The sequence below is a fragment of the Georgenia thermotolerans genome (assembly GCF_009193185.1).
GTDB lineage: Bacteria > Actinomycetota > Actinomycetes > Actinomycetales > Actinomycetaceae > Georgenia > Georgenia thermotolerans.
On the sequence record NZ_VUKF01000008.1, the window covers coordinates 1 to 57671 of the forward strand.

The 57671-nt window shown below is 73.7% G+C and carries 48 protein-coding genes, 1 tRNA gene and 3 pseudogenes (1 of these 52 running past the window's edge); 36 read left to right on the forward strand and 16 right to left on the reverse strand.

The features are described from left to right. The 8 genes and pseudogenes from GD970_RS21495 to GD970_RS05230 all read left to right on the forward strand — a co-directional run. Positions 1-643, forward strand: a pseudogene (locus tag GD970_RS21495) (MFS transporter); the annotation flags it as partial. A gap of 74 nt (positions 644-717) precedes the next feature. Next, positions 718-1167 (forward strand): hypothetical protein, encoded by a 450-nt coding sequence (locus GD970_RS05200; RefSeq protein WP_152201650.1) that lies wholly within the window; start codon positions 718-720, stop codon positions 1165-1167. A 59-nt stretch (positions 1168-1226) separates the two neighbouring features. Continuing rightward, positions 1227-2129: a D-hexose-6-phosphate mutarotase gene (locus tag GD970_RS05205; RefSeq protein WP_152201652.1), complete on the forward strand. Its 903-nt coding sequence runs from the start codon at positions 1227-1229 to the stop codon at positions 2127-2129. A gap of 174 nt (positions 2130-2303) precedes the next feature. After that, on the forward strand, positions 2304-2744 hold the full coding sequence (locus tag GD970_RS05210; protein ID WP_152201654.1) for a Fur family transcriptional regulator: 441 nt from the start codon (positions 2304-2306) through the stop codon (positions 2742-2744). After that, positions 2741-4255: a catalase gene (locus GD970_RS05215; protein ID WP_152201656.1), complete on the forward strand. Its 1515-nt coding sequence runs from the start codon at positions 2741-2743 to the stop codon at positions 4253-4255. The genes GD970_RS05210 and GD970_RS05215 overlap by 4 nt, the downstream gene beginning before the upstream one ends. Positions 4256-4455: 200 nt before the next feature. Next, positions 4456-4680, forward strand: coding sequence for a hypothetical protein (locus GD970_RS21500; RefSeq protein ID WP_155524112.1), 225 nt, complete (start codon positions 4456-4458; stop codon positions 4678-4680). Between the two features lie 311 nt (positions 4681-4991). Continuing rightward, the gene (locus tag GD970_RS05225; RefSeq protein WP_152201658.1) at positions 4992-5666 is read left to right on the forward strand and encodes a response regulator transcription factor; all 675 of its coding nucleotides are present in this window, start codon (positions 4992-4994) and stop codon (positions 5664-5666) included. Continuing rightward, the gene (locus GD970_RS05230) at positions 5663-7090 is read left to right on the forward strand and encodes an ATP-binding protein (protein WP_152201661.1); all 1428 of its coding nucleotides are present in this window, start codon (positions 5663-5665) and stop codon (positions 7088-7090) included. Before GD970_RS05225 ends, GD970_RS05230 begins: the two co-directional genes overlap by 4 nt. 71 nt (positions 7091-7161) lie before the next feature. Here the strand turns inward: GD970_RS05230 and GD970_RS05235 are convergent, their stop codons facing one another. Together GD970_RS05235 and GD970_RS05240 are read right to left on the reverse strand one after the other, a co-directional pair. After that, complete coding sequence (locus tag GD970_RS05235) at positions 7162-8604, reverse strand: NAD(P)-binding domain-containing protein (protein ID WP_152201663.1); 1443 nt, start codon at positions 8602-8604, stop codon at positions 7162-7164. Between the two features lie 956 nt (positions 8605-9560). After that, positions 9561-10121 (reverse strand): annotated as a pseudogene (locus GD970_RS05240) (IS110 family transposase); the annotation flags it as partial. A 333-nt stretch (positions 10122-10454) separates the two neighbouring features. Between GD970_RS05240 and GD970_RS05245 the strand changes: the two are divergent. Together GD970_RS05245 and GD970_RS05250 are read left to right on the forward strand one after the other, a co-directional pair. Continuing rightward, on the forward strand, positions 10455-11552 hold the full coding sequence (locus tag GD970_RS05245; protein WP_152201666.1) for a fatty acid desaturase family protein: 1098 nt from the start codon (positions 10455-10457) through the stop codon (positions 11550-11552). 325 nt (positions 11553-11877) lie between these two features. Then, positions 11878-12213, forward strand: a complete 336-nt coding sequence (locus GD970_RS05250) for an STAS domain-containing protein (RefSeq protein ID WP_152201668.1) — start codon at positions 11878-11880, stop codon at positions 12211-12213. A gap of 285 nt (positions 12214-12498) precedes the next feature. Here GD970_RS05250 and GD970_RS05255 read toward each other — a convergent pair. After that, positions 12499-12836, reverse strand: a pseudogene (locus GD970_RS05255) (transposase); the annotation flags it as partial. Between the two features lie 35 nt (positions 12837-12871). Then, positions 12872-13048 (reverse strand): hypothetical protein, encoded by a 177-nt coding sequence (locus GD970_RS05260; RefSeq protein WP_211489765.1) that lies wholly within the window; start codon positions 13046-13048, stop codon positions 12872-12874. 706 nt (positions 13049-13754) lie between these two features. Here GD970_RS05260 and mobF point away from each other — a divergent pair. Both mobF and GD970_RS21505 read left to right on the forward strand, forming a co-directional pair. Next, positions 13755-17246: a MobF family relaxase gene (gene mobF, locus GD970_RS05265; protein ID WP_152201673.1), complete on the forward strand. Its 3492-nt coding sequence runs from the start codon at positions 13755-13757 to the stop codon at positions 17244-17246. A 446-nt stretch (positions 17247-17692) separates the two neighbouring features. Continuing rightward, on the forward strand, positions 17693-18034 hold the full coding sequence (locus tag GD970_RS21505) for a histone-like nucleoid-structuring protein Lsr2 (protein ID WP_170297234.1): 342 nt from the start codon (positions 17693-17695) through the stop codon (positions 18032-18034). Positions 18035-18612: 578 nt separating this feature from the next. Here GD970_RS21505 and GD970_RS05275 read toward each other — a convergent pair. After that, on the reverse strand, positions 18613-19323 hold the full coding sequence (locus GD970_RS05275; protein ID WP_152201679.1) for a hypothetical protein: 711 nt from the start codon (positions 19321-19323) through the stop codon (positions 18613-18615). A gap of 136 nt (positions 19324-19459) precedes the next feature. Between GD970_RS05275 and GD970_RS05280 the strand changes: the two genes are divergently transcribed. Together GD970_RS05280 and GD970_RS05285 are read left to right on the forward strand one after the other, a co-directional pair. Beyond that, entirely contained in the window at positions 19460-19672 is a 213-nt protein-coding gene (locus GD970_RS05280) for a hypothetical protein (protein ID WP_152201681.1), read from the forward strand. Positions 19673-19687: 15 nt separating this feature from the next. After that, a complete protein-coding gene (locus GD970_RS05285) occupies positions 19688-21382 on the forward strand; it encodes a recombinase family protein (RefSeq protein WP_152201684.1) in 1695 nt (564 codons plus the stop codon). Here GD970_RS05285 and GD970_RS05290 read toward each other — a convergent pair. Continuing rightward, positions 21364-21449: transfer RNA gene (locus GD970_RS05290), tRNA-Leu, on the reverse strand. The two genes, GD970_RS05285 and GD970_RS05290, sit on opposite strands and share 19 nt — an antisense overlap. Before the next feature lie 346 nt (positions 21450-21795). On the opposite strand from GD970_RS05290, the gene GD970_RS05295 reads away from it, so the two are divergent. The 6 genes from GD970_RS05295 (at position 21796) to GD970_RS05320 (ending at position 29588) form a co-directional block, all read left to right on the forward strand. Then, the gene (locus GD970_RS05295) at positions 21796-22917 is read left to right on the forward strand and encodes a bifunctional GNAT family N-acetyltransferase/nucleoside triphosphate pyrophosphohydrolase family protein (RefSeq protein WP_152201686.1); all 1122 of its coding nucleotides are present in this window, start codon (positions 21796-21798) and stop codon (positions 22915-22917) included. 125 nt (positions 22918-23042) lie between these two features. Then, a complete protein-coding gene (locus GD970_RS05300) occupies positions 23043-25175 on the forward strand; it encodes a M3 family metallopeptidase (protein ID WP_152201688.1) in 2133 nt (710 codons plus the stop codon). 109 nt (positions 25176-25284) lie between these two features. Then, complete coding sequence (locus tag GD970_RS05305) at positions 25285-26346, forward strand: sodium:calcium antiporter (RefSeq protein ID WP_152201690.1); 1062 nt, start codon at positions 25285-25287, stop codon at positions 26344-26346. Positions 26347-26563: 217 nt separating this feature from the next. Next, positions 26564-27781, forward strand: coding sequence for an NRAMP family divalent metal transporter (locus GD970_RS05310; protein WP_170297235.1), 1218 nt, complete (start codon positions 26564-26566; stop codon positions 27779-27781). A 5-nt stretch (positions 27782-27786) separates the two neighbouring features. Next, complete coding sequence (locus tag GD970_RS05315; RefSeq protein ID WP_152201692.1) at positions 27787-28599, forward strand: putative hydro-lyase; 813 nt, start codon at positions 27787-27789, stop codon at positions 28597-28599. After that, on the forward strand, positions 28596-29588 hold the full coding sequence (locus GD970_RS05320) for an LLM class flavin-dependent oxidoreductase (RefSeq protein ID WP_170297236.1): 993 nt from the start codon (positions 28596-28598) through the stop codon (positions 29586-29588). The genes GD970_RS05315 and GD970_RS05320 overlap by 4 nt, the downstream gene beginning before the upstream one ends. 47 nt (positions 29589-29635) lie before the next feature. Here GD970_RS05320 and GD970_RS05325 read toward each other — a convergent pair whose 3' ends face one another. From GD970_RS05325 to GD970_RS05335, 3 genes are read right to left on the reverse strand one after another with little or no spacing between them, the layout of a single operon-like run. Then, the gene (locus GD970_RS05325) at positions 29636-31372 is read right to left on the reverse strand and encodes an acetyl/propionyl/methylcrotonyl-CoA carboxylase subunit alpha (RefSeq protein WP_152201696.1); all 1737 of its coding nucleotides are present in this window, start codon (positions 31370-31372) and stop codon (positions 29636-29638) included. Between the two features lie 19 nt (positions 31373-31391). Continuing rightward, entirely contained in the window at positions 31392-33017 is a 1626-nt protein-coding gene (locus tag GD970_RS05330) for a 5-oxoprolinase subunit B/C family protein (protein WP_152201698.1), read from the reverse strand. Further along, positions 33014-33763, reverse strand: coding sequence for a LamB/YcsF family protein (locus tag GD970_RS05335; RefSeq protein ID WP_152201700.1), 750 nt, complete (start codon positions 33761-33763; stop codon positions 33014-33016). The genes GD970_RS05330 and GD970_RS05335 overlap by 4 nt, the downstream gene beginning before the upstream one ends. Before the next feature lie 93 nt (positions 33764-33856). Between GD970_RS05335 and GD970_RS05340 the strand changes: the two genes are divergently transcribed. Next, on the forward strand, positions 33857-35224 hold the full coding sequence (locus GD970_RS05340) for a M20/M25/M40 family metallo-hydrolase (RefSeq protein ID WP_152201702.1): 1368 nt from the start codon (positions 33857-33859) through the stop codon (positions 35222-35224). A 269-nt stretch (positions 35225-35493) separates the two neighbouring features. Here the strand turns inward: GD970_RS05340 and GD970_RS05345 are convergent, their stop codons facing one another. After that, complete coding sequence (locus GD970_RS05345; protein WP_152201704.1) at positions 35494-35718, reverse strand: DUF5703 family protein; 225 nt, start codon at positions 35716-35718, stop codon at positions 35494-35496. A 135-nt stretch (positions 35719-35853) separates the two neighbouring features. Here GD970_RS05345 and GD970_RS05350 point away from each other — a divergent pair, with 135 nt between their 5' ends. Then, positions 35854-36132, forward strand: coding sequence for a DNA primase (locus tag GD970_RS05350; RefSeq protein ID WP_152201706.1), 279 nt, complete (start codon positions 35854-35856; stop codon positions 36130-36132). 69 nt (positions 36133-36201) lie between these two features. Here the strand turns inward: GD970_RS05350 and GD970_RS05355 are convergent, their stop codons facing one another. Next, the gene (locus GD970_RS05355) at positions 36202-37194 is read right to left on the reverse strand and encodes an aldo/keto reductase (RefSeq protein WP_152201709.1); all 993 of its coding nucleotides are present in this window, start codon (positions 37192-37194) and stop codon (positions 36202-36204) included. 128 nt (positions 37195-37322) lie between these two features. Between GD970_RS05355 and GD970_RS05360 the strand changes: the two genes are divergently transcribed. Then, a complete protein-coding gene (locus tag GD970_RS05360) occupies positions 37323-38177 on the forward strand; it encodes an undecaprenyl-diphosphate phosphatase (protein ID WP_152201711.1) in 855 nt (284 codons plus the stop codon). A gap of 15 nt (positions 38178-38192) precedes the next feature. Here GD970_RS05360 and GD970_RS05365 read toward each other — a convergent pair whose 3' ends face one another. Then, positions 38193-39206, reverse strand: coding sequence for a CorA family divalent cation transporter (locus GD970_RS05365; protein ID WP_152201714.1), 1014 nt, complete (start codon positions 39204-39206; stop codon positions 38193-38195). Positions 39207-39271: 65 nt separating this feature from the next. On the opposite strand from GD970_RS05365, the gene mshC reads away from it, so the two are divergent. Further along, complete coding sequence (gene mshC, locus GD970_RS05370) at positions 39272-40540, forward strand: cysteine--1-D-myo-inosityl 2-amino-2-deoxy-alpha-D-glucopyranoside ligase (protein WP_152201716.1); 1269 nt, start codon at positions 39272-39274, stop codon at positions 40538-40540. Positions 40541-40622: 82 nt separating this feature from the next. Here the strand turns inward: mshC and GD970_RS05375 are convergent, their stop codons facing one another. Beyond that, on the reverse strand, positions 40623-41546 hold the full coding sequence (locus GD970_RS05375) for a PAC2 family protein (protein ID WP_152201718.1): 924 nt from the start codon (positions 41544-41546) through the stop codon (positions 40623-40625). Positions 41547-41640: 94 nt separating this feature from the next. Between GD970_RS05375 and GD970_RS05380 the strand changes: the two genes are divergently transcribed. Further along, positions 41641-42342: an HAD family hydrolase gene (locus tag GD970_RS05380; RefSeq protein ID WP_152201721.1), complete on the forward strand. Its 702-nt coding sequence runs from the start codon at positions 41641-41643 to the stop codon at positions 42340-42342. Positions 42343-42424: 82 nt separating this feature from the next. Here the strand turns inward: GD970_RS05380 and GD970_RS05385 are convergent, their stop codons facing one another. Beyond that, positions 42425-43396, reverse strand: coding sequence for a RecB family exonuclease (locus tag GD970_RS05385; protein WP_193314886.1), 972 nt, complete (start codon positions 43394-43396; stop codon positions 42425-42427). Positions 43397-43481: 85 nt separating this feature from the next. Between GD970_RS05385 and GD970_RS22060 the strand changes: the two genes are divergently transcribed. The 7 genes from GD970_RS22060 (at position 43482) to GD970_RS05420 (ending at position 52089) form a co-directional block, all read left to right on the forward strand. Next, the gene (locus GD970_RS22060) at positions 43482-44642 is read left to right on the forward strand and encodes a site-2 protease family protein (protein WP_152201722.1); all 1161 of its coding nucleotides are present in this window, start codon (positions 43482-43484) and stop codon (positions 44640-44642) included. Between the two features lie 143 nt (positions 44643-44785). Further along, positions 44786-45862, forward strand: coding sequence for a tRNA (adenine-N1)-methyltransferase (locus GD970_RS22065; RefSeq protein WP_226925176.1), 1077 nt, complete (start codon positions 44786-44788; stop codon positions 45860-45862). A 136-nt stretch (positions 45863-45998) separates the two neighbouring features. After that, positions 45999-47762 (forward strand): proteasome ATPase, encoded by a 1764-nt coding sequence (gene arc / locus GD970_RS05400; protein WP_152201723.1) that lies wholly within the window; start codon positions 45999-46001, stop codon positions 47760-47762. Positions 47763-47772: 10 nt separating this feature from the next. Continuing rightward, positions 47773-49440, forward strand: coding sequence for a depupylase/deamidase Dop (gene dop / locus GD970_RS05405; RefSeq protein ID WP_152201724.1), 1668 nt, complete (start codon positions 47773-47775; stop codon positions 49438-49440). Between the two features lie 35 nt (positions 49441-49475). Continuing rightward, entirely contained in the window at positions 49476-49664 is a 189-nt protein-coding gene (locus GD970_RS05410) for a ubiquitin-like protein Pup (RefSeq protein WP_152201725.1), read from the forward strand. Further along, positions 49661-51064, forward strand: coding sequence for a Pup--protein ligase (pafA, locus tag GD970_RS05415; protein ID WP_152201726.1), 1404 nt, complete (start codon positions 49661-49663; stop codon positions 51062-51064). Before GD970_RS05410 ends, pafA begins: the two co-directional genes overlap by 4 nt. A 95-nt stretch (positions 51065-51159) precedes the next feature. Beyond that, positions 51160-52089, forward strand: a complete 930-nt coding sequence (locus tag GD970_RS05420) for an FKBP-type peptidyl-prolyl cis-trans isomerase (RefSeq protein ID WP_152201727.1) — start codon at positions 51160-51162, stop codon at positions 52087-52089. 93 nt (positions 52090-52182) lie between these two features. On the opposite strand, the gene GD970_RS05425 is transcribed toward GD970_RS05420, so the two are convergent. Beyond that, positions 52183-52812 carry a nucleoside/nucleotide kinase family protein gene (locus tag GD970_RS05425; protein WP_152201728.1) on the reverse strand — a complete coding sequence of 210 codons (630 nt, stop codon included), beginning with the start codon at positions 52810-52812 and terminating at the stop codon, positions 52183-52185. 73 nt (positions 52813-52885) lie between these two features. On the opposite strand from GD970_RS05425, the gene hisF reads away from it, so the two are divergent. Next, the gene (hisF, locus tag GD970_RS05430; RefSeq protein WP_152201729.1) at positions 52886-53656 is read left to right on the forward strand and encodes an imidazole glycerol phosphate synthase subunit HisF; all 771 of its coding nucleotides are present in this window, start codon (positions 52886-52888) and stop codon (positions 53654-53656) included. 1 nt (position 53657) lies between these two features. Here the strand turns inward: hisF and GD970_RS05435 are convergent, their stop codons facing one another. After that, positions 53658-54533, reverse strand: coding sequence for a hypothetical protein (locus GD970_RS05435; RefSeq protein ID WP_152201730.1), 876 nt, complete (start codon positions 54531-54533; stop codon positions 53658-53660). Between the two features lie 120 nt (positions 54534-54653). Between GD970_RS05435 and GD970_RS05440 the strand changes: the two genes are divergently transcribed. The 3 genes from GD970_RS05440 to GD970_RS05450 all read left to right on the forward strand — a co-directional run. Continuing rightward, entirely contained in the window at positions 54654-55313 is a 660-nt protein-coding gene (locus tag GD970_RS05440; protein WP_226925180.1) for a TIGR03085 family metal-binding protein, read from the forward strand. 87 nt (positions 55314-55400) lie between these two features. Continuing rightward, on the forward strand, positions 55401-57416 hold the full coding sequence (locus GD970_RS05445) for an ABC transporter ATP-binding protein (protein WP_226925177.1): 2016 nt from the start codon (positions 55401-55403) through the stop codon (positions 57414-57416). After that, positions 57413-57671 carry the 5' end (the start) of an ABC transporter ATP-binding protein gene (locus GD970_RS05450; protein WP_152201734.1) on the forward strand. It continues 1517 nt past the right edge of the window, so 259 of the gene's 1776 nt are visible here — the first part of the coding sequence; it begins with the start codon at positions 57413-57415; its stop codon lies beyond the right edge, outside the window. Before GD970_RS05445 ends, GD970_RS05450 begins: the two co-directional genes overlap by 4 nt.

Consider the following 57671-nt stretch of genomic DNA (forward strand, 5'->3'; position numbering starts at 1 on the left):
GGTCACGGCGGCGGCGCACACGCTGCTGCCGCCCTCCCGCCGGCCCGCCCCCGCCGGCGCCCGGGCCGCGCCCCGCGGGCGGCCGGACGGGCGGCGCCCGGCGCGGGTGCGCCTGTACCTCGTCGGCGGGCTGGGCATGGCGATGTTCGTCGGGATCTTCAACGTCATCGGCTACCGCACGAGCGCCCCGCCCTACCTGCTCGGCACCGGCGCCGCCTCGGCGTTCTTCCTGACCTACCTCGCCGGGACGGTCAGCTCGGCGCTGGCCGGCCGGCTCACCGCCCGGGTCGGCGTGCGCGGGGCGGTGCTCGCCGGGCTCGGCTGCTGCGCGGTCGGCGTCGCCGTCACGCTCGCGGCCCCGCTGGTGCTGATCTGGCTCGGGCTGCTGCTGGTCGCCGGGGGCTTCTTCGTGGCCCACGCGGTGGCGAGCTCGACGGTGCCCCGGCTGGCCCCGCGCCCCTCCGCCGCGTCCGGGCGCTACACCCTCGTGTACTACCTCGGCTCCTCCGCCGGCGGCGTCCTGCTCGGGCGGGCCTGGGACGTCGCCGCCTGGCGGGGCACCGTCCTCGCCGCGCTCGTGCTCCTGGCCGCCGCGGCCGTGGCCGCCGCCGGGCTGCCCCGGCGCTCCCTGCCGGCGCGGTGACGCCGCCGGCGCCGGGCGGCCGACGCGCGCCCGTGGCACGCTGGTGGCCAGGCAGCAGCAGCCGGGGGAGAGCCGTGGGCAAGGTCAGTTCGCTCGTGAAGATCGCCGTGACCGCCGGTCCGGCGGTCTGGGAGGCGGTGCGCCGGATGGGGCCGATGCTCACCCGCATGCGCGAGGAGAACCCCGAGATCTACAACCTCGTCTCCCAGCAGGTCACGCGCATGGCCAGCGCCCGCCAGGAGAACCGCGGCGAGGAGGGGCTGCGCCGGCGCATCGGCGTGCTGCGCGACCAGGTCGCCTACCTCATCGCCTCCGCCGACGACGACGCCGAGAGCCGGCGCGCCGAGGACTGGCGCCGCCAGCTCGACAAGATCGAGGCCTCCCTGCCGCTGCTCGGCGCCATGAGCCGGCACGCGGCCGCGAAGGAGGCCAAGCACGTAGACGAGCGCATCGACGCGCTCTCCGCCCAGATCCTCTCCGCCTACGTCGACGAGCAGCGCGAGGACCACCAGCTCGAGCCCTGACCCGGCAAGTTCGTGCAACGGGTGGGCCTCCCGGCCCCGGCGCGGATAGCGTCCTCGGTATGTCCCGCGACCTGGTCACCGTCGATCTGCCCGCCTCCGTCACCGCCGCCGACGGCGCGGGCGGGCTGCCCGTGCTGCGCGTGAGCACCCCGGTCGCCACCGGCGAGGTCTACCTCCACGGCGCTCACGTCACCGCGTACACCCCCGCGGGACAGGGCCCGGTGATCTGGATGAGCCGGGCCAGCGAGTTCGCCCCCGAGCGGCCCATCCGCGGCGGCGTGCCGATCTGCTTCCCGTGGTTCGGCCCGGGCCGGGAACCGGGCATGTCGCCCGCGCACGGCTTCGCCCGGCTCGCCGACTGGACCCTCGTGGGCGCCGAGGACGCCGACGGGGTGGTCACGCTGACCTTCCGGCTCACCGAGGCGGACGTCGCCGGGCTGCCCGGCTCGGGCGTGTGGCGCTTCCCGTTCGAGCTCACCTACGCGGTGACCTTCGGCCCGGAGCTCACCCTGTCCCTCACCGCGCGCAACACCGGCACCGAGGACTGCTCCTTCGAGGAGGCGCTGCACAGCTACCTCCACGTCCGGGACGTCACCGCGGTCAGCATCGAGGGGCTCGACGGCGCCGCGTACCTGGACAAGGCGGCCGGGGGCGAGCACGCCGTCCAGTCCGGCCCGGTGACCTTCACCGGGGAGACCGACCGGGTGTACCGCTCCACCGGCCCGGCCACCGCCGTCGACCCGGGCAGCGGGCGCGCCGTCGTCGTGGCGAAGGAGGCCTCCGCGAACACGGTCGTGTGGAACCCCTGGAGCGCCAAGGCGGCGGCCATGCCCGACTACGACGACGCCGAGTGGCCCACCATGGTCTGCGTCGAGACGGCCAACGCGCTCGAAGACGCCGTCGCACTGCCCGCCGGGCAGAGCCACACCATGACGGCGCGCATCTCGGTCACCGCTGGCTAGCCCTTTCACGGCGGCTGAACCCGTAGGCGCAAGGCGGCTGTCCCGGCCCGCGAGTCGCGGCCGAATTCGTCGGGCGCGTGCCGCCGCAGGTGACCGCCGGGCGACGCCCCGGTGACCAACACGCGAACAACTCCAATACTTGAGTCGTTCCAGAAAGCGCCCTACGATGGCCATATGGTCGCCACTTATCCGGAACTGTTGCGGCAGGCTCGCCTGCGCGTGACGGCGCCGCGGCTGGCCGTGCTCGAGGAGGTCGCCGCGCACCCCCACGCCGACGCGGAGACGGTCCGCGCCGGCGTCCTGGCCCGCCTGGGCTCGGTGTCCACCCAGGCGATCTACGACGTCCTGGGCGCGCTGACGACCGCCGGGATCCTCCGGCGCATCGAGCCCGAGGGGTCCCCGGGGCGCTACGAGCTGCGCCGCGGGGACAACCACCACCACCTCGTGTGCCGCGGCTGCGGCCGCGTCGAGGACGTCGCGTGCGCCGTCGGCGCGGCCCCGTGCCTGCACGCGAGCGAGGACCACGGCTTCGTCATCGACACCGCCGAGGTCATCTACTGGGGCACCTGCCCCTCCTGCCTGTCCCGTTCCACCCCAACGAAGGAGCTCTCTTGACCGACGCCAGCCAGGTCCCGTCCACCACCCAGTTCGGAGCCCCCGCCGTCTCCGACCGCAACTCGCTGAGCCTGGGTTCCAACGGGCCGCTGCTGCTGCACGACGTCCGCCTCGTCGAGACCCTCGCGAGCTTCAACCGCGAGCGCGTCCCGGAGCGCAACCCGCACGCCAAGGGCTCCGGCGCCTTCGGGGTGTTCGAGACCACCGAGGACGTCACCCGCTACACCAAGGCCGCCCTGTTCCAGCCCGGCGCCAAGACCGACATGCTGGCCCGCTTCTCCACGGTCGCCGGCGAGCAGGGCTCGCCCGACACCTGGCGCGACGTCCGCGGCTTCGCGCTGAAGTTCTACACCACCGAGGGCAACTACGACCTGGTCGGCAACAACACCCCGGTGTTCTTCGTGCGCGACCCCATGAAGTTCCCGCACTTCATCCGCTCGCAGAAGCGCACGCCCGCCTCCGGCCTGCGCAGCGCCGACATGCAGTGGGACTTCTGGACGCAGAACCCCGAGTCGGCCCACCAGGTCACCTACCTCATGGGCGTGCGCGGCCTGCCCCGCACCTGGCGGCACATGAACGGCTACGGCTCGCACACCTACATGTGGGTCAACGCCGCCGGTGAGAAGTTCTGGGTCAAGTACCACTTCCACACCGAGCAGGGCATGGAGTTCCTCTCCAACGCCGAGGCCGAGGCGCTCGCCGGCTCCGACGCCGAGTTCCACCGCCGCGACCTCTTCGACGCGATCGAGCGCGGGGAGCACCCGAGCTGGATCATGTCGGTCCAGGTCATGCCGTACGAGGACGCCAAGACCTACCGCTTCAACCCGTTCGACCTCACCAAAGTCTGGCCGCACGCGGACTACCCGCTGATCAAGGTCGGCCGGATGACGCTGAACCGGAACCCGAAGAACTTCTTCGCCGAGATCGAGCAGGCGGCCTTCGCGCCGTCGAACACCGTGCCCGGCATCGGCGTCTCCCCGGACAAGATGCTGCTCGGCCGGGTCTTCGGCTACGCCGACGCCCAGCGCGCCCGCATCGGGACCAACTACCAGCAGCTGCCCGTCAACAAGCCGATCGTCCCGGTGAACGACTGGACCTTCGACGGCAACATGACGTTCGAGCACTCCGGCGACGCCCCGGTCTACGCCCCGAACTCCTTCGGGCGTCCGTGGGCGGACCAGACCGGCCCGGTCGACGACGGCTGGGAGGCCGACGGCGAGATGGTCCGCAGCGCGTACACCCTGCACGCCGAGGACGACGACTTCGGCCAGGCCGGCACCCTCGTGCGCGAGGTGTTCGACGACGCCCAGCGCGAGCAGTTCGTCGAGACCGTGGCGGGCGCCCTGGGGGGCATCCAGCACGACGTCGTCCTCCAGAACGCCTTCCAGTACTGGAAGAACGTCGACAAGGAGATCGGCGACCGCATCCAGGCCGCTGTCTACGCCGCCAAGGGCGACCCGCAGGTCGGCGTCGACACCGAGGCCGCCGAGGAGGCCGTCGCGGTGCGCTGAACCAGCGTGCCGTGGAGCGTCGAGCTCTGACGAGGCGAGGGCCCGGGGACCGCACGGTCTCCGGGCTCTCGCCCGCGTTGCCGCCCGTTCTGGGGGTTTCGCTCGCTGACCGGTCCGTCAGCGTGGTTCAGGTTTCGTTCAGCGTCGATCTCGCAGGGTAGTGATCGCCCGAAGCACCAACGCGAGAGAAGGACCTTCCCATGAAGCGCAAGCTCCTTGCCGGACTCGCCTCCGCCGTGATCGGTGTGGCAGTCCTCGGTGGCACCGCCGGCACGGCGTCCGCACACGACCGCGACGACCACGGCCGCCATCACCACGACCGCGACAGGGACGACCACCACAAGCACCACCACCACAAGCACCACCACCACCACCACGGGCACCACCACAAGCACCACCACGACTGGTGGGACAACGGCGACTGATGCCCTGGAAGGCCACGTGCGGGGCCTGAGCGACCGGCCATCGTTGGCCGGGTGAGCAGAACCCGCATCGTCACCCGCAGAGGTGTCAGGCCATACGCGGAAGGGCGGCCGGTCCACCGGCCGCCCTTCTGCCGTGCCGTGCCGTCCGCGGCGCGTCGGTCGACCCCGCCTCGTCGTCCCCCTCGTCGATCGTCTGTCATCAACTCGCCAGCACCGTCCAAAAACGCGGAAAATCCGCCGATTCTCGCCCCCTGTTCGCGGGGTTACCGTGGAGGACAGACGCCACGCCCGCGAGTCGATGGGGAGGCACGGTGCGCGTGCTGCTGGTCGAGGACGAGAGGCCGTTGGCGTCCGCCGTGCGCCGAACCCTCGAGGCGGAGGGCTTCAGCGTCGTGCTGGCCGGCGACGGCGTCGACGGCGACTGGCAGGCGCGCGAGCAGGCGTTCGACGTCATCGTCCTCGACGTCATGCTGCCGGGCATGTCCGGCTACGACGTGTGCCGGCGGGTGCGGGCCCGCGGCGACCCCACCCCGATCCTCTTCCTCACCGCCAAGGACGGGGAGTACGACGAGGCGGACGCGCTGGACATCGGCGCGGACGACTTCATGTCCAAGCCCTTCTCACCGGTCGTCCTCGCCGCGCGGCTGCGGGCGCTGACCCGGCGCCTGTCCCGCTCGGCGGACCCGGTCATCCGGGTGGGCCCGCTGCGGGTGGACCCGGCCCACCAGCGCACCTGGCTGGGGGAGGAGGAGCTGCACGTCACCGCCCGTGAGCTGTCCCTCCTGGTCTACCTCGCCCACCGCGCCGAGCACGTGGTCAGCAAGGCCGAGATCCTCGAGCACGTCTGGGACCCGGCCTTCGAGGGGGACGCCAACGTCGTCGAGGTCTACGTCGGCCGCCTGCGCCGCAAGCTGGGCACCTCTCCCGGGGTCGACATCCTCACCGTGCGCGGCCTGGGATACCGGCTCGTCGGGAGGCGCCGGTGAGGAAGAAGGGCCTCGGCATCCGCGCGGTGATCACGCTGGCGGCCACCGCCGTCGTCGCCGTCATCCTTGTCGTCGCCGGGGTGGCCCTGACGATGCTGCTGCGCCACGCCCTGATGACCGGGATCGAGGCGGCGGCGCGGGAGCGGGCGGACTACGTCGCCTCGCTCGTCGACACCCCGCTGCCCACCTCCGCCGTGGACGCCGTGTCCGAGGGACGGGCGGTGGCGCAGGTGCTGGACCAGGAGGGCCACGTGGTGGTCGCCAGCCACGACCTCGAGGGCGAGCCGGCGATGCGCTCGCCGGTGACGACGCCGCAGGTCAGCACCATTGCGGCGATGCCGTCCGAGGACGACGAGCCCTACCGGGTGGTCGCTCTGCCCGCCGGGCCGCCCGAGGCGCCGCGCACGGTGCTCGTGGCTCTGCCGCTGACGCCGGTGGTCCGCGTGGTCGGCGAGACCTCTCGGCTCATCCTGGCGATCTTTCCGGCGGTGCTCGCCCTGACGGGACTGGTGACCTGGCTGGCCGTCGGGCACGCCCTGGCACCCGTGGAACGCATCCGGCGCAAGGCCGCCACCATCGGCGCCGGCGACCTCTCGCAGCGCGTGCCGCTGCCGCCCGCCCACGACGAGCTGCGCCGCCTCGCCGAGACGATGAACTCCATGCTCAGCCGCATCGAGGCCGCCCACGAGCGCCAGCGCCACTTCGTCTCCGACGCCTCCCACGAGCTGCGCAGCCCGCTCGCCAATGAGCAGGCCCTGGTCGAGGTGGCGCTCGCCCGGCGGGACCTGGACCTGTGGCAGGAGGTCGGGCAGGACCTGCAGGCCGAGCAGGCCCGGATGCGGCGGCTCGTCGACGACCTCCTCCTGCTGGCCCGGCTCGACGGGCAGGTGCCCGTGCCCCGCCGGGAGGTGGACCTCGACGACGTCGTCCACGAGCAGGCCGCCCGGCTGCGCAAGCTCGGTCGCGTGCGGATGGAGGTCGCCCCGCTGCCGGCGCTGCGCGTGCTCGGCGACGTCGACCAGCTGGGCCGGGTGGTGCGCAACCTCCTGGACAACGCCGCCCGGCACGCGCGCACCACGGTCACCGTCGCGCTGCGCACGGCCGGGGGCGAGGCGGTGCTGCGGGTCACCGACGACGGCGCCGGCGTGCCGCCGGACCAGCGCGAGCGGATCTTCGACCGCTTCACCCGGCTGGACGAGGCCCGGGGGCGCGACCAGGGCGGCAGCGGGCTCGGGCTGGCCATCAGCCGGGCCATCGCCGCCGCGCACGGCGGCTCCCTCGTGCTGGCCGAGCCCGCGGGTCCGGGCGCGGCGTTCGAGCTGCGGCTGCCGCTGCTGCCCGACGTGCCCGAGGGCGCGCGGGAGGTGGCGCCGCCGGAGACGACCAAGGCCCCCGGCCGTGCATCCGCACGGCGGGGGCCCTGATCGTCGCTGTCTCAACGAGGCCGGTTCGCCCGGCCCGGCGCGCCAGGCAGCCCAGGGACCTGCGGGACCGCTCAGGCCTTCGTGACGGTCCGGTCGCCGGTGGTGGCCTCCGCGGGGGCGCCACCGGCGCTGGCGCGTCCGCGCACGAGCCGCTCGACCTCGGTCGCCTCCGGGGTGGAGAGGTAGCGTTCGAGGGAGTCGTCCAGCTCGTTGAGCCACGTGGTGTGGTGCTCGGCCGCCATGGTGCCCGTCATGACGGAGCGGTGCGGCTTGTCGCGATAGGTGAGGATGTTCTTCTTCTTGTCGTGCTTCCACTCGAGGAAGATGCGGACCACCTCGTCAAGGTCGAACATCGGGTAGTCCGTGGCCGTGATGAGGTCCCTGATGTAGTCCGCCTGGAACCGCACCTCGTCGGCGTCGCCGTCGAGGGCCTGGAAGCGGTTGCGCCAGGACCTCATGTGGGCGGCCCGCTGCTCGGCGGACGGCAGCGTGGTGCGGCCCATGACGAGGTCGCGGACGTACCAGGCCTGGGCGTCGAACATGTTGAAGGTGAACCACTGGTCCTGGGCGCCCAGGTAGTACAGCTTCGGGTTCTTCTGCCACACCACGCCGCGGTACAGGCCGCCGGGGTAGATGTTGTTGCGGGAGTGCAGGGCGAGGTCCGAGGACAGGAACGGGTACTTGTGCAGGTAGCCGGTGCACAGGATGACCGCGTCGAACTCGCGGGTCTGGCCGTCGGAGAAGTACGCGGTCTCGCCGTCGAAGCGGTCTACGATGGGCAGCTCCTCCATCCCCTCGGGCCAGTCGTAGCCCATGGGCGCGGTGCGGTAGCTCATGGTGACCGAGCGGGCGCCCATCTTGAAGGCCTGCACGCCGATGTCCTCGGCGGAGTAGGAGGCACCGATCAGCAGCACGCGCTTGTCCGCCAGCTTCTCGGCACCGCGGAAGTCGTGGGCATGGTGCAGGGTGCCCGGAAAGGTCTCGATGCCCTTGAAGTCGGGCACGTTCGGGTAGGAGAAGTGACCGGTGGCGACGATGACCCGGTCGAACTCCGTGGAAGAGGTGGTCTGTGACTTCAGGTTCTCCACGGTCACCGTGAAGTTGTCCTCTTCGCGGTTGTACTCGACCCAGCGCACGGCGGTCGAGAACTGGACCTTCTCCTTGACGTTGGACCTGCGGACGCGCCCGTCGATGTAGTCCCACAGTGCCTCACGCGGCGGGTAGGAGGAGACCGGCCTGCCGAAGTGCTCGTCGAAGGTGTAGTCCGCGAACTCCAGGGCCTCCTTCGGGGCGTTGGACCACAGGTTCCGGTACATGGAGGAGTGCACCGGCTCGCCGTACCTGTCGATGCCGCTGCGCCAGTTGTAGTTCCACTGGCCGCCCCAGTCGTCCTGCTTCTCGTAGCAGACGATGTCGGGGATCTGCGCCCCCGCCTGCTGTGCGGACATGAACGCCCGCAGTGCCGCCATGCCGCTCGGGCCGGCTCCGACGATCGCAATACGCTGCTTGGACACAGCTTCCCTTCCGGCCGCTCCCGGCCTCTCGTCCGGTGACGGGTCGACTGGAGGCCAGGTATGCGGGCGCCCTGCGCCACGGCATCGACCTCTGGACTCACGTCCGCCCAGAACGGACCTCCTGCGCACGATCTCCGTGGCGGGTCCCTGGGCGCGGCGCCCAGGCGGGCGCCGACCACGAACTGACATTAGCAAACTTTTGCAAACGCATGGTTGAGGGCTGTCGGACGGGGAAGTGGCGCTGTTCTCGGGCGCCGGGTGTGGTCGCTGTTGTGGTGCGCCGTGCCGGACGTGCGGGAACTGGCTGGGTGGGTGAGTCGGCGCGCCGCAGGGCAGGGGGCCGTCGGACGTCGGATTCGGCGGGACTTGTGCAGTCCCGTCGAGAGCTCCGGGGCAGGGGCCTGGCCAGGGGGGAGGAAGGTCTGCGCCCCGACCTTCACAGCGGCGTGGAGTGCGAGTGGTACGCGGTGACGATGTCGGAGCGTGGGGCGGACCCGCCCGTTCCGCTGCCGGAGGTCGTCACGGCCCGGGGACGTGTAGAACGAGAAAGGCTCCACACCCCGGGTTTCCCCTGGTGCGGAGCCGTTCTCGTCGCTGTCTCAACGAGTGTCCGGAGCGAGTGCCCGCCGCTACCCGCACGAGTGTTGAATCTCGGATAGGTGGCGTGAGCAGGGGCTACACGCAGCCTGTCGGATGGACACTGAACTTCCGGCGCGAGAGCGTCGGCGGGATCCGAATGAGACAGCGGATCGAGAGAGGCTTCGCGACTTCCACAACGCGGGCCTCTCTTGCTGTCCCGGGCCAAAAATCGCCCTGGTGAAGCCCAGTCGTGCGGGCCCAGCCTGCGGGGCTCGTACGATGAGCGTTCGAGTCTGGTCTAACGGCTGCACGACGACGCGTCGATGGTGCTCGTGGTCGTCCTGGCCGCCTTGACGTGTATCGCGTCGTATGTGCGGCCGCCTACAGGCCGGGTGGATCTGGGTCAACAGGCCGCGCAGGCGGTTGGAGGTGGCGGTGATCTGCCCGCGCAGGTCGTCGTCGAACCCGCAGAGCATGGTCAGCTCGTCGGCCAGCTCGATCGAGCGCAGCGGGTGGGGGCATGGTCCGGGCGGCCTCGGCGATGACGCGGGCGTCACGGGCGTCGGTCTTGGCGTTGCCGGGGTGCAGATCCGCGATCCGGCGCATCGACAGCCCGGGCAGGTATCCCACCAGGGGCGCCGGCATCGCGGGCGACCGCCACGGGCAGGGCGCCGATCGTCGCGGGCTGGTCGACGACCACCAGGACCTGGCCGCGTGTGGCGAGATCGGCGAGGATCGCCCTCAGCTTCGCCTCGTCGTCGGGCAGTGCTCGGTCGTAGAGGACCTTCCCGGCCCGGTCGAGCGCGACGGCGTGGTGGTCACATTTGCTGACGTCGAGCCCGACGAAGACGTCGACGTGCTGGTGGTCCGGGATCATCTGCCCTCCGTTGCCAAGCCGCTGCTGACAGGCCTGTCAGCGGCGGGCTGGATGTCGGCATCCCACGTTACGAAGGCGACTCCGCATCCGATCAGGGGTAAAGAGCCATACCGGAACCGACAGGCCAGCACCCCCGTTCGAACACGACCCGAGGGCTGCGAAGAAGGTAACCAGGGGGCGGCGGCGGAGCATTCGACTGGTACGGCCGTGACGGCTGATCTGCCTCGCGGTCCGGACAGCGCGGCGCAAAGTTCAATGATGACCGAGTCCATAGGTTGGAGGACGGAAATCTTTGCGGATCGTCCGGATGCGACAGAGGCGTTACGCCGCGCACACTGGTCGTATTGGCGATCGCGGCCCCCCGGCGGCGATGTGCTGAGGAGGGGGGCCAGCCATGAGCAGCACCAATGAGAGTTCGACCGCGCCGTCCGCGACGTCGGCACAGTCGGCCCGGGAGCGGCACGTCAGTGACTTTACTGTGCTGACTCAGCAGGTCCAGGCAGTCGGGTTGATGCGCCGGCGCTACGGGTACTACTGGTCCAAACTGGTTGGCCTGGTGGTGGCCGGCCTCCTGCTGACTGTGGGGTTCGTCCTGATCGGCGACACGTGGTGGCAGTTGCTGACTGCCGTTGTCCTCGCGGGGCTGTTGGTCCAGATCTCCTTCCTCGGCCACGACGCTGCCCACCGGCAGATCTTTGTCTCTGGCAGGTGGAACCACTGGGTCTCGCTCGTCGTGTCGAACCTTTTCGCCGGCATCGGTTTGGGCTGGTGGCAGCGCAAGCACAATAAGCACCACGCGACGCCCAACAAGATCGACGGCGACCCGGACATCGCACCGGGGATCGTGGCATTCACCGCGCAGGCGGCCGAGGCCCGCAAGACTCGGCTCACCAGGTCCCTCACCGGCTGGCAGGCCTGGTTCTTCTTCCCACTCCTGCTCCTGGAGGGCCTGAACCTTCACTTCCAAGGCATGAGGCGGCTGCTCGTCCGAGGTGAGGTGAAGCACCGCGGGGTGGAACTGGTCTTCCTCACCGTCCGGCTCACGGGCTTCGTTGCTCTGGTCTTCTACGTCCTCTCCCCGGGCAAGGCGTTGGCCTTCATCGGCGTCGAGCTCGCCGTCTACGGCCTCTACCTAGGTGTCACCTTCGCTGTCAACCATGTGGGCATGCCGATCGTGCCGGCGGACGCGAAGATCGACTTCCTCCGGCGCCAGGTGCTCATGAGCCGCAACATCGCCGGCCGGCGCTGGCTCGACACCGCCATGGGCGGCCTGAACTACCAGATCGAGCACCACCTCTTCCCCTCCATGGCGCGGCCGAACCTCCGCAAGGTCGCTCCGCTCATCCGCGAGTACTGCGACCAGCTCGGCGTGCACTACACCGAGACCAGCCTCTCCCGGGCGTGCCGCGAGGTCGCCGTGTACATCAACCGGGTCGGCCGCGGAGGGATCGACGTCTGGGCCTGCCCGCTGGTGACCCAGTACCGCACATGAGCGTGGCCCTGGGCTCTTGCGACCGTCAAACGGGGACACCGTGCGGAGGAAGGCCGATCAGCCGACCGCATCTTGCTGCAGTAGCGGCGGCACCGCGGAGGCGCGGGGTGGGGACGGCACGTCCGGTGTGGTTGTGTGGTCCCACCGGCCGCTTGATGGTTGTTCGGCTACCGCCTCCCTTGCAACGACTGCGTCGTGCGCATCTGCGCGGAGGGCCCAGACAGCACAGCGTCGGTACTGACTGGGATGCTTGCGGTGGGCAGTGGTCGCCGTGGCGCCGTAGCGTGGCCTGGGTGCCGCACATGCTGCAGGAAACGACCAGAACATGAGTACGGCCGCACTTGACGGTGCTCCGACAGGCTCGATTCGGCTCACGTCAGCCCCCTACATGGTGCGCCTGATCCTCTCCGGCGACCTGGACGACAGCTTCACCCGCGACCTGATGGACCTGGTGAGGACCGCTGAGCGCCACACCGGCCCCATTGAGGTGGACACCCAGGCGGTCGGTTTTGTGGACTCCGCTGTGATCGCAGTCTTCGCGGCCCTGGACTACCGCCAGCCCGGCCGCCTTCGGTTCGTCAATACTTCCGAGTCGGTTCGATTTCTCCTGGAGCTGATTCAACTAGGGAAGCTCATCGAGGTCGTCGACGACGCTTCGTGAGCACATGGCCCGGTCCGCATCGCGCGGGCGTGATCGTTAGCGGGTTACCTAACCTGTACAGATGTCTTCGAGCCGACTCGACGGCCTGCACAAGGCAGGTCGCGAGCGGGATAGCGCCAAGATGCTGAATCGAGCCCGGCGCAGGGGTTGGCGCTGCAGTGAGCAGGTTGCACGAGGTCTGGCGGGGCGGTGGTCGGCGGCCCCCGCAACGAGAGCGGACGGGGCGCGGCGGGTTTCTATCTCCCCAGTCAAGCCGCGAGGGCTGCGGCGGCTCGTAGACCGAGCGTCGCGGAGCATGGCGAACAGGACGTCGTAGCGTCGGCGGGCGAAGGGCGACAAGTGCCTGGTTGTGCCGCTTGCCCTTGACTCGTTTGCGGTAGTAGTAGTGCTGGGAGATGGGATCGCTCAGGGCGGCGAAGGCGGCGAGGAACAGGGCGCGTTTGAGGACGTTGTTACCGGCCCGGTTCGGGGGCTCGCCGGTGGAGGTGCTCGAACGGCGGGTGACGGGCGCGAGGCCGGGCGTAGGAGGCCAGGTGGCCGGCGGAGGTGAAGTCGTCGCCGGCGAGCTCGGTCGGGAGCCGAGCGGTGGTCACGGGTTGTGTAATACGTTCCCGTACGCCAACCAAACGGCTCTGGCGCGTGCGTGCGAGGACAGCGCTCAGTCCCCGGATGTGGCCACATCTTCCGCGCCGCCGCTTGCGTCGACCATCACGGCGCCGCACCGGCGGCACACGTAGTTCATCTGCGAGCCCTTAGAGGAGACGCTGGCTCCCTCGAGCACCCACTTGTGCTCCCAGCATTCGCCGGAGTCCGGGCCTTCGTTGGCGTCGTCCATACCCACGCCTCAAGGCTCCCACGTCCTCGGCGCCTGCACCCCTCCAGCTGTCGCCAGCTCACTCGAGAGCGTCTACGCCACTCGGGCTCAGGGATTGAGACTGACGGAGTGTGTGCCGTCGCCGGTGCCGACGATACGGGGCCGTCCCGCTCACCACCCGTGATCTCAAAGAACCGGGGGACGGGGACGGTTATACGCGGGCGGCGGCGCTGGCTCCCGCTGCTCGGCCGGCGCGCTCGCAACCGGCACCGGCTGTCGGGGATCTTCTCCGTCGCTCTACGCCCCGTCCCGCCGTTCGTCCCATGGCCCACAAGAACCATGGCAGTCGCTGTGTTAAGGAAAGCACGCTCACCGACCGACAACGGGTTGGGGTCCATCACACGACTCCATCGTTGGGTTCGACGACAAGACCAGCCACCAGGCCCCGTCCCGGTGGGTCGCCGTATGCCACGGAGTGTCCGAGGTCGGCAGCGACCACATCAGTCTCGCGGTGATCCTGGTGACCGATGACGGCGCTCGTGCACGGTCCATTCTTCCTCGCCTCGTACCGGGGACCCCGCCCGCGCTGCCGCACCATGCCATCCGCCTGCCGCGGTCCCGCCTCGTCTCTCGCCGATGAATGCCGTCAAGCCTCCGGTGTCCCTGTCTGCTGAATGGACGTATGCTACCTTCGGTAGTTGCAAGTACACGCGACATGGGGGTCGGTGTGCGCGGCGGAGTGATCCTGTTCCGGGGGACGGGGACTGCCGCGCGTCGTTACCTCGAGGCGGACCGCTCGCGAGCGGACGAGTACTACCTGGAGGCCGGTACCGCCCGGGCGGCGTTCTCCGTGGTCGACGGCGCCGGGATGGCGGTGGACGATCGAGCGCTGACTCCGACCGAGTACGCGGGCTGGGTCGACTGGCTCGACCCGATCAGCGGGGAGGCGATGGGCAGGGCCCGCCAGGCCGGCGGTGGCCGGCAAGGGTCCCCGCGGTTCGCGGAGATGGTCGTGAACACGCCGAAGTCCCTGTCGATCGCCGCGGCGCTGCATCCGGACGTGTCCGCGGCGCTGGATGCTGCCCAGCGCGACGCCGCGCAGGCGATCCGCTCCTGGCTCGGGCAGCACTCGGTCACCCGCGTCGGCCCGCGCGGGAACCAGGAGGTCGTGCCGGTCGAGCGGCTGCAGACGGTAGCCATCTCGCACCGGACCTCTCGCGCCGGCGACCCGCACCGGCACATCCACCTGCAGATCGGCACCCGGGTGTGGGCCCGTGGTGCCTGGCGCGGGCTGGACACCGCGGCGCTGTTCCGCCAGCAAGGGGCGATCCGGGCGCTGGGCGCCGCGGTGCTGGCGGCCCACCCACAACTGGCCGCGGTGCTCGGCGCCCACGGCCTGACCCTCGATCCAGTCTCCGGCGAGGTGGCGGAGCTGGAACCGTTCAACGCGGTGATGAGCAAGCGCGCCGGCCAGGTCGCTCGCAACCTCGCGGCGTTCACGGCGCAGTGGGAGGCCGCCCACCCTGGCCGGGAGCCCGGCCCGGGGGTCAGCGCCCGGTTACAGGCGATGGCCTGGGATCACCACCGCCCGAGCAAGAAGCCCTCCCGGCTCGGCAGCGAGGCCGGCTGGCGGCGGGAGCTGGACGAGGCCGGCTACACCCCGGATCTCCGGCGCGTGCCCTGCCGCCCACCGCGGGAGCTGGATGAGCTGCGGGTGCAGCAGGTCGCGAACCGCGCGCTGGACCGGTGCGCGGCGGCGGCGTCGACGTGGACCCGGCACACGGTCCAGGAGCACGTCACCCGGATCATCACCGAATCCGGGGTGCGCGCGACCCCGGCGGCCTTGGTCGAGCTCATCACGATCACCACCCGGCTCGCCGTGGAGGACTGCCTGTCGGTGCTGCCGCCCGGGGCCGCGGCGCCGGACCACGTCGCCCACCTGACGAGCCTGCGGGTGGTCGCCGTCGAGACGCGCCTGCGCGACCTGCTCGCCGCCCGCGCCGGCGGCGACGCACCCCCGACGCCCGACATGATCCCGGGGGCGCAGGGGCACGTCCTGGACGCCGAGCAGGCCCGCGCGGCCGCCGCTATCGCCTCGGACGCTGCACTCGTGGTCGTGGAGGGCGCGGCCGGGGCGGGCAAGACCACCATGCTCGGCGCCGCCATCCGCGCCGCCACCGAGCAGGGCCGCGCCACCCGCATCGTGACGCCAACGAAGAAGGCCGCACAGGTCGCCGCGCAGGAGCTCGGCGTCCCGGCCGACAGCGTGGCCAAACTCGTGCACGCCAACGGGTGGCGGTGGAACGCGGACGCCGTGTGGACCCGGCTGAAAGTCGGCGACGCCGACCCGGACACCGGCACCGCCTATGGCGGCCCACCACCGGCGGCGCGGCTGCGGCGGAGCGAGCGGATCATGGTCGACGAGGCCGGAATGCTCGACCAGGACACCGCCCTGGCCCTGCTGACCATCGCCGACGAGGCCGGCGCCACCCTCGCCCTGGTCGGCGATCGCGCCCAGCTGCCCGCCGTCGGCCGCGGCGGCGTCCTCGACATCGCCGCCCAGCTCGCTGGCACGACCTACGACATGGCGAACGTGCACCGCTTCACCGACCCCGCATACGCCGACCTCACGGTGCGGATGCGCGCCGGGGAGCACCCCGCGGAGCTGTTCGACCAGCTGCATGCGCTCGGCCTGGTGCGTGTGCACGAGAGCACCGAGGCGATGCGGGAGGCGATCGCCAGGACGGCGAGCGGCGGCGACGCGATCACGACCGCGACGAACGAGGAGGCGCGCGAGCTGAATGCGCGCATCCGCGAGGTGCGGGTGCGCCAGGGCCTGGTCGATGACGCCCGCACCGTGTCCGGGGCGGACGGGCTGCCGATCGGCACCGGAGACGTGATTCAGACCCGCCACAACGACAGCGTCCTGAAGGTCGCCAACCGACAGACCTGGACCGTCACCCGCGTCGAGCGTAACGGCGCGGCCTGGGTGACCGAGCACGGGAGCGGGAGCGGGCGCCGGCACCCGGCCGCCGTGCGGCTCCCGGCCCAGTATGTGGCCGAGCACGCGCACCTGGCCTACGCCGCCACCGCCTACGGCGTCCAGGGCGCAACGGTGGACCAGTCGCACACGGTCTTGTCCGACGCCCTCGACGCGGCCGGGGTCTACGTCGGCATGACCCGCGGCCGCACCCAGAACCTCCTCCACGTCGTGGCGGCGGACCTGGACGACGCCCGGCAGCAGTTCGTCGCCGCGCTCGAGCGCGACCGCGCCGACCGCGGCCTCACCGAAGCGACCCGGGCCGCGCAGGACGCCGTCAGCGGCCTGGTGCCCGACGGCCGCCTCGCGTGGGTGAACGCCGAACGGACCCGCCTGCGCGAGTGGATCGCGACCGCCGACCGTCAGGCGGCCCGGTGGGAGCGCGCCAAGGACGCCCTGGCCCGCCAGGCCGCCGCCCACCACACCGAGTACGCCCGGCAAAGCCAGTTCGTCGTCGCCGCCGACGCCCACGCATCCGAGGTTCGGAACCAGGTCGCCGTACCACTGATCGTCAAGGCCATCGCCGACGCCGCCAACTATCAGACCGCCCAACAGCGCATGTGGCAGGCGAACCGCGCCCTGCCAGGCTACGGGCGGTTCGGCCGGCGGTCCGCCGCCCGCACCGCGCGGGAGACCACCCAGGCACACCAGGACGCCGAGGACGCGATGCGGCGACGCTGGGGGGCGGTGCCGCCCGCGATGGTGAACACCCGCTCCTGGGCCGAGGCCATCGCCGGGCGGCGAGCCGACGCCCACTCCCGCGTCGTCGAAGCGCGAGAGGACGCCGCCCACGCTCACCGGCAGCTACGAGGCCTTACCGCCCGCCACGCGGACGCACGGGCGGCGCTGTGGCGCAGCATCGGCGACGGCCAGCCGCCGAGCACCATCGACGCCCGCGCCGTCGAGTTGCGCCGCCGCGCGGACCAAGCACGCCGCCTACTCGCCGCGATCGAGGCCCTCCCCATCACCGAGGCCGCGCAACTCCTCCGCCAGAACGCCATCCCCTCCGCTCCCGAGCGGATGCCCGACGCCACGCTGAAGGCACAGGCGCTCGAAGCCCACGGCCAGACATCGCCGCCTCCCGCGCGTCGGCTGGGGCCGCGCCGCGACCTCGGGCCGTGGCCGCCCTCGAGCGGGTCCTCGGCAAGCACCTGGACCACCCGGGCATGCTCGACCTGATGCAGACCTTGCCACGCCGGCCGACCTGAAGACCGCGGGAACGAAGCGGATCGCCACCCGTCTGACCAAACGGGCCCCGCGCCTGGGGCAGGCGCCTGGCCGAGGAGATCACCGCCGCGCTGGCCGAGCAGACCGTGGTCGTCGCCGGCACCTCCGCCGCCGGGATCGTGCGGTCACGGCTGGCCGCCCAGCTCGCCGAGCTAGGCGCCCAACGCGCCGACGTCGCCGCCAAGGTCGGACCAGATCGACCGCTTCACTGGACCTTCGCGATTCAGCGCCGCGCAGACGAGTTCGGCCGTCCGTGCACCGTCTCAAGCATTGACACCAACGCCGTTCGGCCAGAGCCCGAATGTCGTGGCTTCGGCGGAGGGGCCATGGCGTCGACTTCTGGGACCCCTGAATGTGGAAGTCGGCTCCGCCCGCCGCCCCACCTAAGGTTGTCTGGCATGGCGACCAAAACGATCACTGAGCTGGTCTCAGACATCTCCGGCAAGCCCATCGAGCAGGGCAAGGGCCGCTCCGTGGACTTCTCCTATGAGGGAGTCCTGTACCGTGTCGATCTGACCAACGAGGAGCTGGCCGACTTCGAGAACAGCCTCAGGCCGTACCTCGAGGCAGGTCGCAGGATCGAAGGCCAACGCCGACGCACCTCCGCCTCGAGCACGAAGAAGCGCGCCTTTGACCCGGCCGCGGTGCGCGCCTGGGCGGCTGGCCAGGGCATCGAGGTCAGCCCGCGCGGCCGGATCACGGCAGAAGTCGTCGAGAAGTACCGGGCCGCCGGCAACTGAGCGCGCGGAAGCTGCGTTGACCAGTTGGGCACTGAGGGCGGCCCCTGACGATCCCATTCGGGCTCTTGCCCCTACGCGCCAGCGTCTGGCCGATGATCACCGACCGGCGTGCAACTAGAGCTCGACCGGCTCGAGTAGTTGCGGGCGATTGTTCCGCACGTTACCCACCGCCTTCCCACACGGCCGCCGGACATGACGCGGCCGGGGCATCGCGGCGACCATCTCAGGCAGGTCGGCCAGATTGAGTGATGTGCGGACTGAACCAGTCGTCGGGCATGTCCCCGCCAGGACGGTGGGCTGCATCGTGCACGTGTCCCAAGGGCGTCGGACGCCATGGTCGTGAGGACGGTGGCGGTCCACCGCCCTCTCCGAGTGATCGTCCGGCAGCTCGGGGGCCCCCTCCACCAGCGGACTTCATGCGGTAACTCACGTGCTACCGGCGCTCTAGATCCGTGAATTTCAAGGCAGTCATCCGCAGATCGACTCGCCGAAACCTCGGTGTACGTGCGCTAGAGCGACGATCCGTGATCCGGCCCGCGAGGGGCTGGCGAGCAGTTCGAACCTCACCTCCGCCAACGCTAGCCGGCGCGTCCCCGGCGCCCGGGCGGCAGTAGTCCGCGGGCGCGAGCTTTCGCGACCCAGCCTTGGGCGGTGCTGAGTGCGACGCCGCTGAGCTCGGCCATGGTCGCCGAGGGGTTGGTGTCGCCGTTCGCTGTGAGGCGGCCGTGCTGGAGTGCGACGAGTTCGTAGAAGTCGGGGGTTTGTTTGGGGTCGCCGAGTGGTTTGAGCAGGTCCCGTTCAGCGATCTTGCGACCGCTTGGGAGCTCGATCTTGCCGCCGGTGAGGGTGTGAGTCCGCTTCATGGCGAACAGCCGCTGGTTGATCGCTGCTTCGATGCGCGCGGTCGGTAGCTCTCGCAGCAGCTGGCTGGTGATCGGGTCTCCGGGCCGCCAGGGCAGGTAGACGACGCCGGTGATGCGGACCTCCTCGGGGACGTTGAGCAGCTGGCGCTGGAGCCTGATGTAGACCCGCGTCGCCGTGGCGGTGTGTTCGATGTAGCGCCAGCGGCCGTCGACGGTCTCGTTCTGCTCGGAGCCCATGCGTGCCTGGCGCTGCTCGTCATCGACGGTTTGGTCGTCGTAGCCGAGCAGTGCGTCGATCTCGGCGCTGGCGTCGTCGGGTCGCTCGCCGGGGAAGCGGTTCGGGAGGTGCCAGCCGGCTGGCAGGTCGTCCTGGACGAGCAGGCCGTCGTAGGTCTGATCGCCGGGCACGCGCGGAACTGTCGGCATGCCAGCAGCGTATATGGGACAAGCCCGCAACTCATGTACTTGCCGCTACGTGAGCCCTTGTGATCTAATGTCGCGTACCTGCCAGAACGTGAAGTACAGGCGATGAGCGATGCGCACCGGGGAAGGTGACGGCTCCATGGCGGACAACAACGGAACGCCCCGGCCGGGCGGCGCACCGGGCGTAAGTGCTCGTACACGCGGCCCGGTGTCACACTGGAGAGCACCGGACGGTCAGATCGAGGTGGTTCGGAACATCCCGAACGACTACCGCCCGCCGCACGATGCGCTGGTCATCTTCGCCGGCATCCTTCTGCGAGTCGCCGGGGAACAGCGGGTCGGGCGGGCGTGAAAGGCAGCGTGAGCCATGGACCTCGCCTTTCTCGGGCGCGTCTCCACCGAGGACGCGCAGGACCCCGAGGCATCCCGAATGTGGCAGCTCGCGCGCGCCCGCGACCTCGTAGGGCCGCTCGGGCACCGCATCGTGGTCGAGTTCTTCGACGTCGGGCAGTCCCGGTCGCTGCCGTGGAAGCGGCGCCCGGAGGCGAGTGCGCTGCTGGAGGAGATCAAGCGGCCTGACCGCCGGTTCGACGGCATCGTGATCGGGGAGCCGCAGCGAGCCTTCTACGGTCACCAGTTCGCGATGACCTTCCCCGTGCTCACGTACTACGGCTGTGCGCTGTTCGTGCCGGAGGTCGGCGGTCGGGTGGATCCCGATTCCGAGGCGCACGAGATCATGATGGGCCTGTTTGGCGGCATGTCGAAGGGGGAGCGGTCGCGGATCCAGAAGCGCACTCGCACCGCGATGCACGAGCTGGCGGCCCGCACCGACCGTCGGCTTGGCGGGCGGCCGCCGTACGGCTACATGCTCGCCGACGCCGGGCCGCACCCCAACCCCTCGCGGGCTGCCACTGGTCAACGGCGCCACAAGCTCGTCCCGGATCCCGTCACCGCGCCGGTCGTCGTGAAGATCTTCGAGTGGGGCGCCGCTGGCGATGGCCTGCGCGCGATCGCACAACGGCTCACGGACCAGGGAGCGCCCTCGCCGTCGGCGCACGACCGGCGGCGCAACCCGCACCGTGATCCGCGTGGCTGGTCCCATGCGACCGTCCGCACGATCCTGACCAATCCCGTCTACACGGGGTACAGGTACTGGGGGAAGCAGGAGAAGTTCGAGCAGCTCCTCGATGTCGAGGACGTCGCGGCCGGGAACGTCACCCGCATGCGCTGGCGCGACCGGTCCGAGTGGATCCGGCCCGCCGGGCCGACCCACGAAGCGATCATCGACCCCGTCCTGTGGGAGACCGTCGCCGGTCGCTTCCAGGCCGCGGCCCGCCAGGGCGCGAGTCCCGGAAGCGGCCGCTACGTCCCCCGGCGACCGCGCAACGCCCAGCGCATCTACCCGCTGGCAGGCCGCGTCGTTTGCGCGTACTGCGACCATCGGCTGTCAGGAAACTTCAACAGGTCGACGGCGAAGGACCGGACCGACGGCCGCGTGCTGTACCGCTGCGAGTTCGACAAACGATTCGCGGTGCCAGCCGACCTCGCGGACCACCCGCCGGTCACGCTGCGGCAGGATGCGATCTTCGCGGCACTGGACGCGGACCTCGCCGAGGTGTTCTCGGACCCGCGCGCGCTGGCAGCGGCCCTCCTCGCCGAGGACCGCACGTCCGCCGAGCAGCGATCGCTGCACGAGCGCCGTCGTCGCCTGCAGGAGGAGATCGAGAACCTCGTTGGTTTCATCGCCAAGGGAACAGCCTCCGACGCCATCGCCGCCGCCCTGGCCGCCAAGGAGGCCGAGCTCGCGCAGACCAAGCAGCGCCTCACCGAGATCGCCAGACCCCGCAAGAAGGTCGACCCTGGCGAGATCGTCGCCGCGCTCGAGCTGATCGGCGGCGCCGTCGGGGCCCTGGCCCAGGCCACGGACGCGGAGCGCCGCGACCTCTACAACGCTCTCGACCTGCGCATCCGCTACGACGCAACGAAAAAGCGGGCTCACTACACAGTGAGCCCGCTCCTATCCGCCACGCGTGTGGATAGTCGTGTCCGGAGGGGGACTTGAACCCCCACGCCCGATAAAGGGCACTAGCACCTCAAGCTAGCGCGTCTGCCTATTCCGCCACCCGGACAGGTGGTGCTGCCGGCCGGTCTGACGTGGCCTTTCGGCCCCGTCACCCTCCCGGGCAACGTCGTAAAAGATAGCACGGTCCCAGGGGCGCCTTCGAACCCGTCAGGCCCGGAACGGCCCCGAAGTGACCGACCCCACAGCCGTAGCCGCCCTCCGGTCCGCGGGCCCGGGACGGGCCCGCGCGCCGTCCCGTCCCGGGCCGGCCCGCCTGCCCGCGACGGGTGCCCGAGACGCCGTCGGCGAGCCCGGCCGGCACGTTGTGAGGGGCTCCCACGCTGCGCGCCGCGCCCCGCACGCCGGGGAGCCGACGCCCGGACCGGGCCGTCCGCCCCGGTACCGTCGGGGTCATGGAACCCTTCGCGCTGCGCTCGTCCGACGGCACGCTCCTGCTGTCCGTCCCGACCGCCGAGGACGTCGACCGCATCGCCGCGGTCTGCGCCGAGGCCGACATCCAGCGGTGGACGACCGTGCCCAGCCCGTACACCCGGGCCGACGCCGAGGGCTTCGTCACCACGGTGGTCCCCGACGGCTGGCGGGCCGGCTCGCCGACCTGGGCGGTGCGCACCGTGGCGGACGGCGTCGCCCGGCTCGTGGGCATGGTGGGCCTGCACGCGGTGGCCCACGGCAAGGGGGAGCTCGGGTACTGGCTCGCCGCCGACGCCCGCGGCCGCGGGATCATGACCCGCGCGGTCGGCGTCGTCCTCGACGCGGCCTTCGACCGGCTCGGGCTGCACACCGTGGCCTGGCGCGCCGACGTCGACAACTGGCCCTCCTGGAAGGTCGCCTGGCGCAACGGCGTGCGCAAGGAGGGCACCGTGCGCGCCCTCAACCCGCGCCGGGGCGCGTGGACGGACGGCTGGATCGGCACCATCCAGCGCGACGACCCGCGCGAACCCGTCGATGCCTGGGACGGGCCCGCCGGGGAGCGCGCCGTCGCGACGGCGCAGCCCACGCCCGGCACGGCCGGCGCGGCGACGGCGCAGGCCGTACCCGCGGCGAACCCGCGCGACCCCGAGGCGCTCGTGCGCCAGTTCCACGACACCTACCACCTGCCGGTGGTCACCGACCCGCCGAGCGTGGACCGCGACCGCGTCCACATGCGCATGGCGCTGGTGGCCGAGGAGCTCGCCGAGCTCGTCGAGGCGGTCTACGGCGAGGCGGCCGGCGCCGAGATGTCGGCGGCCTTCACCCGGGCGGTCGCGGCCGACGACGGCACCCGCGACACCGTCGAGGCCGCCGACGCCCTGGGCGACCTGACCTACGTCGTCTACGGCATGGCGCTGGAGTGCGGCATCCCGCTCGACGAGGTGCTCGCCGAGATCCAGGCGTCCAACCTCTCCAAGCTCGGCGCGGACGGCCGGCCGATCTACCGCGAGGACGGCAAGGTGCTCAAGGGCCCGGGGTTCTTCCCCCCGGACATCGCCGGCGTGCTCGCCCGGCGCGGGTACCAGCCCGGAGCCCGTCGCTGAGCAGGTGACGGTTCGGCGGGGCGCGCGCCTCGGCGTGGGGGGCCGCGCGCGAGGCGCGGCCCCATTCGAGACCGAGGCAGTGTCGAAAGGGAGCGGCTCGGCGCCCGAGGGGCACAATGAGCGCCATGCCTGAGACCTCCGCGCACGTCGGGGACGCCCTGCTCGACGCCGCCAACCCCTTCGCCGCGCCGTCCCCGCTGCCCTACGGCCTGCCGGACTTCCGCGCGGTGCGCATCGAGCACCTGCGCCCGGCCATCGCCGCCGGCATGGCGGGCCAGCGCGCCGAGTGGGAGGCGGTGGCCACCGACGCCGCCGTGCCGGACGTGGCCAACACCCTCGAGCGCATCGAACGGTCCGGGCGGCTGCTGCGCCGGGCGATGACGGTCTTCCACACCCTGGTCAGCGCCGTGGGCGGGGAGGAGATCCACGCCCTGGAGTCCGAGGTCGCCCCGCTGCTCGCCGCGCACGGGGACGCCTTCTGGCTCGACCGGCGCATCTACGACCGGCTGGAGTCCCTCGCGAACGCCGGTCCGCTGCTCGACCTCGACGCCGAGACGTCCTGGCTGCTGCACACCTACCGCAAGAACTTCGTCCGCGCCGGCATCCGCCTCGACGACGACGAGCAGCAGCGGCTGCGCGCGCTCAACGCCCGCATCGTGACCCTGGAGACGGAGTTCTCCCAGCGGGTGGTCAAGGCGATGGAGGCGGGCGCCGTCCGCGTCGACGACCCGGCCGAGCTGGCCGGGCTCGACGAGGGCACCATCGCCGCCCTCGCCCGCGCCGCCGCCGACCGGGCCGGCTCCACCCTGACCATGCCCGGCGGCGGGTACCTCATCCCGCTCATGCTGCCCACCCAGCAGCCCCTGCTCGCCCGCGCCGCCCACCCGGGGCTGCGCGCCCGCCTGCTGGAGGCCTCCCGCACCCGCGGCACCGGGGTCGACCCCGCCTCGGACACGCGGGCAGCCCTGCTCGAGATCGCCCGGCTGCGCGCCGAGCGGGCCGCGCTGCTCGGCTACCCCCATCACGCCGCCTACGTCGTCGAGGACAACACCGCGGGCAGCGCCACGGCGGTCAACGAGATGCTCGCCCGCCTCGCCCCGCCCGCCGTGCGCAACGCCCGCCGCGAGGCCGCCGAGCTGCAGGCCGTGCGCGCGGCCGACCCCACCGCCCCGGCCGGCGAGCTGGCGGCGTCGGACTGGGTCTACGAGGCCGAGCGGCTGCGCAAGGAGCGCTTCTCCGTCGACGACGACGTGCTGCGCCCCTACCTCGAGCTCGGCCGGGTGGTCGAGCAGGGCGTGTTCTACGCGGCGCACCGGCTCTACGGGCTCACGTTCCACCCCCGGCCGGACCTGCCCGGCTACGCCGACGGGGTGCACGTGTGGGAGGTGCGCGAGGAGGACGGCCGCGGGCTGGGCCTGTTCGTCGGCGACTACTACGCCCGGCCGGGCAAGCGGGGCGGGGCCTGGATGCACAGCCTCGTCGACCAGTCCCACCTGCTCACCGAGCGCCCGGTGGTGGTCAACAACCTCAACGTCACCCCGCCGCCGCCCGGGCAGCCCACGCTGCTGACATGGGACGAGGTGCGCACCTGCTTCCACGAGTTCGGCCACGCCCTGCACGCCCTGTTCTCCGACGTGCGCTACCCCTCGCTGTCCGGCACCGCCGTCCCGCGCGACTTCGTGGAGTACCCCTCCCAGGTCAACGAGATGTGGATGACGCACCCCGAGGTGGTCGCCCGCTTCGCCCGCCACCACGCGACCGACGAGCCGCTGCCGGGCGAGCTGCTCGAGAAGCTGCTGTCGCTGGGCAGCTACGGCGAGGGGTTCGCGACCACCGAGTACCTCGGCGCGGCCCTGCTCGACCAGGCCTGGCACCAGGTCGCCCCGGGCCAGGTGCCCGCCGAGCCGGGCGAGGTCGAGGCCTTCGAGCGCGAGGCCCTGGAGCGGGCCGGCGTCCACCTCGACCTCGTCCCGCCGCGGTACCGCTCGACCTACTTCAACCACACCTTCGGCGGCGGCTACGACGCCGGCTACTACTCCTACATCTGGTCCGAGGTGCTCGACGCCGACACGGTGGAGTGGTTCAAGGAGCAGGCCCGCGACGACGACGGCGGCCTCAACCGCGCCGCCGGGCAGCGCTTCCGCGAGGCGTTGCTCTCCCGGGGGTACTCCGAGGACCCGCTCGACTCCTTCCGGGAGCTGCGCGGCCGCGACGCGCGCATCGACCCGCTGCTGGTGCGCCGGGGGCTGACCGATTGACGGAGCCGAGCCACCTCACCGCGCCCGCCGGGCGGAGCCGGTGCCCGTGACCTAGTGTTCAGCGGGTCGAACGACCGGTCTCCGGGCATCCGCGAGTGGGGAGCCGCGCGTGTCGAGCCTGTCCCTGCCCGTCCTGCTGCTGATCTTCGCCGCGGCCGCCGCGGCGGTGTGGGTCGCCGGCATCCAGCTGCCGAACCAGACCGACGTGCTGGCCACCCGCCTGCACCTGGGCGCGGCGCTGGGCGGGCTGATCCTGCTGGCCGTCGCCACCAACCTGCCCGAGATCGCCATCGTCACCAGCGCCGCCCTGTCCGGCAACGTCGGGGTGGCGGTGGGCAACATCCTCGGCGGCATCGCCATCCAGACCGTCGTGCTGGTGGCGCTGGACGCCTTCGGCGTACGCGGGAGGCAGCCGTTGACCTACCGCGCCGCGTCGCTGGTCCTGGTGCTCGAGGCGCTGCTCGTGGTGGCCGTCCTCGCGGTGGTCGTCGCCGGCTCCCAGCTCCCGTCGGGCCTGATCGCCTTCCGCCTCGCTCCCGCGCCGGTCCTCATCCTGATCCTGTGGGTGACGGGCCTGGTGCTGCTGCGGCGGGCCGGAACGGGCCTGCCCTGGCACGAGTCCGGGCAGGCGCCCGGCGGACAGGAGCGCCCCCGCGGGCACTCTCAGCAGCAGACCGAGCAGGAGGCCCGGGAGAAGGGCACCAGCACCGCCAGGTCGGCGACGATCTTCGCCGTCGCGGCCCTGGTGACCCTCGGCGCCGGCGTCGTCCTGGAACGCAGCGGCGACGCGATCGCGAGCGACATCGGCCTGTCCGGGGTGCTCTTCGGTGCCACCGTCCTGGCCGCCGCCACCTCCCTGCCGGAGCTGTCGACGGGGCTGACGTCCGTGCGCCACGAGGACCAGCTCGCCGTCAGCGACATCTTCGGCGGCAACGCGTTCCTGCCGGTGCTCTTCCTGCTGGCCACCGTCCTGTCGGGCCAGGTGGTGCTCCCGCAGGCGCAGGCCCCCGACATCTATCTCACCGCCCTGGCGATCCTCCTGACCCTGGTCTACGCCACCGGGCTGATCTTCCGGCCCACGCGGCAGGTGGCGCGCATGGGCGTCGACTCGCTGGTGGTGCTGGTCCTCTACGCCGTGGGCGTGGCCGGGCTGTTCGTCGTCGCCGGCTGACGTCGCCCACGGCCGCGTGACGGAGCTGCGCCGTCGCCCGCCCCGTCGCCCACGGCCGCGCCGTCGGCCGGCGTGCGGGCCCGGGCTGCGCCGTCGGCCCGCGTGCCGACCTCAACGGGCCGTCCCATGATGGAGACGGGTCGGCGACGGCGTGCCGACCCCCCGGTGCCCGTCCGGGCGCCGCGCCCACGGCGCACCACGTGCCCAGGGGGTTCCCATGGCCCAGCCCGCCGACGCACCCGCCCGCCTCTCCCGCTCGCACCGCACCGGCCTGCTCGGGGCCATGTTCCTCATGGCCACCAGCGCCATCGGGCCCGGGTTCATCACCCAGACCACCAACTTCACCGTCCAGCTCGGGGCGGCGTTCGCGTTCGCCATCCTCGCCTCGGTGGTGGTGGACATCTGCGTCCAGCTCAACGTCTGGCGGGTCATCGGGATCACCGGCCTGCGCGCGAACGAGCTCGGCAACCGGGTGCTGCCCGGGGTGGGGGTGGTCCTCGCCGTCCTCGTCTTCGCCGGCGGGCTGGTCTTCAACATCGGCAACACCGCCGGTGGCGGCCTCGGCATCAACGCCATGACGGGGCTGAACACCACCGCCGGCGGGGTGATCACGGCCGCGATCGCGATCGCGGTGTTCCTCAGCCGCCGCGCCGGCATCGCCATGGACCGGATCGTCGTGGTCCTCGGGGCGCTGATGATCCTGCTGACGCTCTATGTCGCCATCGAGTCCGGGCCCCCGGTCGGGCAGGCGCTGAAGAACATGGTCGCCCCGGACCAGGTGAACTTCTTCGTCATCACCACCCTCATCGGCGGCACCGTGGGCGGGTACATCACCTACGCGGGCGCCCACCGGATGATCGACACCGGCGTCCACGGCCCGGACAGCGTCAGGTACATCAGCCGCGGCTCGATCGCGGGCGTGATCGTCACCGGCGTCATGCGCTTCCTGCTCTTCCTGGCGATCTTCGGCGTCGTGGCCGGCGGGGCCAAGCTGGTGGGGGAGAACCTCGCGGCGCAGGCGTTCGGCGTCGCGGCCGGCGAGCTCGGCATGCGCCTGTTCGGGGTGATCCTGTGGGCCGCCTCGATCACCTCGGTCATCGGCGCGGCGTACACCTCCATCACCTTCGTCACGAAGCCCACCGCCAGCCACCGCACCCGCAGCCTGCTCACGTGCCTGTTCATCGCCGTCAGCGCCATCGTGTTCGTCCTCGTGGGGCAGGCCCCCTCGGCGCTGCTCATCTTCGCCGGCGCCTTCAACGGGCTGATCCTGCCCATCGGCTTCGCCGTCATCCTGTGGGTGGCGTGGCGACGCCGGGACCTGCTGCACGGGTACCGCTACCCGCGCTGGCTGCTGGTCCTCGGGGTGCTCGCCTGGCTGCTCACCCTGTACTTCGGCTACAACTCCTTCGCCGGCATCTCGGCCCTGTGGACGTGATCGCGATGACCTCCTCGACCCTCGCCCCCGGCCTGGCCGACGCCGCCCGCCTCACCCCGGCCGAGGCCCGGTCCCGCTTCCGCGCCGGCCTCGTGACCCCCACCGCCGGGTGGTCGCGCGGCTACGCCCAGGCCAACCTCATCGCCGTGCCACGGGAGTACGCCTTCGACATGCTGCTCTTCGCCCAGCGCAACCCCAAGCCCTGCCCGGTGCTCGGGGTCCTCGACGCCGGCGAGGTCGCCGGGCCGCTGCTCGCCGGCGGCGACGTCCGCACCGACCTGCCCCTGTACACCGTCTACGCCGACGGCGAGAAGGTCACCGACACCCCGGACGTGCGCGAGCACTGGCGCGACGACCTGGTGGCCTTCCTCGTCGGGTGCAGCTTCACGTTCGAGACCGCGCTGCAGGACGCCGGCATCCGCATCGCCCACATCGCGCAGGGCACCAACGTGCCGATGTACCGCACCACCCGCCGCTGCGCGAGCGCCGGGGCGCTGTCCGGACCGCTGGTGGTCTCCATGCGTCCCATCCCCGCCGGCCAGGTGGCCGACGCCGTGCGCATCACCTCCCGCTACCCGGCCGTGCACGGCGCCCCGGTGCACGTGGGCGACCCGGGGGCGCTGGGCATCCGCGACCTCGACGCGCCCGACTTCGGCGACCCGGTGGCGATCGGCCCGGGAGAGCTGCCGGTGTTCTGGGCGTGCGGGGTCACCCCGCAGGCCGCGGTCATGGAGTCCCGGCCGCCGCTGGCGATCGGGCACGCGCCGGGCCACATGCTCGTCACCGACGTCAAGGACGCGGCCTACCAGGTGCCGTGATCGCCGTCGACATCCGGGTGCCGGTGGGCCGGCCGGTGCCCGAGGTGGTGGACTTCGTCGCCGGGTGCGAGCGGGCGGGGTTCCACGGCGTGGGGATCCACGACCACCACCACTCCGGCCGCGACGTCTACGTCACCCTGGCGCTCGCGGCCGCGGCCACCGCCCGCCTCGTGCTGTACCCGGCGACGACCAACCCCGTCACCCGCCACCCGCTGGTGCTCGCCGCCACCGCGAACGCGCTGACCGAGGTCGCCCCCGGGCGGGTGCTGCTCACGCTCGCCCCCGGCTTCCTGTCCGTGGAGCGGGCGGGGGAGCCGCGTGCGCGCCGGGCCTACCTCGGGGAGGTCGTCACCGCCGTGCGGCGCCTGCTCGCCGGCCAGGTGGCCGCCTTCGAGGGCCACGAGCTGCGCATGAACAACACCACCACGCCGCCCGCCCGGGTGCTCGTCCTCGCCTCCGGGCCCCGCATGCTCGAGCTCGCCGGTGAGGTCGCCGACGGCGTGCTCATGCTCGCCGGGCTCGACCCCCAGGCTGTCGCGGTCGCCCGCTCGCACGTGGCCGCCGGCGCCCGCCGGGCGGGCCGCGACCCGGCGGCGCTGGAGGAGATCCTCATCGTCCCCACCGCCGTCGCCCCCTTCGAGGAGGCCCAGGCGTGGCCGCGGCGCTGGTTCCGGCCCGGCCGGCCCTTCCTCGCCTACCCCAGCCCCGCCAACCTCCACTGGCTGCGCGTCGCGGGCCTGGACGTCCCCGAGGACCACCGGCCCGAGGACCTCACGCCCGCGCTCGCGGCCCGCGTGTGCGACGCGCTGGGCCTGTTCGGCCCGGCCGAGCACTGCGCCGAGCGGCTGCTGCGGGCGCGGGCGGAGACCGGGGCGGAGCACGTCTTCCTCTTCCCGGCCCACACCGAGGCCACCGGGTACGACCTGCCCGTTGCGGAGGTGGCGGCGTTCCGGGACGTCATCGGGCCGCGTCTGGCGGCCGCGGGGTGAGGAGCGGGGCGGCGCCGTGCGGCCACCGGGCGTCGGGCCGCCCGCGCTCAGCCCTCGATGACCGCGAGGGCGGCCCCGGTGTCCACGTGCTCCCCGGCCGCCACCCGCGGCTCGACGACGCCGTCGCGGTGCGCCACCAACCGGGTCTCCGTCTTCATCGCCTCGAGCAGGACGACGGCGTCGCCCCGGGCGACCTGCTCACCGGGCTCGACGAGCCACCGCACGACCGTGCCGCCCATCGGCGCCGTCAGGACGGCCGCGTCCGCCGGGGCAGCCGCCGCGCCGTCGTGGGAGCCGGCCCCGTCGGCGCCGCCGGAGGCCAGGCCCGCGAGCAGGTCCGCGGGCAGCCCGAGGACCACCCGGCGGCCGTCGACGTCGAGGACCACACGCCGCCGCCCGGCGGGGGAGCTGTCGTGGAAGTCCGGATCTGCCGCGACCCGCTCGCGGAACTCCTGCTCGATCCACGTCGTGTAGACGCCGAGGTGGTCCGGGGCGGTGAAGTCCGGGTCGCGCAGGACGGCCCGGTGGAAGGGCAGTACCGTCGCCACACCGGCGATCTCCATCTCTGCCGCGGCCCGGCGCGCCCGGCGCAGCGCCTCCTGCCGGTCCCGGCCGTGCACGACGACCTTGGCGAGCAGGGAGTCGAAGTGCGGGGAGACCACCGAGCCCTGCCGCACCCCGGTGTCCAGGCGGACCCCGGGCCCGCTCGGCGCGACGAACGCGGTGATCGTGCCGGTCGAGGGCAGGAACCCGCGGCCCACGTCCTCGGCGTTGATGCGCAGCTCGATGGCGTGCCCCGACGGCTCGGGGTCCGCCCGCACGGGCACCTCCTGCCCGTCGGCGACGGCGAGCTGGGCGCGGACCAGGTCGATGCCGGTGGTGGCCTCGGTGACCGGGTGCTCGACCTGCAGGCGGGTGTTGACCTCGAGGAACGTCAGGTCGCCGCCGGCACCGAGGAGGAACTCGACCGTCCCGGCGCCGACGTACCCGACCTCGGCGCAGATGGCGCGCGCGCTGTCGTGGACCCGGCGGCGCTGCTCCGCGGTGAGGAAAGGGGCAGGTGCCTCCTCGACGAGCTTCTGGTGGCGGCGCTGCAGCGAGCAGTCGCGGGTGCCCATGACCACGACGTTTCCGTGGGTGTCGGCAAGGACCTGGGCCTCGACGTGCCGGGGCCGGTCGAGGAACCGCTCGACGTAGCACTCGTCACGGCCGAAAGCTGCCCGGGACTCTCGCTGGGCGGAGGCGAAGGCGTCCTCGACGTCGTCGAGGTGGTGGACCACCCGCATGCCGCGCCCACCGCCGCCGAAGGCGGCCTTGATGACGACAGGGACGCCGTGCGTCTCGGCGAACCGGCGCGCCTCGATTGCGGAGGGGACGGGCCCGTCGCTGCCCGCCACGAGCGGGGCGCCGACCCGCCGGGCGAGCTCACGGGCCTCCACCTTGTCGCCGAGCACGCGGATCGCCTCGGGCGGCGGGCCGATCCAGGTCAGCCCGGCGTCCAGCACGGCCTGGGCGAACCCGGCGTTCTCGGAGAGGAACCCGTAGCCGGGGTGGACGGCGTCGGCGCCGCTGCGGCGAGCCACCTCCAGCAGGCGGGCGATGTCGAGATAGGTCTCGGTCGCCGAGGAGCCGGGCAGGTTGTAGGCCTCGTCGGCCAGCAGCGCGTGCGGGGCGGCGGCGTCGGGGTCGGCGTAGACGGCCACCGAGGCGAGCCCGGCGTCGGCGCAGGCGTGCACGACGCGGAGGGCGATCTCGCCGCGGTTGGCGATGAGGACCTTGCGCACGGCTCTCCTTCTCGAGGGTTCAGGACGACGGGGCGAGGACGAACCGCAGGGAGTCGCCGGGCCGCACCTGGGCGAGCCGGTCGAGGTCGGCGGTGCGGACGACGGCGATGACGGGGTAGCCGCCGGAGGTGGGGTGGTCGGCGAGGAACACCACCGGCAGGCCCGAGGCCGGCACCTGCACGGCGCCGGCGACGGTGCCCTCGCTGGGCAGCTCCTCGGTGCGGGTGCGCGCCAGCGGCTCGCCGTCCAGGCGCAGCCCGACCCGGTTGGACCGGTCGGTCACCGCCCAGTCCTGCCGGCACAGCGACGCCAGCGCGTCGGCGGCGAACCAGCCTTCGCGGGGGCCGGGGACGACGGCGACCGTGACCGGCCCGTCGGCCCACGCCGGGGCGGGGTCCGGCGCCGCGACGACGGCGCCCGGTCGCGGCGGCCGGACCGGCAGGACGGCACCGGCCTCGAGCGGGGCGGGGCCCAGCCCGGACATCGTGTCGGTCGCGCGGCTGCCCAGGACCGGCGCGAGGTCCAGCCCGCCGCGCACCGCGACGTAGGAGCGCAGCCCGGCGCGGGGTGGGCCGAGGGCGAGGACCTCCCCGTCGCGCAGCGCGAACGGGGCGTCGGTGGGCGGGCGGCGCACGCCGCCGTCACCCTCGACGGTCAGCGCCGCGGGGGCCCCGGTCACGGCGAGCACCTGGTCGCCGTCGGCGCGCAGCCGCAGCCCGCTCGGCACCGTCTCGACCACCGCCGCGTCGCGCGGGTTGCCGACGAGGCGGTTGGCCCGCACGGCGGCGCCGCGGTCCACCGCCCCGGACGGGCACACGCCCAGGTCGAGGTAGCCCGGGCGGCCCAGGTCCTCCACCAGGCTCTGCAGCCCCGGCGCCTCGACGACGAGGGCCCCACCCCGCCCCGGTGGCGAGACGTCAACTCCGTCACGAGACGTCATCTCCGGCGTGAGCGACGGGCGCGCCTGCCCGGTGGCGCTGCCGGACGCGGGCTCGGCGGGGTCAACCGCCTCGACCACCTCCCGCACGGCCCGGTAGCGCACCCGGGCGCCGGGCCGCACGAGCGCGGGCTGAGGGCGCGCGAGGTCCCACATCCGTGCGCCGGTGCGGCCGATGAGCTGCCAGCCGCCGGGGGACTCGCGCGGGTAGACGGCGGAGAACCCGCCGGCGAGGGCGACGGACCCGGCCGGCACGGCCGTGCGCGGGGTGTCTCGGCGGGGCACGTCCAGGTCGTGGTTCTCCCCGACGAGGTAGGCGAAGCCCGGCGCGAAGCCACCGAAGGCGGCCGTCCACACCTGCCCGGTGTGGGCGCGCACCACCCCCTCCGGGCTCAGCCCGGTCAGCTCGGCCACGACGGCGAGGTCCTCGCCGTCGTACACCGTGTCGATCTCGACCAGCGGGCCTTCCCGGGCGTCGCCGGGCTCCGCGGTCAGCGCGGCGACCTCCCGGGCCAGCGACGCGACCGCGGAGGGCGCCTCGGCCACGACCATGACCGTCCTCGCGGCGGCCAGGACGTCACGCTGGCCGGGCAGCGGGCGGCGCTGGAGGGTGGCGTGCAGGTCGATGACCTCCTGGAGGTCGTCGCACTCGGCGAGGACCGCCCGGTCCCCGACCGGCCGGACCTGGCGCCGGGGCGGGCCGGTCACAGGAAGCTCGTCACCGGCACGCCCGCCTCCTCCAGGGCGGCGCGCACGGCGGTGGCGATGGCGACGGCGCCGGGGGTGTCGCCGTGCACGCAGACGCTCTCGGCGTCGACGGTGATCGTCTGGCCGTCCACGGTCTCCACCGTCGAGTCGGTGGCCATCTGCACCACCCGGGCGGCGATCGCCTCGGGGTCGTGGATGACCGAGCCCTCCATCCGGCGGGAGACCAGCGAGCCGTCGGCGTTGTACGCCCGGTCGGCGAAGGCCTCGACGACCGCGCGCAGCCCCGCCGCCTCGGCCTCGCGCTGGATGACGCTGCCCGGCAGCACGAGGATCGGCAGGGACTCGTCCACGGTGCGGATGGCCTCGACCACCGCACGGGCCTGCTGCTCGTGCTTGGCGATGGTGTTGTACAGGGCGCCGTGGGGCTTGACGTAGCGCACGGTGGTCCCGGCGGCGGCGGCCATCGCCTGCAGGGCGCCGATCTGGTAGATGACGTCGTTGGTCAGCTCGGCGGGGGAGACGTCCATGAACCGCCGGCCGAAGCCGGCCAGGTCGCGGTAGGCCACGTGCGCCCCCACGGTGACGCCCTCCCGGGCGGCCGCCGCGCAGGTCGCGCGCGCGACGACCGGGTCGCCGGCGTGGAAGCCGCAGGCCACGTTGGCGCTCGAGACGACGCGCATGATCGACTCGTCGTCGCCCATCGTCCAGGAGCCGAAGGACTCGCCGACATCGCTGTTGAGGTCCATGCCACGATTCTCCGCCACCGGGCGGCGGTCCGTCCTGCGGGGCCACAGGGCGGCGGTCCGTCCTGCGAGCGGCCCGGTCGGTAGCCTGGCGGCATGAGTGCCGAGCCCGCCCCCACCGCCTCGTCCGCCACGACCCGTGCCGAGGGCCCCGGGACCCCGCGCCCGGAGGACGAGGTCGTCGGCATCTGCCAGGACCTCATCCGCATCGACACCTCCAACTACGGCGACGGGTCCGGGCCGGGGGAGCGGGCGGCGGCCGAGCACGTCATGGGGCTGCTCACCGAGGTGGGCTGGGACCCCGAGCTGGTCGAGTCGGCGCCGGGCCGGGCCAGCGTGCTGCTGCGCATCCCCGGCACGGACCCGGACCGCGGCGCCCTGGTGGTGCACGGGCACACCGACGTCGTCCCCGCCGAGGCGGCCGACTGGTCGGTCGACCCCTTCGCCGGGGAGATCCGCGACGGCATGGTGTGGGGCCGCGGCGCCGTGGACATGAAGGACATGGACGCGATGATCCTCGCGCTCGTGCGCGACATGGGGCGCACGGGGTGGCGTCCGGCGCGCGACCTGGTCGTGGCGTTCCTCGCCGACGAGGAGGCCGGCGGCCACTTCGGCGCCCACTGGCTGGTCGACCACCGCCCGGAGGTGTTCGACGGCGCCACCGAGGCGATCAGCGAGGTCGGCGGGTACTCGGTGGAGGTCGACGGGCGGCGGGTGTACCTGCTGCAGACGGCGGAGAAGGGCCTGGCGTGGCTGCGGCTGCTGGCCGAGGGCACGGCGGGGCACGGCTCGCAGGTCAACGAGGACAACGCGGTGACCCGCCTCGCCGGCGCGATCCACCGCATCGGCGCCCACTCCTGGCCGATGCACCTGACCGGGACGGTGCGCCAGCTCCTGACCGGGGTGGCGGAGCTGACCGGCACCACCTTCGACCCCGAGGACCCCGAGGGCATCGCGCGGCTGGTCGACGCGCTCGGCCCGGCGAAGAAGTTCGTCGGCGCCACCCTGCGCACCGGCGCCAACCCCACCCAGCTCAACGCCGGGTACAAGGCGAACGTCATCCCCGGCGCCGCGACGGGCGCCGTCGACCTGCGGCCGGTGCCGGGGGAGGAGGACCAGGCCCGGGCGATGATCGCGGAGCTGGCCGGGCCGGGCGTGCGGATCGAGGCCCTGCACGAGGACGCCGGGATCGAGGCACCGTTCGAGGGGCACCTCGTCGACGCGATGGTCGCCGCCATCGACGCGTTCGACCCCGGGGCGCAGGTGCTGCCCTACATGCTCTCGGCGGGAACGGACAACAAGGCGCTGGGCCGGCTGGGCATCACCGGCTACGGCTTCGTCCCGCTGCGCCTCCCGGCGGACATGGACTTCCCGGGGATGTTCCACGGCGTCGACGAGCGGGTGCCGGTCGACGCGCTGCAGTTCGGCACGCGGGTGCTCGAGCGGCTGCTGCGTACCTGCTGACCCCGTTTGGAGCGCGAGACGTCAAGTGGTGCGCGAGGTGTCAAGTGGTGCGCGAGACGTCAAGTGGTGCGCGAGGTGTCAAGTGGTGCGCGAGAAGTCAAGTTCTGCGCGAGGTGTCGCGCGCGGATGGAGCCGGACCGGCGCGGAGACCGCCGCGGGCGTGGCCCCGTCCTGCTCGCGGACGGGGGCACGCCGGTGCTCAAGTTGACGCCTCGTGCTCAAGTTGACGTCTCACGCACAACTTGACGTCTCGCCGCACGAGGAAGGGGTCAGAGGGTGCTGGCCACCTGCATCGCCTTGCGCCGCAGCCAGACCTTCCGGGCCCCGCCCACGTAGACGCGCGTGCGCGCCAGCTCCCACCGGCCGTACTCGGCCTCGTCGGTGAGCAGCCGGCGCACGTCGCCGCGGTCCACCGACGCCGGGAGGGTGACGGTGCGGTACTCGTAGTACGTCGCGTTGCGGTCTCCCCGACGCGACGCGAACGCGTGGTTCATGCTCGGCATCCCCATATGCTCCCTCCGGTCGTCCTCGGATGGTAGTCAGCAACACGTGTGCGGGAGGGGCTGTTCGCCGTCCGCGCAGGTCAGTGACGGGCTGTGCCACCCCTGCACGGGCGCTAGGCTCACGGCATGGCTATCGACCCCCGTGCTGCGCTCGACCGACTCATCGCCGCGTTCGAGGCACACTACGACGCCGTCGCCGCGGCGCAGGACAGCGACGCCCCGGCCGTCGTGGCGGCGGCGAACACCCTGATGGACGCCTTCGACACCTACGACGACGCTCTGTTCACCGGCTTCGGGGTCGACACGCCGTTCGACATCTACTCCGACGAGGACGACGAGGAGTACGACGACGAGGACGGCGAGCTCGACGAGGACGACCTCGACGGGCTCACCGAAGAGGAGTAGCGCGGACGGCCACCCGACGCGGAGCCGCGCGGCCCGCTCGCCGGCACGGGGGCCGGCGGGGCTCCCCGGTCAGAACCGCTCGGGGTAGCCCAGGTCCGGGCTGGTCACCTCGTCCAGCACCGCCCGGATGGGGGCGGGCAGCGTGAGGTCGCTCGCCGCGAGCACCCCGCGCAGCTGCCCCGCCGTGCGGGCGCCGGCGATCGCCGAGCACACCCCGGGCGCGTCGCGCACCCACGCGAGCGCCACCTCCAGCGGGGTGCGGCTCAGCCCGGACGCCGCGGTGGTCACCGCCTCGACCACGCCGTGCGCCCGCTCGTTGAGGTAGGGCTCGACGAAGCCGCGCAGGTGCGGGGAGGCCGCCCGCGAGCTCGCCGGGATCGAGTGGCGGTACTTGCCGGTCAGCACCCCGCGCCCGAGGGGCGACCAGGCCAGCACGCCGGCGCCCAGCGCCCGGGCGGCGGGCGTCAGCTCGCGCTCGATGCCGCGCTGCAGCAGGGAGTACTCCACCTCGACGGCGGCCAGTCCCGGCGCGCCCGGGCCCAGCGGGCCGGCGGGGGACAGGAGCGTGGCGGCCTGCGCCGTCGTCCACGCCGGGAAGTTCGACAGCCCCACGTACCGGCAGCGGCCCGTGCGGACCGCGTGCTCCAGGGCGCCGACCGTCTCCTCGATCGGCGTTGCCGGGTCGGGCGACTGCACCAGCCACAGGTCCAGGTGGTCGGTGCCGAGGCGGGCCAGCGAGGCGTCGAGGGTGTCGAGCAGGCTGCCGCGCGAGGCGTCGACGACGCCGCTGCCGTCGCCGGTGCGGCGGGTGCGCACCCCGGCCTTGGACACCAGCACGACGTCCTCGCGGTCGACGGCGCTGGCCAGGAGCGCGCCGATGACCTCCTCGGCGGCGCCGTCGCCGTAGGTGGCGGCGGTGTCGACGAGGGTGCCGCCGGCGTCGAGGAAGACCTCGAGCTGCTCGGCGGCCTCGTGCTCGTCGGTGTCCCGGCCCCACGTCATGGTGCCCAGCCCGACGTCGGAGACCGTCAGCCCCGTGCGACCGACCCTGCGCTGCTGCATGGGCTCACGGTATCGGCCGGGACCGGCACCTTGGTGCGCACGCCCGGCGCCGGGGCGCCGTGACGTGACCTTCGGCACGGGCCGGAGGGGGGCCTGACCGCCAGAGTGGTGTCGTAAGGTGACCGACCGTGACATGGCTGGAAGCAGTGATCCTCGGGCTCGTGCAGGGCCTTACCGAGTTCCTCCCCATCTCCTCGAGCGCGCACCTGCGCATCGTCGGCGACCTCATGGGCGCCGATCCCGGCGCGGCGTTCACGGCCATCACCCAGATCGGCACCGAGGCGGCGGTGGTCCTGTTCTTCCGCCGGGACATCGCCCGGATCATCAAGGCGTGGTTCGGCGCGCTGCCCGTGGGCCCGTGGAAGAACACCGTGCCACGGACGAACCCCGACGCCCGGATGGGCTGGTTCGTCATCGTCGGCTCCGTGCCGATCGTGGTCCTCGGGGTGCTCTTCCAGAACGCCATCGACACCACCTTCCGCAACCTCTGGATCACCGTGGTCACCCTGTCGGTCTTCGCCGTCCTGCTCGGGATCGCCGACGCCACCTCCCGGCGCACCAAGCTGCTCGACCACATGACGTGGCGCGACGCGGTGCTCTTCGGCTTCGCGCAGGCGCTGGCGCTGATCCCGGGGGTCTCGCGCTCCGGCGGCACCATCACCGCCGGCCTGCTCATGGGCTACACCCGTGAGGCCGCGGCCCGGTACTCGTTCCTGCTGGCCATCCCGGCCGTGCTCGGGTCGGGCTTCTACAAGCTGTTCACCGACGGGCTCGAGGGCGGGGTGGACCCCGGGCCGACGCTGCTCGCCACCCTCGTGGCCTTCGTCGTCGGCTACGTCGTCATCGTCTGGTTCCTCAAGCTGGTCTCTACCCACAGCTACCTGCCGTTCGTGATCTACCGGCTCGCGCTGGCCGCGGTGGTGGTCGTCCTCCTGCTCACCGGCGCCGTCGAGGCGACGTCGGCGGCGACGTCGCTCGGCTGAGCCGACGGGCGGGCGCTACATCCACCCCGAGCGCTTGAACAGCCGGCGCAGCACGAGGACGGCGACGACGAGCACCGCGAGGACCGCCGGGTAGCCGTAGGGCCAGCTCAGCTCGGGCATGTGCCGGAAGTTCATGCCGTACACGCCCGCCACCATCGTCGGCACCGCGATGAGTGCGGCCCAGGCCGCCATGCGGCGCATGTCGGCGTTCTGACGGACCTGTACCAGGGTGAGCAGGACCGTGAGCAGGTCGCTGAGCAGCCGGTCCTGCCCGTCCACCTGGTCGGCGGTGCGGCGCAGGGCGGCGGCCAGGCGGTGCAGGGTGCGTCGCGAGACCTTCCCCAGGGTCGGCGGCAGGTCCTCGTCGTCGAAGGCGCCGAGCCGGGTCACCATGGGCGTCAGCGCCCGGCGGGCCTCGGCGAGCTCGCGCTTGAGGCGGTAGATGACCTGCGCCGGGTCCGCCGAGCCGGCCCCGAAGACAGCCTGCTCGACGCTGGCGACGGCGTCCGCCAGCCCGATCTCGGCGTCGACGGCGCGGCGGCCCGCCACCGTGGCGGCCGCCGTCAGCACGCCGAGCGAGCCCTGGGCGGCCTCTCCGGGCAGCGCCTGCAGGACCTCGTGCACGACCTCGCCGTCGCGGCCGACGGTGATGGCGAGCCCGGGCACGCACAGGCACGCCAGGCGGTCGACCTCGACGCCGGCGGTAGCCGGCTCGAAGCGGAGCAGGCCCAGCGGGACGAGGACGCCGTCGGCCAGGACCCCGCCCCCGCCGTGGTGGCGGTCCCGGAGCAGGTGCGCGGTGAGGCCGGCCGGCAGCCCGCAGATCTCGAGCAGCGGGGTCAGCTCCTCGGGGGTGTCGGGCGTGACGTGCACCCAGGTGAGGCCGCCGGTGCCCTCGCCGGCGTCAACGTGCGTGGCGGTCCCGGCCCCGGTGCCGAGCGCCCGGCGTAGCGCCTCCTGCCCCTCGTCGGTCGCGACCGTGATCGGGGTGAGATGCCGGCCGGCGGCCGAGGACCAGAGGAGCGCCATGGCGGCATTGTGCCGCCAGGTGGCCGCGTCCGAGGGGACCCCCACGCGGCGGTTAAGGTCGGGGGGTGCATGCCTGGACCTCGCCCGACATCCCTGCCCTTCCCGGACACGGTGCCCAGGTGCACCTGTACGACACCCTTGCCGGCGCCCCGGCGCCCACCCGTCCCGAGGGGCCGGCGACGCTGTACGTGTGCGGCATCACGCCCTACGACGCGACGCACCTCGGCCACGCCAACACCTATGTCGGCTTCGACCTGCTGGTGCGGGCCTGGCGCGACGCGGGCCGGGAGGTGCAGTACGTGCAGAACGTCACCGACGTCGACGACCCGCTGCTCGAGCGCGCCACCGAGAACGGGCAGGACTGGCGCGAGCTCGCCGACAGCCAGACGGAGCTCTTCCGCTCGGACATGACGGCGCTGCGCGTCGTGGCGCCCGACCACTACGTCGGCGCCGTCGAGGCGATCCCCCTGGTCGTGGAGGCGGTCGAGCGGATGGTCGCCGAGGGCAGCGCCTACCGGGTCTTCCTGCCCGAGGGGGCCGGGGGGACCGATCCGGAGCTCGGCGACGTCTACGCCGACCTCCACGCCGACCCGCTCTTCGGCACCGGGGCGGGCCTCGACCAGGAGGCGATGCGCCGGGTGTTCGCCGACAACGGCGGCGACCCGGACCGGCCCGGCAAGCACCACCCGCTGGACCCGCTGCTGTGGCGGCGCACCCGCCCCGGGGAGCCGGACTGGGACGGCGGGTCCCTCGGGCGGGGTCGGCCCGGCTGGCACATCGAGTGCGCGTGCATCGCGAGGCGCTATCTCGGCCCGGCCGTGGAGGTCCAGGGCGGGGGCCGCGACCTCGTCTTCCCGCACCACGAGATGAGCGAGTCGCACCTGCGGGTCCTGGGGCACACCCCCGCGCCGGTGCTGCTGCACGCCCACGGCGGGCTGGTCGGCTACCAGGGCGAGAAGATGAGCAAGTCCCGAGGCAACCTCGTGCTCGTCTCCGAGCTCGTGGCCGGCGGCGCCGACCCCATGGCGGTCCGGCTCGTGCTGCTGGCCCACCACTTCCGCGACGACTGGGAGTACACCGACGCCGACCTGGTCGCCGCCACCGAGCGGCTGGCCCGCTGGCGCGAGGCCATGGCGTCCGACGACGGTCCCGCCGCCGAGCAGATGCTCGCCGAGGTCCGGACGGCCCTGGCCGACGACCTCGACGCCCCGACGGCGCTGGCGGCGGTGGACCGGTGGGCCGAGTGCGCCCTGGCGCCCGGCGCGGCGCCCGTCCCGGGTGGGGCGGAGCTCGCCCGCCGCACCGTCGACGCGTTGCTCGGCGTGGCCGTTTAGGACGCCGAGCCGGCCGGCCGGAGCGCAGAGACCGCACGCCGGCGACGACGCGCCCCGGGGCACCCGCCCCGGGGCGTGCGCGCTACAGGCCCGCCGGGCCGGGGTCGCCCTTCTCGCCCTTGTCGCGGCGGATGTCGCGTCGGCGCAGGTACCGCTCGAACTCCCGGGCGATGGCTTCGCCGCTGGCCTCGGGCAGGTCGGCGGTGTCCTTGGCCTCCTCGAGCTGGTGGATGTACTCGGCGACCTCCGGGTCCTGCCCGGCGAGCTCGTCGACGCCGGCCTGCCAGGCGCGGGCGTCGTCGGGCAGCTCCCCGACGGGCAGCGGCTCGCCGACGAGCTCCTCGAGGCGCAGGAGCAGGGCGAGGGTCGCCTTGGGGGAGGGCGGCTGGGCCACGTAGTGCGGCACCGCCGCCCACACGCTCAGCGTGTGCAGGTCCCGCTCGGCGGCCTGGTGCACGAGGACCCCGACGATGCCCGAGGGCCCCTCGTAGTCCGAGCCCTCCACCCCGAGCAGCGCCTGGACCTGCGGGTCGTTGGAGGTCGTCTGCACGGGGATGGGCCGGGAGTGGGGCACGTCCGCGAGGAGGGCGCCGATGCCGACGACGGTGCCCACGCCCAGCCCCTGGGCGACGTCGAGGATCTCCTCGCAGTAGGCGCGCCACCGGAACGAGGGCTCCACGCCCTGGACGAGGATGATCGTGCGGCCGGTGACGGGGGTGCGGGCCACCGAGACGGTCGTGCTCGGCCAGGTCAGGGTCCGCCGGCCCTCGTCGTCGAGGCCCACCTGGGGCCGGTTGACCTGGAAGTCGTGGTAGTCCTCGGGGTCCAGCTCGTGGACGACCTCGGCGTCCCAGGCCTCGGCGACGACCTCGAGCGCCTGCGTCGCGGCGCCGCCGGCGTCGTTCCAGCCCTCGAACGCGGCGAGCAGCAGGGCGGGCGGGACCTCCCGCTCGGCCGCCTCGGGGGCCGTCTCCGGGGCGGGGGTGCCGTCGTCGTGAGAGCTCATGATCCCACCCTAGGCGCGCGCGGCGCCGGGGCGCGCGAGGCCGCGCGGCGGCCGAGCGGCGGGCTGCCCCGCGGCGGGCCGGTACCCTCGGGGGGTGCTGACCCCGCCCCTTCCCGCCGCCGTCCTGTGGGACATGGACGGCACCCTCGTCGACACCGAGCCGTACTGGATGGCCACGGAGACCGAGCTGGTCGCCCGCCACGGCGGCAGCTGGACGCACGAGCAGGCGCTGCAGCTCGTCGGCAACGACCTGCTCACCTCGGCGGCGATCATGAAGGCCCAGACGGGACTGCCCGGCACGGAGGAGGAGATCGTCGGTGAGCTGCTCGACGGCGTGATCGCGCGGGTGCGCGCGCACGGCGCGCCGTGGCGGCCCGGGGCCCGCGAGCTCCTCGCCGCGCTCGGCGAGGCCGGGGTGCCGTGCGCGCTGGTGACGATGTCGTGGACCTCGTTCGCCGACGCCGTCGTCTCCGCCGCGCCGGCGGGCACGTTCGCCGCCGTCGTCACCGGGGACGAGGTGGCACGGGGCAAGCCGCACCCCGAGGCCTACCTGACCGCGGCCGAGCGCCTGGGCGTGGACCCGGCGGCGTGCGTGGCCCTGGAGGACTCGCCCACCGGCGTGACCGCGGCGCTGGCGTCCGGCGCCCGGACGATCGCCGTGCCGCTCCTGCTGCCGGTGGAGCCGCGGCCCGCGCTCAGCCGGCTCGCCAGTCTCGCCGACGCCGACCTCGAGCTGCTCGCGCGCGTGGCCGCCGGCGAGGTGATCGACGCCCTCGAGGCCGCCCCGCTGCGGTAGGGGCCGGTCGCCGGCACCGACGGGCCGGCCTGCCTGGACCGTCTCGTCCGGCCCGCCAGCAACGACCGGTCAGCCCGCCCGGTCAGCCCGCCTGCACGGAGAGCAGGTGCGCGACGCCGTCGGCCGGCAGCTCCGGGGTCACCCCGCCGAAGGCCGGGCAGTGGGCCTGGAAGCTGCACCAGTCGCACAGCCGGGAGGTCTTCGGCGCGAAGTCCCCGGTGCGGGCGGAGGCGGCGATGGTGCGCCACAGGTCGTCGAGCTCGCGCTCGAGGGCCACCAGCTCGGCCTCCTGCGGGTCGTGCGACAGGGTGCGCCCGTCGCCCAGGTAGACGAGCTGGAGCCGGGCCGGCACCACGCCGTGCAGCCGCCACAGCATGAGCCCGTAGAACCGCATCTGGAACAGGGCGCTGTCCGCGAAGCGCGGGCGCGGGGACTTGCCGGTCTTGTAGTCGACGACGCGCACCGCGCCGTTGGGGGCGACGTCGATCCGGTCGACGAAGCCGCGCAGCAGCACGCCCGAACGCAGCTCGGTCTCCACCAGCATCTCGCGCTCCGCCGGCTCGAGCCGCTGCGGGTTCTCCATCTGGAAGTACTGGGTGAGCAGGCTGCGGGCCTGCGCGAGCCAGGCGCCGAGGTCCTCGGGGCCGGTGAACATCGAGAGCACCTCGGGGCGCCGGCCCTGCAGCTCGGCCCACTGCGGGTCCAGCAGCCGCTGCGCCGACTCCTCGGTGCGCTGGGCCGCCGGCAGGTCGAAGAGGTGCTCGAGGACGGCGTGCACCAGGGACCCCTTGACGGCGGCCGGGCTGGGCGGCTCCGGCAGCCGGTCGATGGTGCGGAAGCGGAACAGCAGCGGGCACTGCATGTAGTCCTTCGCCCGCGAGGGGGACAGGGCAGCTCGCCGCCGCGCCGGCGCCGCCGCGTCCGGGGTCGCCGCCTCCGGCGTCGCCTCGGTGGCGGGCGCCGCGGGCGCGGCGTCCGCGGCGGGCGCCGGAGCGGCGGCCGGGGCGAGCGTCTGCGGGTCGGCGGTGAGGGTGGCGGTGGACTGATCGGGCATGCGTGCACGGTAACCGCCGCCGCCGACATCCCCGCGCACCGGCTGTGGACCACGGCGGGGCGGGCGCGGCCCGTAGGCTGGCGGGGTGACCAGCCCCACCGGACCGGCCCCCGCCCCGCGCCCGGGCACACGCACCCGCTCCGGATGGGTGCTCGGCACCGTCGGCGGCACGCCCGTGGTGCTCGCGCCGTCCTGGCTGCTCATCGCCGCCGTGCTGGTGGCCCTGTACTTCCCGCTGGTGCGCCGCCTCGTGCCGCTGGCCTCGTGGGGCACTGTGGTGCTCACCACGCTCTCCTTCGTCGTCATGCTGTTCGTCTCGGTGCTGCTGCACGAGCTGTCCCACGGCCTGACCGCGCGGCGCTTCGGCGCCCCGCCGCGCGAGTACGTGCTGACGTTCTGGGGCGGGCACACCGCCTTCGACCGCGAGCTGCCCACCGCCGGCAGCTCGGCCCTCGTCTCGGCGGCGGGCCCGGCGGCCAACGCCGCGCTGGCCGGGCTGGCCTGGCTCGCCGTCCACACGGTCTCCGGCGGGCCCACGGTCATGCTCGTGCTGCTCGCGGCGCTGATCTCCAACGCGTTCGTGGCCGCGTTCAACCTCCTGCCCGGGCTGCCGCTCGACGGCGGGAAGGTCCTCGAGGCGCTCGTGTGGGCCCTGACCGGGGACCGCTCCCGCGGCACGGTGGTCGCCGCGTGGGGCGGGCGGCTCGTCGTCGTGGGCGTCGCGGTCTACTTCGTACTCGTGCCCTTCCTCCAGGGCCGGCAGCCGTCGCTGACCACCGTGGTGTGGGTGGCGCTGCTCGGCTCCTTCCTGTGGACCGCCGCCGGCCAGTCGCTGCGCGCCGCCGGCGTCCAGCGTTCCGCCCGCGACCTGGACCTGCGGGCGCTGGCCACCCCGGCGCTGGGGCTGCCCGCGTCCGCCGGCCTGCCCGACCTGCACGCCGCGCTCGCCGGCCGGGGGGAGAGCGCCGTCGTCCTCCTCGACGGCGGCCGCCCGGTGGCCCTGCTCGACCCCGAGGCGCTGCGGCAGGTGCCGCCCGAGCTGCGGGCGACCACGCCGCTGACCGCGGTCTCCCGCGCCCTGGCGCCCGAGCAGCTCGTGCACGACCTGCACGGCGCCGACGCCCTCGCCGCCGTCGCCCGCGCCCAGCACCACGGCCCGGTGGTGGTCCTGCTCGACGGCGACCAGGTGGCCGGGGTGGTCGAGGTCGCCCGGGTGGCGGGCTACCTCCAGCGCGCCGCCCGCTGAGCGCCCGGCCCCAGGCCACCCGCCGCGCCCGCCCGTCGGGCAGGGCACCCACCCGCCGACCGCCGCGCACCCGCCGCGCCCGCCGCGCCCGCCGGCCGCCCGACCCCCGGCCCCGGGCGGGACGGACCGTAGACTCGGCCCACGTGACCGACGCGCGCACCACCACCTCGACCGATGACCTGCCCCACGGCCCGGCCCGGCGCCGCGGGCCCCTGCGCGCCGGGGAGCGGGTGCAGCTGACGGACTCCAAGGGCCGGCTCTACACCGTCCTGCTCACCCACGACGGCTACTTCCAGAGCCAGCGCGGCTCCTTCCGGCACAGCGAGCTCATCGGCCGGCCCGAGGGCACCGTCCTGACCACCGCCACCGGCCACCAGCTGCTCGCGCTGCGCCCGCTGCTCAGCGACTACGTGCTCTCCATGCCGCGCGGCGCCACCGTGGTCTACCCCAAGGACGCCGGGCAGATAGTGCAGATGGGCGACATCTTCCCCGGCGCCCGGGTGGTCGAGGCCGGGGTGGGCTCGGGCGGGCTGACCATGAGCCTGCTCTCCGCCGTCGGCGAGCGCGGCCACCTGCTCTCGGTCGAGCGGCGCGACGACTTCGCCGACATCGCCCGCGGCAACGTCGACTCCTGGTTCGGCGGCGCCCACCCCGCCTGGGACCTGCGGGTGGGCGACCTCGCCGACGTGCTCCCGGACGCCGCCGAGCCGGGCAGCGTCGACCGGGTGGTCCTGGACATGCTCGCCCCCTGGGAGAACCTCGACGTCGTCGCCGACGCCCTCGCGCCCGGCGGGCTGCTCATCGCGTACGTGGCCACCACCACCCAGCTGAGCCGGTTCGTCGAGGACGCCCGCGCCACCGAGCGGTTCACCGAGCCGCAGGCCTGGGAGTCGATGGTGCGCACCTGGCACCTCGAGGGTCTCTCGGTGCGGCCGGACCACCGGATGATCGGGCACACGGGGTTCCTCGTCACCACCCGCCGCCTCGCCCCCGGCACCACCCCGCCCCAGCGGACCCGCCGGCCGGCCAAGGGCGCCTACTCCGCCGACGGCGAGTGGGCGCCGGAGGACATCGGCGAGCGGACCATCTCCGACAAGAAGATCCGGCGGGTGCGCCGCGACATCCACCGCCGCGCCGAGATTGAGCAGAGCGGGATGGCCTCCCAGCCCGGCGCGCGCCCGGAGGCCGGCGAGGACCTGCTGAGTCACCCCGAGGAGTGACGGTGCCCGTCGCGCCCGGCATGCCCGGAACGCCCCGGTTCGCCCGGCGGCGCGCCGGGGCCGCTGCGCGGACGGCGGATCGCGGCGTCGGCGTCGGCCTTTAGGCTGGAGTGGCTCGAAACAGGAAGGGACCGTCATGGCAGATGCGGACCGCTACAGCGAGGCCCGCGCCCGCGAGCTGGAGCAGCAGGCGATCTCCCTCGCCGGCAAGAACGAGCGCCTGGCCCAGGCGCTGGACGCCGCGCGCCAGCGCCTGGTGCAGCTGCAGGACCAGCTCGACTCCATCTCCAAGCCGCCGGGCTCGTACGGCACGTTCCTCGCCGCGCACCTGGACGAGCGCGAGGCGGACGTCTTCGTCGGCGGGCGCAAGATGCGCCTGGCCGTCTCCGCCGCCGTCCCGCTCGGCGCGCTGCGCCCGGGCCAGGAGGTGCGCCTCAACGAGCAGCTCCTGATCATCGGCGCCGGGACCTTCGAGGCCACCGGCGAGATCGTCACGGTCAAGGAGGTGCTCGACGGCGACCGCGTGCTGGTCCTGGCCCGCACCGACGACGAGCGCGTCATGCGCCTGGCCGGCCCGCTGCTGGCCACCCACGTGCGGGTGGGTGACGCGCTGACGGCGGACATGCGCACCGGGTTCGTCACCGAGCGGGTCGTGCGCTCGGAGGTCGAGGAGCTGCTCCTCGAGGAGGTCCCCGACACCGACTACTCCGACATCGGTGGCCTGGGCCCGCAGATCGAGCAGATCCGCGACACCGTCGAGCTGCCGTTCCTCCACCCCGAGCTCTACCGCGAGCACGGCCTCAAGCCGCCCAAGGGCGTGCTGCTCTACGGCCCGCCCGGCTGCGGCAAGACCCTCATCGCCAAGGCGGTGGCCACCTCCCTGGCCACCACCGCCACCCGGCGGCGCGCCGAGCGCGGCGCGGAGGCCGAGACCGGTTCCCCGCGCAGCTACTTCCTCAACATCAAGGGCCCGGAGCTGCTCAACAAGTACGTGGGCGAGACCGAGCGGCAGATCCGGGTGATCTTCGCCCGCGCCCGGGAGAAGGCGGCCAAGGGCATCCCGGTGGTGATCTTCTTCGACGAGATGGAGTCCCTCTTCCGCACCCGCGGCACCGGGGTCTCCTCCGACGTCGAGACGACGATCGTGCCGCAGCTGCTCAGCGAGATCGACGGCGTGGAGAAGCTCGAGAACGTCATCGTCATCGGCGCCTCCAACCGCGAGGACATGATCGACCCGGCGATCCTGCGCCCCGGGCGCCTGGACGTGAAGATCAAGATCGAGCGGCCCGACGCCGACGGCGCCCGGGAGATCTTCGCGAAGTACCTCACCGCGGACCTGCCCCTGCACGCCGACGAGCTCGCCGCCCACCGCGACGACCCCGCCGCCACCGTCACGGCCATGATCGAGACCGTGGTGGAGGCGCTGTACGCCACCGAGCCGCAGAACGAGTTCCTCGAGGTCACGTACGCCTCCGGGGACCGGGAGGTGCTGTACTTCAAGGACTTCGCCTCCGGCGCGATGATCGCCAACATCGTCGACCGCGCGAAGAAGCGGGCCATCAAGGACCTGCTCGCCACCGGCGGGCGCGGCCTGCGCACCGAGCACCTGCTCGCCGCCCTGGCGGCGGAGATGCGCGAGAACGAGGACCTGCCCAACACCACCAACCCCGACGACTGGGCGCGGGTCAGCGGCAAGAAGGGCGAGCGGATCACCTACATCCGCACCCTCGCCGGCCGCGAGCCGGGCGCGGGCCTCGAGGACGCCGGGATCGCCCTGCCCGTCGTCGGCCCCGCCGCCGGGGAGGCGCCGGCGACGACGGTGGCCGGCGCCGACGCGGCCGGGGTGCGCGTGGACGGGCGGGACGTCGACACCGTCACCCCCGCCGGCGGGTACCTGTGAGGGCCCGGGCATGAGCGTCCACCGCCCCATGGGCATCGAGACCGAGTACGGCATCATCGAGCCGGGCAACCCCAGCTCCAACCCGATGGTGCTGTCGGCCCACGTCGTCGCCGCCTACGCCGGCGCCCCCGGCAGCGCCGGGCGCGGCGGTCACGTGCGCTGGGACTACGCCGGCGAGGACCCCCTGGCCGACGCCCGCGGCTTCCGGCTCGACCGCGCCAGCGCCCACCCCTCCCAGCTCACCGACGACCCCGAGCACCCGGCCCCGCCCGAGGAGGACATCCCGGCGGGGGAGGCCGCCCCGCCCGGCGGGGCCGGCCCGGGCGTGCGCACCACCACGCTGCGCCGGCCCACCCCGGCCGAGCTGGCCCTGCCCACCGCCACCAACGCGGTGCTGACCAACGGCGCGCGGCTGTACGTCGACCACGCCCACCCGGAGTACTCCAGCCCCGAGGTCACCAACCCGCTGGACGCGGTGCGCTGGGACCGCGCCGGCGAGCTGGTCATGCGCGGCGCCATGGACGCCCTGCGCCACTCGCCGGGCATGCCCGAGGTCGTGGTGTACAAGAACAACGTCGACGGCAAGGGCGCCGCCTACGGCACCCACGAGAACTACCTCGTCAGCCGCGAGGTGAACTTCGGCGACATCATCCGCTACCTCACCCCCTTCTTCGTCACCCGGCCGATCTTCTGCGGCGCCGGCCGGGTGGGGCTGGGCCAGCGCAGCGAGCGGGCCGGCTACCAGATCTCCCAGCGGGCCGACTACGTCGAGAACGACGTCGGCCTGGAGACCACGTTCAACCGGCCCATCATCAACACCCGCGACGAGCCGCACGCCGACGCCGCCCGGTTCCGCCGCCTGCACGTCATCGGCGGGGACGCCAACCTCATGGACGTCTCCACCTACCTCAAGATGGGCACCACCTCCCTGGTGCTGTGGCTGCTCGAGCAGGGCGAGGTGCCCCTCGAGCTCGACGCGCTCATGCTCGCCAACCCGGTGGGGGAGACCTGGGAGGTCAGCCACGACGTCACGCTGACCCACCGGCTCACCCTCGCCGACGGGCGGGAGATGACCGCGCTGGAGATCCAGCGGGTCTACCTGCGCGTGGTCGCCGACGCCCTCACCCAGGCCGGCCGCACCGACCAGGCCACCCGCGACGTCGTCGAGCGGTGGGCCGGCGTGCTCGACCGGCTCGCCACCGACCCCGCCGACGCGGCCGCCGAGGTGGAGTGGGTGGCCAAGCTCGAGCTCCTCGACGGCATGCGCCGGCGCGGCGGGCTGCCCTGGGACCACCCCAAGCTCGCCGCCCTGGACCTGCAGTGGTCCGACCTGCGCCCGGAGCGGTCGATCTTCAACCGGCTCGTCGCGGCCGGGCGGGTCGAGCGGCTGGTGCCCGACCCCGAGGTGGCCGCGGCCGAGCACACCCCGCCGGCCGACACCCGGGCGTGGTTCCGGGGCCAGGTGGTGGCCCGCTACCCCGGCCAGGTGGCCGGGGCGAGCTGGGAGTCGGTCGTGCTCGACCTGCCCGGCCACGAGCACCTGGTGAGGGTGCCGATGACCGACCCGCTGCGCGGCACCCGCCAGCACGTCGGCGCGCTGCTCGAGCGTTCGGGCACCGCCGCCGAGCTGCTCGAGGCACTCACCGCCGGACGCCCCGGTCACCCCGGGCGCGCCTGACCGTAGGATCGGAGCAAGGAGGAGGGAGCACCGCCATGGCACAGCAGGAGCAGCGCCACACCACCCGACGCGACGACCCGGGGATCGAGCCGGACCCGCCGATCGCCGTCGCCGCGCAGGCCCGGACCCAGCAGGTCGACGACCTGCTCGACGAGATCGACTCCGTGCTCGAGGCCAACGCCGAGACCTTCGTCCAGGGCTTCGTGCAGAAGGGCGGCCAGTGACCGTCAGGCGCATCTTCGGCGTCGAGACGGAGTACGGCATCACCTGCGCCGCGCCGCCACCGGCGGCCGGCGCAGCGCCGCACGCCCCGATCAGCGCCGACGACGCCGCCCGGTACCTGTTCCGCAAAGTGGTCCAGTGGGGCCGGTCCTCGAACGTCTTCCTGCGCAACGGGGCCCGGCTCTACCTCGACGTCGGCTCGCACCCGGAGTACGCCACCGCCGAGTGCGACGACGTACGCCAGCTCGTCGCCAACGACCGCGCCGGGGAGGTGATCCTCGACCGCATGGTCGAGGAGGCCAACGTGCTGCTCGAGCAGGAGGGCGTGGCCGGCACCATCCACCTGTTCAAGAACAACCTGGACTCCGCCGGGAACTCCTTCGGCTGCCACGAGAACTACCTCGTGCGCCGGCGCCGCGACTTCCAGGCCATGGGCGACGCCCTCGTGCCGTTCTTCATCACCCGGCAGATCCTCACCGGCGCCGGGCACATCCGCCCCCGCGCCGGCGGCGGGGCGACCTACGCCTTCTCCCAGCGGGCGGACCAGATGTGGGACGCGATGAGCTCGGCGACCACCCGCTCGCGGCCCATCATCAACACCCGCGACGAGCCGCACGGCGACGCCGACCTCTACCGCCGCATGCACGTCATCGTGGGCGACTCGTCGGTGGCCGAGACGACGACGATGCTCAAGGTCGGCATGACCGACCTGCTCCTGGGCATGCTTGAGGACGGCGTGCGGGTGCGCGACCTCGCCCTCGCCGAGCCCATGCGCGCCATCCGTGAGATCTCTCACGACACCACCGCCACCCTGCCCGTCGAGCTGACCAGCGGCCGGCGGATGAGCGCCCTGGCCATCCAGGAGGAGTTCCTGACTCGAGTGACCGGCTACCTCGACGCCGAGGGGCTGACCGCCGACCTCACCGACGTCCAGCGCCGGGTGCTGGAGCTGTGGGAGCGGGGGCTGCGGGCGCTGCGCGAGCAGGACCCCACCCTGGTGGACACCGAGCTGGACTGGGCCATCAAGGCCCGGCTCATCGAGCGCTATCGCGCCCGGCACACCCTGGCCCTGGACGACCCGCGCGTGGCGCGTCTCTCCCTGGCCTACCACGACATCTCGCCCACCCGGGGGCTGGCCACCAGCCTCGCCCGGCGCGGGCTCATGGCGCGTCTCACCACCGACGAGGAGGTCGCGGCCGCCGTCGACACCCCGCCGGCCACCACCCGGGCCCGGCTGCGCGGGGCGTTCGTGGCCCGCGCCCAGGAGCGCCGCCGCGACGTCACCGTGGACTGGGTGCACCTGAAGATCAACGACGCCGCCCAGCGCACCGTGGTGCTCAAGGACCCGTTCGCCCCGGTCGACGAGCGGGTCGACGCGCTCATGGCGGCCCTGCAGCGCTGAGTCCGGACGCCGGGCCTGCGGAGCGACGTGCCGACGCGCCCGAGGCGCCGGGCGCCGTCGCCGGAGGCCCCCGCGGGCGACGTAGGCTGCCCTGCGTGAAGCGTTCAACGACCCGGGCCGTGCGGGCCCCGCGCGTCCTCGCGGCGTGGCTCGCCGTGGTGCTGGCCCTGGTCCTGCTCGGCGCGTGCACGCCGGGGAAGAAGGCCCAGGACGACCAGACCCCGCAGGTGAGCGTCACCGGGACGTTCGGCTCCATCCCGGTGGTGACCTTCCGCCCGCCGCTGCCGCTGACCGAGTCCTCGGTCGAGACGCTCATCGAGGGCGACGGGCGCGAGCTCGCCGAGGGCGAGCCGGTGGTGCTCACCCTGACCGCCTACGACGGCGAGGACGGCGAGCTGGTCGACAACCGGCAGGTCGGCGAGGTGCGCACCCTCATGCTGACCAAGGAGGACGTGGGGGAGGACCTCTACCCCGTGCTCGTCGGCGCCCGGGAGGGCAGCCGGCTCCTGGTGCGCCAGCCGGTGCACGAGAAGGGCATGGACCGCATGCTCGTGCTCGTCCTCGACGTGCGCTACACCCGGGCCCGCGGCGAGCCGGTGACCCCGCCCGAGGGGCTGCCCACCGTCGAGGTCGCCGAGGACGGCACGCCGTCGATCAGCCTGCCCGACACCGACCCGCCGGGTGAGCTCGTCGTCCAGCCGCTTGTCCGCGGCGACGGCGCCCAGGTGCGTCCCGGGCAGGACGTCACCGTCCAGTACACCGGTGTGGCGTGGGAGTCCGGCGAGCCGTACGACTCCACCTGGGCGGCGGGCAAGGTGCCGCGCACCCTCAAGCTCGACGAGACGATCCCGGGGCTGCGCGACGGGCTGCTCGACCAGACCGTCGGCTCCCAGGTGCTGCTCGTCATCCCGCCCGCGCAGGCCCGCGGCACCGACACCCTCGTGCTCGTCGTCGACATCCTCGCCGTCTCCGGCGGCCAGGACGCCTCGGTCGTGCCGGCGCCGACCACCTCCGCCCCCGACTGACCGTGAGACGTCAAGTTGGGCGTGAGGCGTCAAGTTGGGCATGAGGCCTCACGGCCGGCGTGACGCCGGGGGATCGCCGGACGCCCGAGACCGCTACCGGCCGGTGCGAATGACGAGGTCGGCCGCCGCCCGCGCGTCGCGCGCCTCGAGCAGCTCCTGCTCCTGGGCCTCCCACGCCGCCCACAGGTGCGCCCAGCTGCTCGTGTCCCGGGCCATCGCCCGCTGACGCCGCACCGCCTCGGGCGCCTCGAGCCACACCAGCCGGTGGACGAACGGCGCGCACGCCGCGGCGCCGGCGCCGCACCCCTCGACCACGAGCACCCGCGGCAGCGGTGCACCGGGGGCGGGGACGACGACGTCGCCGTCGAGCACGCCGGCCACCCAGTCGTAGCGGCGCACGGCGCCCGGGCGGCCCTGCGCCAGCGGCGCAAGCACGCCCTCGGCGACGGCCTCGACCCCCGCGGCCAGCCCGTGCCAGCCGCGGTAGGCCTCCTCCAGGGCCAGCCCGGCGACGGCGTCGTCGCCGAGGCGCGCACGCAGCAGCGGCAGGACCGCGGCGGCGAGGTCGGACTTGCCCGCGCCGGACCGCCCGTCGATGCCGAGCACGAACGGCCCAGGGCCGCGGTGGGCGGGCAGCGCGTCCAACACCAGGCGGGCCACCGCCGTCGCGGCCTCGGCGGGCGCCGCCGGACCGCCGTCGGGGTCCGGTGTGGGGACGGTCATGACGCCCGACGCTACCGGGCGGCTAACCTCGTCCCTGGCGGCTATCCCCGCCGGGGACGAAGGAGCAGCAAGGATGAGTGTGGCGATCCGGGTCATCCCGTGCCTCGACGTCGCCGGTGGCCGGGTGGTCAAGGGCGTGAACTTCCAGGGTCTGCGCGACGCCGGTGACCCGGTGGAGCTGGCCTACCGGTACGACCAGGACGGCGCCGACGAGGTGACCTTCCTTGACGTCTCCGCCTCGGCCGAGGACCGCGAGACGACGATGGACGTCGTCTCGCGCACGGCCGAGCAGATCTTCGTGCCGCTGACCGTCGGCGGCGGGGTGCGCTCGGTCGCGGACGTCAACCGCCTCCTCAAGGCCGGCGCGGACAAGGTCGGGGTGAACACCGCCGCCATCGCCCGCCCGGAGCTCATCAGCGAGGTCGCCGACCGCTTCGGCAGCCAGGTCCTCGTCCTGTCCGTCGACGCCCGCCGGGTCACGGGGGAGACCCGCACGCCCTCGGGCTACGAGGTCACCACGCACGGCGGGCGGCGCGGCACCGGCATCGACGCCGTGGAGTGGGCGGCGCGCGGCGCCGAGCTCGGCGCGGGGGAGATCCTGCTCAACTCCATGGACGCCGACGGCACCAAGGACGGCTACGACCTGACGATGCTGCGCGACGTGCGCCGGGAGGTGCGGGTGCCGCTCATCGCCTCCGGCGGGGCGGGCAAGGTCGTGGACTTCACCCAGGCGGCGCAGGCCGGCGCGGACGCCGTGCTCGCGGCGTCGGTGTTCCACTTCGGCACGATGACCATCGGCGAGGTCAAGGCGGACATGCGCGCGCACGGCATCGCCGTGCGCTGACTCAGTCCAGGCGGAACCCCCAGGACGCGACGTCAAAGGACTGGCCAGGACTCCCGGGGCCGAACGTCAGCGTGACGACGACGGCGCGGGCGGAACCAGGCGGCGGCACTCCGACGCGCCACGATGCTCGCGCCCGATCGACCTGGTGGGTCAGCTCACGGCTGTCCCACAGGACGTCGCGACGCTCACCCGTCGGGATGCCGGAGGGCCCCAGCTCGGCGAAGTAAGCGATCTCCGCCATGACCGGCACCTCGCCTCCGGCCACCGTCACCGCGACCGGCCGGCTCCGGTCGAGCACGAGACGCGGCAGCGAAGCGGCGAGCGCGGCCTCCTCGTCGGGCGACGACGGCCCGGTGGTGACCCGCGCGCCGCCCCACGTCGAGCTCAGCAGCGGGAGCGCGACGCCGCCGACCGCGACGGCCGGCGGCGTGTGCCCGCGCGGTGCGGGCTGCTCCTCGACCGCGCGCAGGCGGGCGTGGGCAGGCGTCTCCTCGAAGGGCTCGACGCGGAGCGGCGCCGACGCGGGAACGCCGCGACGCTCAAGCACGGTGGCCTCACCGATGATTCGCGGGTGTCGGGTCCTCGCCACGAGCGCCAGCCGGGCGCCGGCGTCGATCCCCTGCCACGCCTCCGGCCACATGGGGTGGATCAGCACCGTCCCCGCGGTGCCCGGGGCCAGGCTGCGGACGCCGACGAGATCGACGGGCCCTTCATGGATCGCCGGGTCGGCGCCGGCCTCCGGCAGTGACCACCCGGCGCGGTAGCCGGACTGCAGGTGCCGCGACCGCCCGGTGCGCTCGGCCGGCCAGAGCTCCAGGGAGGCCAGGAAGGTGCCCTCGTGCCCGATGAGTCGCCGCCAGCTCGTCCGCTCCTGCATCGCGCCATTCTGGCGTGGGGCGGCGCCGGCGTCCGGGTATCTGCCTGCGCCCGACCGGACCAGCCACCGGGTCCGTGCCACCATGGCTGTCGACGCAGATCGGGAGGGCCCGTGACCTGGATGGAGACCGAGCGCGCCGCGCTCGTGGAGACGTTCCGCCGCGCCGACCCGGACGCGCCCACGCTCTGCGAGGGCTGGACCGTGCGGCACCTGCTCGCCCACCTCGTGCAGCGCGAGCACCATCCGCTGCGCCAGGCCGCCGACGTCCTCGCCCGGCCACGGCCCGGGCGGGAGCGGTTCCTTGGCCGGCTCGTCGAGCGGGCCCGCACCCCGGCCGGCTACGCGGCGCTGTTGGAGACCTTCGCCGCGGGCATGTCGGCGTGGAACCCGGTGGGCTGGGCCGGTGACCGCGCGCACCACGTCGAGTACGTCATCCACCACGAGGACGTGCGCCGCGGCCGCGGGCTGGTCGAGCCCCGCGTGCTGCCCCCGGACCAGGTGCGCGCCGTCTGGGCCGAGCTGGCCCCGTTGGCGCGGCTGGGCTACCTGCGCAGCCCGGTCGGCGTCGTGCAGGCCGTTCCCGGCGGGCCGCGGCGGGTGGTCAAGCGCGCGGCCGACGCCGTCGTGGTCGTCGGCGACCCGGTCGAGCTGGCCCTGCACGCCGCGGGGCGCGTCGATGCGGCCGACGTCGACGTCGTCGGGCGCCCGCAGACCGTCGAGCGGTTCCTGCGCTGGAGCGGGCCGGCGGAAGTCGCGCGTGATGGCGTCGACGTCTCGTGACGGGACCGCACGCGGCAGATGTGACGTCCCGCGCGGGGAGTGACGCCTCGTGACCGAGTTGACGTCTCGCGCCGGGAGTGACGCCTCGTGACCGAGTTGACGTCTCGCGACGAAGTTGACGTCTCGCCGGCGGGGCGGGGGTACGCCCTGCCCGGCGGTGCGCTGCGGCGCGGGGCGGCGCTGATCTGGCGCGGCGTCCTCGACTCGCGGCGCACCTCCGCCCTCGCCGCGCTCGGCGCCGGCCTGTACGGGGTCAGCACCGTCGCCTCCGGGTGGCTGCTCGGCCGGATCACCGACACGGTTGTCGTCCCGGCCCTGACCACGGGCCACGCCGACACCGGCCGGCTGTGGGCGGCCGGCGGGCTGCTGCTGCTCGTCGGGGTGCTCACCGCCGTCGGCGTCGCGCTGCGCCGGATCTACGCCGGCTGGGCGGCCTTCGAGGTCCAGGCGGCCCACCGGCTGCGCGTGACCCGCCAGTACCTGCGCCTGCCGATGAGCTGGCACCGCCGGCACCCCACCGGGCAGCTGCTCTCCAACGCCAACGCCGACGCCGAGGCCGCCGCCGGGGTCTTCTTCGTTTTCCCGTGGGCGCTCGGGGTGGCGGTCATGCTCGTCGTCGCGGCGGTGGCGATGATCGCCGTCGACCCCCTCCTCGGCCTGGCCGGGGTGGCCGTGCTGCCGCTGGTCGTCCTCGCCAACGGCATTTACCGGCGCCGCATGGCCCCGGCGGCCGCGCAGGCCCAGCGCCTGCGCGCCGAGGTCGCCGACGTCGCCCACGAGAGCTTCGAGGCGGCGCTGCTGGTGAAGTCCCTGGGCACGGCGGACGTCGAGGAGGCCCGCTTCGCCGACCGCACCGCGGCGCTGCGCGACGCCAACATCGCCATGGGCCGCATCCGGTCGGTGTTCGACCCGGTGGTCGAGCTGCTGCCCTCCGCGGCCACCTTGGGCGTCGTCGCGCTGGGCGCCTGGCGGGTGCGCGCCGGCCTGGCCGTCACCGGCGACGTCGTCACCATCGCCTACCTGCTCACCGTCATGACGATGCCCGTGCGGGCCATCGGCTTCCTGCTCGGCGAGATCCCCCGCTCGCTGGTCGGCTACGACCGCATCGCCCGCGTCATCGACGCCACCGGGGCCCAGGCGTCCGGCCGCGCCGCGCTCCCCGGCGACGGCGCCCTGGACCTGCGGCTCGAGGACGTCACCGTCACCGTCCCCGCCCGGCTGCGCGGCGCCCGGCCCGAGGACCTCGACGGGCCCGGGCACCGGCCGGGCCACCGCGCCGGGGCGTCGCCCGGCGCCGCGCCCGACCGCGCCGCGCCCGACGGCGCCCCGGTCGCCGACCTCCTGCACCGGGTCTCGCTGCACGCCCCCGCCGGCCGCACCGTCGCCCTCGTCGGCCCCACCGGCGCCGGCAAGTCCACCCTCGCCGCGGTGGTCGCCCGCCTGCTCGACCCCACCGGCGGCCGGGTCCTGCTCGACGGCGCCGACGCCCGCGCCCTCCACCCGGCCGCCCGGACGGCGGCGGTGGCCCTCGTTAGCCAGTCGACCTTCGTCTTCGACGACACCGTGCGCGGCAACGTCACCCTCGACGACGCCGGCCGCTTCGACGACGCCGCGGTGTGGGCGGCGCTGCGCACCGCGCGCGCCGAGGGGTTCGTCCGGGCGCTGCCCGCCGGCCTCGACACCGTGGTGGGCGAGCGCGGCGCCACCCTCTCGGGCGGGCAGCGCCAGCGCCTGGCCCTCGCCCGGGCGCTGGTGCGCCGGCCCCGCCTGCTCGTCCTGGACGACGCCACCTCCGCCGTCGACCCGGTGGTGGAGCAAGAGATCCTCGCCGGGCTGCGCGGGGTGGGCGGGTGCACGGTGCTGCTCGTCGCCTACCGGCCGGCCACCATCGCGCTGGCCGACGAGGTCGTCCATCTCGACGCCGGCCGCGTGGTCGACGCCGGCCCGCACGCGGACCTGGTCGCCCGCGACCCCGGCTACCGCGACCTGGTCACCGCCTACGCCCGGCGGGCCGCCGAGGCCGCCCTGGAGGCCGAGGCCCGCGCGGCCGACCCCGACGCCGCCGCGGACGCTGGGGCCGCGGCCCGGGAGGGGGCCCGGTGAGCGCCCGGATCTCCGCCGCCAGCGACCTCGGCGTCCTCGGCACCGTCCGCCGCGGCGTCCAGCTCTCCCCGGCCCTGACCGACGGCCTGGTCGTCACGGTGCTGCTCGCCCTGGTCGCCACCGCCGGGCGGATCGTCGTGCCGGTGACCATCCAGCAGGCCACCGACCACGGCGTCCTCGCCCCCGGCGGCCCGGACGTGGGCCGGGTGCTGGCCGTGTGCGCCGTCGGCCTCGCCGTCCTGGTCCTCACCGGGC

Coding starts and splice junctions, on each gene's coding strand:
- GD970_RS05205 (WP_152201652.1), top strand. CDS start 1,227: ATGTCCCGCGACCTGGTCACCGTCGATCTGCCCGCCTCCGTCACCGCC.
- GD970_RS05210 (WP_152201654.1), top strand. CDS start 2,304: ATGGTCGCCACTTATCCGGAACTGTTGCGGCAGGCTCGCCTGCGCGTG.
- GD970_RS21500 (WP_155524112.1), top strand. CDS start 4,456: ATGAAGCGCAAGCTCCTTGCCGGACTCGCCTCCGCCGTGATCGGTGTG.
- GD970_RS05245 (WP_152201666.1), top strand. CDS start 10,455: ATGAGCAGCACCAATGAGAGTTCGACCGCGCCGTCCGCGACGTCGGCA.
- GD970_RS05250 (WP_152201668.1), top strand. CDS start 11,878: ATGAGTACGGCCGCACTTGACGGTGCTCCGACAGGCTCGATTCGGCTC.
- GD970_RS05260 (WP_211489765.1), bottom strand. CDS start 13,048: ATGGACGACGCCAACGAAGGCCCGGACTCCGGCGAATGCTGGGAGCAC.
- GD970_RS21505 (WP_170297234.1), top strand. CDS start 17,693: ATGGCGACCAAAACGATCACTGAGCTGGTCTCAGACATCTCCGGCAAG.
- GD970_RS05275 (WP_152201679.1), bottom strand. CDS start 19,323: ATGCCGACAGTTCCGCGCGTGCCCGGCGATCAGACCTACGACGGCCTG.
- GD970_RS05280 (WP_152201681.1), top strand. CDS start 19,460: ATGGCGGACAACAACGGAACGCCCCGGCCGGGCGGCGCACCGGGCGTA.
- GD970_RS05285 (WP_152201684.1), top strand. CDS start 19,688: ATGGACCTCGCCTTTCTCGGGCGCGTCTCCACCGAGGACGCGCAGGAC.
- GD970_RS05295 (WP_152201686.1), top strand. CDS start 21,796: ATGGAACCCTTCGCGCTGCGCTCGTCCGACGGCACGCTCCTGCTGTCC.
- GD970_RS05300 (WP_152201688.1), top strand. CDS start 23,043: ATGCCTGAGACCTCCGCGCACGTCGGGGACGCCCTGCTCGACGCCGCC.
- GD970_RS05310 (WP_170297235.1), top strand. CDS start 26,564: ATGGCCCAGCCCGCCGACGCACCCGCCCGCCTCTCCCGCTCGCACCGC.
- GD970_RS05315 (WP_152201692.1), top strand. CDS start 27,787: ATGACCTCCTCGACCCTCGCCCCCGGCCTGGCCGACGCCGCCCGCCTC.
- GD970_RS05335 (WP_152201700.1), bottom strand. CDS start 33,763: ATGGACCTCAACAGCGATGTCGGCGAGTCCTTCGGCTCCTGGACGATG.
- GD970_RS05340 (WP_152201702.1), top strand. CDS start 33,857: ATGAGTGCCGAGCCCGCCCCCACCGCCTCGTCCGCCACGACCCGTGCC.
- GD970_RS05345 (WP_152201704.1), bottom strand. CDS start 35,718: ATGAACCACGCGTTCGCGTCGCGTCGGGGAGACCGCAACGCGACGTAC.
- GD970_RS05350 (WP_152201706.1), top strand. CDS start 35,854: ATGGCTATCGACCCCCGTGCTGCGCTCGACCGACTCATCGCCGCGTTC.
- GD970_RS05355 (WP_152201709.1), bottom strand. CDS start 37,194: ATGCAGCAGCGCAGGGTCGGTCGCACGGGGCTGACGGTCTCCGACGTC.
- GD970_RS05365 (WP_152201714.1), bottom strand. CDS start 39,206: ATGGCGCTCCTCTGGTCCTCGGCCGCCGGCCGGCATCTCACCCCGATC.
- GD970_RS05375 (WP_152201718.1), bottom strand. CDS start 41,546: ATGAGCTCTCACGACGACGGCACCCCCGCCCCGGAGACGGCCCCCGAG.
- GD970_RS05385 (WP_193314886.1), bottom strand. CDS start 43,396: ATGCCCGATCAGTCCACCGCCACCCTCACCGCCGACCCGCAGACGCTC.
- arc (WP_152201723.1), top strand. CDS start 45,999: ATGGCAGATGCGGACCGCTACAGCGAGGCCCGCGCCCGCGAGCTGGAG.
- dop (WP_152201724.1), top strand. CDS start 47,773: ATGAGCGTCCACCGCCCCATGGGCATCGAGACCGAGTACGGCATCATC.
- GD970_RS05410 (WP_152201725.1), top strand. CDS start 49,476: ATGGCACAGCAGGAGCAGCGCCACACCACCCGACGCGACGACCCGGGG.
- GD970_RS05425 (WP_152201728.1), bottom strand. CDS start 52,812: ATGACCGTCCCCACACCGGACCCCGACGGCGGTCCGGCGGCGCCCGCC.
- hisF (WP_152201729.1), top strand. CDS start 52,886: ATGAGTGTGGCGATCCGGGTCATCCCGTGCCTCGACGTCGCCGGTGGC.
- GD970_RS05435 (WP_152201730.1), bottom strand. CDS start 54,533: ATGCAGGAGCGGACGAGCTGGCGGCGACTCATCGGGCACGAGGGCACC.
- GD970_RS05440 (WP_226925180.1), top strand. CDS start 54,654: ATGGAGACCGAGCGCGCCGCGCTCGTGGAGACGTTCCGCCGCGCCGAC.